Annotated in this window: 46 protein-coding genes, 1 tRNA gene, 1 other RNA gene and 1 pseudogene; 9 read left to right on the top strand and 40 right to left on the bottom strand. The window is 42.8% G+C overall.

What is annotated here, in order from left to right:
- The 9 genes from recJ to miaA form a co-directional block, all read right to left on the bottom strand.
- Positions 1 to 1,913 (bottom strand): single-stranded-DNA-specific exonuclease RecJ (gene recJ, locus SCRDD08_RS05205; protein ID WP_231089333.1); only part of this gene is annotated, 1,913 nt, incomplete at its 3' end.
- A 243-nt stretch (positions 1,914 to 2,156) separates the two neighbouring features.
- Entirely contained in the window at positions 2,157 to 3,185 is a 1,029-nt protein-coding gene (locus tag SCRDD08_RS05200; protein ID WP_061422726.1) for an acyltransferase family protein, read from the bottom strand.
- Positions 3,186 to 3,223: 38 nt separating this feature from the next.
- Positions 3,224 to 3,934, bottom strand: coding sequence for a class I SAM-dependent methyltransferase (locus SCRDD08_RS05195; RefSeq protein ID WP_061422725.1), 711 nt, complete (start codon positions 3,932 to 3,934; stop codon positions 3,224 to 3,226).
- A 6-nt stretch (positions 3,935 to 3,940) separates the two neighbouring features.
- Complete coding sequence (locus SCRDD08_RS05190) at positions 3,941 to 4,696, bottom strand: SDR family NAD(P)-dependent oxidoreductase (protein ID WP_061422724.1); 756 nt, start codon at positions 4,694 to 4,696, stop codon at positions 3,941 to 3,943.
- 24 nt (positions 4,697 to 4,720) lie between these two features.
- Positions 4,721 to 5,212: a DUF7832 domain-containing protein gene (locus SCRDD08_RS05185; RefSeq protein WP_061422723.1), complete on the bottom strand. Its 492-nt coding sequence runs from the start codon at positions 5,210 to 5,212 to the stop codon at positions 4,721 to 4,723.
- A 39-nt stretch (positions 5,213 to 5,251) separates the two neighbouring features.
- Positions 5,252 to 6,181, bottom strand: a complete 930-nt coding sequence (rnz, locus tag SCRDD08_RS05180) for a ribonuclease Z (protein WP_061422722.1) — start codon at positions 6,179 to 6,181, stop codon at positions 5,252 to 5,254.
- Between the two features lie 10 nt (positions 6,182 to 6,191).
- Positions 6,192 to 6,815, bottom strand: a complete 624-nt coding sequence (locus SCRDD08_RS05175; RefSeq protein WP_061422721.1) for a hypothetical protein — start codon at positions 6,813 to 6,815, stop codon at positions 6,192 to 6,194.
- Entirely contained in the window at positions 6,808 to 8,046 is a 1,239-nt protein-coding gene (gene hflX / locus SCRDD08_RS05170; RefSeq protein ID WP_061422720.1) for a GTPase HflX, read from the bottom strand. The genes SCRDD08_RS05175 and hflX overlap by 8 nt, the downstream gene beginning before the upstream one ends.
- 31 nt (positions 8,047 to 8,077) lie before the next feature.
- A complete protein-coding gene (gene miaA / locus SCRDD08_RS05165) occupies positions 8,078 to 8,962 on the bottom strand; it encodes a tRNA (adenosine(37)-N6)-dimethylallyltransferase MiaA (protein ID WP_061422719.1) in 885 nt (294 codons plus the stop codon).
- An 82-nt stretch (positions 8,963 to 9,044) separates the two neighbouring features.
- On the opposite strand from miaA, the gene SCRDD08_RS11055 reads away from it, so the two are divergent.
- Positions 9,045 to 9,215 carry a DUF3042 family protein gene (locus SCRDD08_RS11055; protein ID WP_081104260.1) on the top strand — a complete coding sequence of 57 codons (171 nt, stop codon included), beginning with the start codon at positions 9,045 to 9,047 and terminating at the stop codon, positions 9,213 to 9,215.
- A gap of 245 nt (positions 9,216 to 9,460) precedes the next feature.
- Here SCRDD08_RS11055 and SCRDD08_RS05160 read toward each other — a convergent pair whose 3' ends face one another.
- The 5 genes from SCRDD08_RS05160 to SCRDD08_RS05140 all read right to left on the bottom strand — a co-directional run bounded on the left by SCRDD08_RS05160 (position 9,461) and on the right by SCRDD08_RS05140 (position 13,682).
- The gene (locus SCRDD08_RS05160) at positions 9,461 to 9,859 is read right to left on the bottom strand and encodes a hypothetical protein (RefSeq protein WP_061422718.1); all 399 of its coding nucleotides are present in this window, start codon (positions 9,857 to 9,859) and stop codon (positions 9,461 to 9,463) included.
- A gap of 349 nt (positions 9,860 to 10,208) precedes the next feature.
- Complete coding sequence (locus SCRDD08_RS05155; RefSeq protein ID WP_061422717.1) at positions 10,209 to 11,369, bottom strand: ABC transporter permease subunit; 1,161 nt, start codon at positions 11,367 to 11,369, stop codon at positions 10,209 to 10,211.
- A complete protein-coding gene (locus SCRDD08_RS05150) occupies positions 11,366 to 12,229 on the bottom strand; it encodes an ABC transporter ATP-binding protein (protein ID WP_061422716.1) in 864 nt (287 codons plus the stop codon). The genes SCRDD08_RS05155 and SCRDD08_RS05150 overlap by 4 nt, the downstream gene beginning before the upstream one ends.
- 72 nt (positions 12,230 to 12,301) lie before the next feature.
- Positions 12,302 to 12,499 (bottom strand): bacteriocin, encoded by a 198-nt coding sequence (locus tag SCRDD08_RS05145; RefSeq protein ID WP_061422715.1) that lies wholly within the window; start codon positions 12,497 to 12,499, stop codon positions 12,302 to 12,304.
- Positions 12,500 to 12,707: 208 nt separating this feature from the next.
- Positions 12,708 to 13,682 (bottom strand): DUF6568 family protein, encoded by a 975-nt coding sequence (locus SCRDD08_RS05140; RefSeq protein WP_061422714.1) that lies wholly within the window; start codon positions 13,680 to 13,682, stop codon positions 12,708 to 12,710.
- 319 nt (positions 13,683 to 14,001) lie between these two features.
- Here SCRDD08_RS05140 and SCRDD08_RS11045 point away from each other — a divergent pair, with 319 nt between their 5' ends.
- Entirely contained in the window at positions 14,002 to 14,133 is a 132-nt protein-coding gene (locus tag SCRDD08_RS11045) for a bacteriocin class II family protein (protein WP_081104258.1), read from the top strand.
- Positions 14,134 to 14,241: 108 nt separating this feature from the next.
- Here SCRDD08_RS11045 and SCRDD08_RS11385 read toward each other — a convergent pair whose 3' ends face one another.
- The 4 genes from SCRDD08_RS11385 to SCRDD08_RS05120 all read right to left on the bottom strand — a co-directional run bounded on the left by SCRDD08_RS11385 (position 14,242) and on the right by SCRDD08_RS05120 (position 17,450).
- Positions 14,242 to 15,588, bottom strand: a complete 1,347-nt coding sequence (locus tag SCRDD08_RS11385; RefSeq protein WP_155719759.1) for a sensor histidine kinase — start codon at positions 15,586 to 15,588, stop codon at positions 14,242 to 14,244.
- A gap of 31 nt (positions 15,589 to 15,619) precedes the next feature.
- Positions 15,620 to 16,351, bottom strand: coding sequence for a response regulator transcription factor (locus SCRDD08_RS05130; RefSeq protein WP_061422713.1), 732 nt, complete (start codon positions 16,349 to 16,351; stop codon positions 15,620 to 15,622).
- Position 16,352: 1 nt separating this feature from the next.
- Positions 16,353 to 16,694 (bottom strand): LytTR family DNA-binding domain-containing protein, encoded by a 342-nt coding sequence (locus SCRDD08_RS05125; RefSeq protein WP_061422712.1) that lies wholly within the window; start codon positions 16,692 to 16,694, stop codon positions 16,353 to 16,355.
- Between the two features lie 183 nt (positions 16,695 to 16,877).
- Positions 16,878 to 17,450: a TetR/AcrR family transcriptional regulator gene (locus SCRDD08_RS05120; RefSeq protein ID WP_015605159.1), complete on the bottom strand. Its 573-nt coding sequence runs from the start codon at positions 17,448 to 17,450 to the stop codon at positions 16,878 to 16,880.
- Positions 17,451 to 17,576: 126 nt separating this feature from the next.
- Here SCRDD08_RS05120 and SCRDD08_RS05115 point away from each other — a divergent pair, with 126 nt between their 5' ends.
- Together SCRDD08_RS05115 and SCRDD08_RS05110 are read left to right on the top strand one after the other, a co-directional pair.
- Positions 17,577 to 18,419 (top strand): DegV family protein, encoded by an 843-nt coding sequence (locus SCRDD08_RS05115; protein ID WP_061422711.1) that lies wholly within the window; start codon positions 17,577 to 17,579, stop codon positions 18,417 to 18,419.
- 90 nt (positions 18,420 to 18,509) lie between these two features.
- Positions 18,510 to 19,286 (top strand): XRE family transcriptional regulator, encoded by a 777-nt coding sequence (locus tag SCRDD08_RS05110; RefSeq protein WP_061422710.1) that lies wholly within the window; start codon positions 18,510 to 18,512, stop codon positions 19,284 to 19,286.
- A 538-nt stretch (positions 19,287 to 19,824) separates the two neighbouring features.
- On the opposite strand, the gene SCRDD08_RS12200 is transcribed toward SCRDD08_RS05110, so the two are convergent.
- The 6 genes and pseudogenes from SCRDD08_RS12200 to SCRDD08_RS05085 form a co-directional block, all read right to left on the bottom strand.
- The gene (locus SCRDD08_RS12200) at positions 19,825 to 19,959 is read right to left on the bottom strand and encodes a hypothetical protein (protein ID WP_371259083.1); all 135 of its coding nucleotides are present in this window, start codon (positions 19,957 to 19,959) and stop codon (positions 19,825 to 19,827) included.
- A 340-nt stretch (positions 19,960 to 20,299) separates the two neighbouring features.
- Complete coding sequence (locus SCRDD08_RS05100; RefSeq protein WP_061422708.1) at positions 20,300 to 20,845, bottom strand: DUF1697 domain-containing protein; 546 nt, start codon at positions 20,843 to 20,845, stop codon at positions 20,300 to 20,302.
- A 35-nt stretch (positions 20,846 to 20,880) separates the two neighbouring features.
- Positions 20,881 to 21,030, bottom strand: a pseudogene (locus SCRDD08_RS11030) (N-acetyltransferase); the annotation flags it as partial.
- Between the two features lie 58 nt (positions 21,031 to 21,088).
- Complete coding sequence (locus SCRDD08_RS05095) at positions 21,089 to 21,712, bottom strand: NAD(P)H-dependent oxidoreductase (RefSeq protein ID WP_061422707.1); 624 nt, start codon at positions 21,710 to 21,712, stop codon at positions 21,089 to 21,091.
- Positions 21,713 to 21,726: 14 nt separating this feature from the next.
- Positions 21,727 to 23,715, bottom strand: a complete 1,989-nt coding sequence (gene uvrB / locus SCRDD08_RS05090) for an excinuclease ABC subunit UvrB (RefSeq protein ID WP_061422706.1) — start codon at positions 23,713 to 23,715, stop codon at positions 21,727 to 21,729.
- Positions 23,716 to 23,874: 159 nt separating this feature from the next.
- The gene (locus SCRDD08_RS05085) at positions 23,875 to 24,822 is read right to left on the bottom strand and encodes a CPBP family intramembrane glutamic endopeptidase (RefSeq protein ID WP_061422705.1); all 948 of its coding nucleotides are present in this window, start codon (positions 24,820 to 24,822) and stop codon (positions 23,875 to 23,877) included.
- A gap of 167 nt (positions 24,823 to 24,989) precedes the next feature.
- On the opposite strand from SCRDD08_RS05085, the gene SCRDD08_RS05080 reads away from it, so the two are divergent.
- From SCRDD08_RS05080 to SCRDD08_RS05070, 3 genes are all read left to right on the top strand, one after another.
- A complete protein-coding gene (locus SCRDD08_RS05080; RefSeq protein ID WP_061422704.1) occupies positions 24,990 to 27,164 on the top strand; it encodes an ABC transporter substrate-binding protein/permease in 2,175 nt (724 codons plus the stop codon).
- A complete protein-coding gene (locus SCRDD08_RS05075; RefSeq protein ID WP_061422703.1) occupies positions 27,164 to 27,904 on the top strand; it encodes an amino acid ABC transporter ATP-binding protein in 741 nt (246 codons plus the stop codon). Before SCRDD08_RS05080 ends, SCRDD08_RS05075 begins: the two co-directional genes overlap by 1 nt.
- A gap of 371 nt (positions 27,905 to 28,275) precedes the next feature.
- Positions 28,276 to 29,802, top strand: coding sequence for an ATP-binding cassette domain-containing protein (locus SCRDD08_RS05070; RefSeq protein ID WP_061422702.1), 1,527 nt, complete (start codon positions 28,276 to 28,278; stop codon positions 29,800 to 29,802).
- 75 nt (positions 29,803 to 29,877) lie between these two features.
- On the opposite strand, the gene SCRDD08_RS05065 is transcribed toward SCRDD08_RS05070, so the two are convergent.
- The 7 genes from SCRDD08_RS05065 to SCRDD08_RS05035 all read right to left on the bottom strand — a co-directional run bounded on the left by SCRDD08_RS05065 (position 29,878) and on the right by SCRDD08_RS05035 (position 38,186).
- Positions 29,878 to 31,614, bottom strand: a complete 1,737-nt coding sequence (locus SCRDD08_RS05065; RefSeq protein ID WP_061422701.1) for an ABC transporter ATP-binding protein — start codon at positions 31,612 to 31,614, stop codon at positions 29,878 to 29,880.
- Entirely contained in the window at positions 31,604 to 33,346 is a 1,743-nt protein-coding gene (locus tag SCRDD08_RS05060; protein WP_061422700.1) for an ABC transporter ATP-binding protein, read from the bottom strand. The genes SCRDD08_RS05065 and SCRDD08_RS05060 overlap by 11 nt, the downstream gene beginning before the upstream one ends.
- Positions 33,347 to 33,442: 96 nt before the next feature.
- Positions 33,443 to 34,630 (bottom strand): MFS transporter, encoded by a 1,188-nt coding sequence (locus SCRDD08_RS05055; protein ID WP_061422699.1) that lies wholly within the window; start codon positions 34,628 to 34,630, stop codon positions 33,443 to 33,445.
- 156 nt (positions 34,631 to 34,786) lie between these two features.
- Positions 34,787 to 36,133 (bottom strand): asparagine--tRNA ligase, encoded by a 1,347-nt coding sequence (gene asnS, locus SCRDD08_RS05050; RefSeq protein ID WP_061422698.1) that lies wholly within the window; start codon positions 36,131 to 36,133, stop codon positions 34,787 to 34,789.
- A 21-nt stretch (positions 36,134 to 36,154) separates the two neighbouring features.
- The gene (locus SCRDD08_RS05045) at positions 36,155 to 36,520 is read right to left on the bottom strand and encodes a VOC family protein (RefSeq protein ID WP_061422697.1); all 366 of its coding nucleotides are present in this window, start codon (positions 36,518 to 36,520) and stop codon (positions 36,155 to 36,157) included.
- Positions 36,521 to 36,522: 2 nt separating this feature from the next.
- Entirely contained in the window at positions 36,523 to 37,701 is a 1,179-nt protein-coding gene (locus SCRDD08_RS05040) for a pyridoxal phosphate-dependent aminotransferase (protein ID WP_061422696.1), read from the bottom strand.
- Positions 37,698 to 38,186 (bottom strand): cell wall elongation regulator TseB-like domain-containing protein, encoded by a 489-nt coding sequence (locus tag SCRDD08_RS05035; RefSeq protein ID WP_061422695.1) that lies wholly within the window; start codon positions 38,184 to 38,186, stop codon positions 37,698 to 37,700. Before SCRDD08_RS05035 ends, SCRDD08_RS05040 begins: the two co-directional genes overlap by 4 nt.
- An 85-nt stretch (positions 38,187 to 38,271) precedes the next feature.
- On the opposite strand from SCRDD08_RS05035, the gene SCRDD08_RS05030 reads away from it, so the two are divergent.
- Positions 38,272 to 38,718: a MarR family winged helix-turn-helix transcriptional regulator gene (locus tag SCRDD08_RS05030; RefSeq protein WP_061422694.1), complete on the top strand. Its 447-nt coding sequence runs from the start codon at positions 38,272 to 38,274 to the stop codon at positions 38,716 to 38,718.
- A gap of 88 nt (positions 38,719 to 38,806) precedes the next feature.
- Positions 38,807 to 39,355, top strand: a complete 549-nt coding sequence (locus SCRDD08_RS05025; protein WP_061422693.1) for an NADPH-dependent FMN reductase — start codon at positions 38,807 to 38,809, stop codon at positions 39,353 to 39,355.
- A 52-nt stretch (positions 39,356 to 39,407) separates the two neighbouring features.
- Here the strand turns inward: SCRDD08_RS05025 and SCRDD08_RS05020 are convergent, their stop codons facing one another.
- The 9 genes from SCRDD08_RS05020 to aroC form a co-directional block, all read right to left on the bottom strand.
- Positions 39,408 to 40,103 carry an LrgB family protein gene (locus tag SCRDD08_RS05020; protein WP_061422692.1) on the bottom strand — a complete coding sequence of 232 codons (696 nt, stop codon included), beginning with the start codon at positions 40,101 to 40,103 and terminating at the stop codon, positions 39,408 to 39,410.
- On the bottom strand, positions 40,096 to 40,476 hold the full coding sequence (locus SCRDD08_RS05015) for a CidA/LrgA family protein (RefSeq protein ID WP_061422691.1): 381 nt from the start codon (positions 40,474 to 40,476) through the stop codon (positions 40,096 to 40,098). The genes SCRDD08_RS05020 and SCRDD08_RS05015 overlap by 8 nt, the downstream gene beginning before the upstream one ends.
- A gap of 209 nt (positions 40,477 to 40,685) precedes the next feature.
- Positions 40,686 to 40,773 (bottom strand) — tRNA-Ser (locus SCRDD08_RS05010).
- A 38-nt stretch (positions 40,774 to 40,811) separates the two neighbouring features.
- Entirely contained in the window at positions 40,812 to 41,636 is an 825-nt protein-coding gene (locus SCRDD08_RS05005; protein WP_061422690.1) for a DUF695 domain-containing protein, read from the bottom strand.
- A 27-nt stretch (positions 41,637 to 41,663) separates the two neighbouring features.
- Positions 41,664 to 42,012: a transfer-messenger RNA gene (ssrA, locus tag SCRDD08_RS05000) on the bottom strand.
- Between the two features lie 108 nt (positions 42,013 to 42,120).
- Entirely contained in the window at positions 42,121 to 42,606 is a 486-nt protein-coding gene (locus tag SCRDD08_RS04995; protein ID WP_061422689.1) for a thioesterase family protein, read from the bottom strand.
- Positions 42,607 to 42,853: 247 nt separating this feature from the next.
- Positions 42,854 to 43,189, bottom strand: a complete 336-nt coding sequence (locus SCRDD08_RS04990) for a YlbF/YmcA family competence regulator (RefSeq protein ID WP_061422688.1) — start codon at positions 43,187 to 43,189, stop codon at positions 42,854 to 42,856.
- Between the two features lie 18 nt (positions 43,190 to 43,207).
- A complete protein-coding gene (locus SCRDD08_RS04985) occupies positions 43,208 to 44,314 on the bottom strand; it encodes a prephenate dehydrogenase (protein WP_061422687.1) in 1,107 nt (368 codons plus the stop codon).
- 16 nt (positions 44,315 to 44,330) lie between these two features.
- A partial coding sequence (aroC, locus tag SCRDD08_RS11890; protein WP_231089332.1) for a chorismate synthase occupies positions 44,331 to 44,966 on the bottom strand: 636 nt, incomplete at its 5' end.

Here is a 44,966-nt window from a genome sequence, read left to right as displayed (position 1 = left end):
CGGGTACCATAGCCGGTCAGATAGTAAGGTTTGGCAATCTCATTCTTAAAGTAAATCGCTTCGAAATCTTGAGACTGAAGAATCTTCTTCAAGACCTGCAAATTATCAGGCAGGTCATAAACCACAACTGCTCTGCTATTTGTCAAATCCGGCAATTCCTCTGTGAAACGCAAGACTGGAACCTTGTCAGGCAGTGTCGCATTTTTGCCTCGGATATTGAAAAGCTGAACGCCGTCCACACGGGCATCTACCAGCATAAGCTGAAGACTGGTCTGTCCATTCCATTTATTGACAGAGAGGCTGACAGCTAGCTCCAGATTCTTGGTCTGGGCAAATTCTGTCGCCAGGCTTCCTTGCCCAAAAGCTACTACTTCAAAAGATGCGTCTTCCTGAGAAATTTTCAGCTTGAGATGGCTATTGCCAGCCCCCATAGTCCGAGCATTGTCCACTTTAAAGTCTTTGAGGTAAAAAAGCGGCTTCTTATTGTCCATACCAAAAGGCGCCAGTTTTTCAAAGCTTTTGAGTGTATCAAGGGTCAGTTCTGGCAAGTGTAGTTCCTCGTCTAAATAGAGGGTTGTTTTACCAGTCAAATCCAAATCATTGTCTAAGATGTATGCTGTCAGGATATCAGCAAGCTCCGTTAGTTTGTCTGCTTCAAGAGTCATTCCAGCTGCTCCAGCATGGCCCCCAAAGGCTACAAAGAGATCACGGTGACTGTCCAAGGCCTCAAAAATATTGACCGCTTCAATACTGCGGGCGCTACCCTTAGCGATGCCATCCTCAATATTAAGCACTATGACTGGCTGGTGCAGCTCTTCCAGCAAGCGCCCAGCGACAATCCCTAGCACACCAGGATTCCAACCTTCCTTGGCCAGCACCTGTACTGGTCTCTTAGGATCCAGCATGGTTTGTGCTTCTTCATAAATCTGCTGGACAATTTCCTTGCGCTCGTCATTTTTCTGGTTGATCATGAGAGCAATATCACGAGCTTCTTCGTCGTCAAAGCCAGTCAAAAGCTCAATAGCTGGATTAGGATCATCTAGCCGTCCCAAGGCATTGAGTCGGGGAGCAAGTTGGAAACCAACCGTTTCTTCATCCAGTTCATCTGGCTGAATGCCTGCAATTTTGAAGAGTTCCTGAAGTCCTACTCTCTGGGTATTTTTGAGGACGGAAAGGCCATATTTGACCAAAATCCGATTTTCCCCCGTCAGACTGACCATATCGGCAATAGTGCCAATGGCCACTAAGTCTAAAAGTTCGACTTGGACTTCTTCCAGCAAGGCTGTTGCCAGCTTAAAAGCCACCCCGCAGCCAGCCAGATGCTTGAAAGGATAATCCGCTCCGCTATGTTCCGGATGGACAATCGCATAGGCGTTTGGCAGCTCCTCAGGCATGGAGTGGTGATCCGTCACGATGACATCCACGCCCAGAGACTGGGCCAGCTCGATCGCTTCAAGTCCTGACACTCCATTATCCACTGTGATAATGAGCGAGATACCTTGATTTTCAATAAAATACTTGTAAACACTGCTATTAGGACCATAGCCGTCCGTAAAGCGATTGGGCAGATAGACCTGACACTCAGCCCCCAGCTGCTCCAAGGCTTCCTTGACAATCGATGCCGAGGTCATCCCATCAGCATCATAATCACCATAGATCAAAATCTGCTCATAATTCTCAATCGCTACGCGAATGCGCTCTACTGCCCGCTCCATATCATGCAGGTCATAAGGGTCGTGAAGCTGGTCTAAACTAGGCTCCAAAAATTCCTGCAAAGCTTCTTCAGTCTGCACACCTCTTTGATAAAGAAGACTGGCAGCTGCAAGTTCCAATCCAGCTTTCTTAGCCTTTTTTAAAAATTTTTCGTCTGTAAAATTAGTGGCAAACTGCCAGTCGTATTTTGAGCTAATCATGATAAGTGAAACACTTTCTCCGTACAATCTTGTCTGAATATTATAACATGAAAAAGCGACAGAACAGAAGAAAAAGGCACGGAATATTTCTTCTGTTCCATCACTTTATGTTTTACTTCCTCACTCGATTAAAATTTGAGCAAGGACAATTTTGCTGGATTTTCGCTTACCAGCTAGGACTTCTCCGATCGTCATATCCGACTCACTAGCTCTCATTCGTCATCCTATTCCCTTTGTAAGTCTTTACTTCAAGAACAACCGCTTCCGAGCCAATAAAATGACTTCTGCACTTATATGAGTCAAGAGCAAGGTTAGCAAAAAGACAATCCTTCCCTGCTGCCACTTGGCAAAATCGGTCTTCTGGAGCAGATAAAAAGAGGATTCTATAAAAATCGGATGCAAAAAGAAATACAAAACGCTCAATTCTTTAAGGTGATACAGATGCCAATTTTGACCAATTCTTGTACGCAAAATCCAATTAACCAGAAATAGAGCAAAGAGGGGCAGAGCCAAAAAGAAGTTCTTGTCAATCCCCTGATGGATGAAGACAATCCAGCCATCTAGTAGCAAAAGAAAACTGGACAAGAATAGCTTTTTCCCAAAATTATCCCTGAAAAGGCTGAAATGCCGATAATCATAAAGGAGATAACCCAAGTAAACAAAAATGGGAGTATAAAAAATGCCGTTTCGGGTGGTAAAGAAAATTTTAGCATAGGCATCAAAAGACAGGGTAAGCCAGCTATTTGAGAAATAAGCGTAGTATGTCTCAATCGAGCCGATTACATAAAGCAGGAGTAGAAAAAGCCCCGTCTTTCTAGCACCCCATTTTCTATAAAAATAGTGAACAAGTAAAAGTCCCAAGAGAAAGGCTGGAATGTACCAAAGCTGATAGCATAAACCGATATACAAAAGCCCAGCCAATAAGGCTAATGGAGCATAATGTTTAGGAAGTGGCAAGGTCCAAAAATACGCCAAGGCATAAGGGACATAAATCCCGCTCCACAAAAAATACTGCTTCAAAACACGCTTAACATAGACCTTCATTTCCTGCTTCTTAGCCAAGCTGGATTTAAGTATAAAAGCTGATGAAATCAGAAAAAAGGGCACTGCCATGCGACCAAACATACTTTTCTGAGTAAAATGCAGGACTTCATTCTCAAAAAGCCGCTGACAATGCACCAAGATTACCAAAATTGAAGCCATGTACTGAAACAAACTGAGCATGGCGTAGTTGACCGGCTGCTCAGGCTCTCTGACATTTCTTTCTGCCATAAATACTCTCCCCAGGAAGATATGCTTAATAGATAGACTTAGTGCTTACTCAGCCAAACATGCTGAAAGGCAGCGATGTCTCGGTAAGGCGATTGGTTGCAGACAGCCAGCTCCATCTCAAGCATCTTTTCAGCCCAGTCAGGGGCAGTTTTGTAGTCATTGGATTGCAGCCCGTAAAAAATCCGTAGTCCTTGATAATCTTCAACTTCTAATGGGAGACCTGAAATCACATCTTGGATCTGATAGACCTTAGCAGCTCCCATGCTGTGGGTTTGATATGCCTCACCCGCCAAAAGCTGCTGGGCCTTTTCTGGATCATTTTCAAAAACCACTGTATGCATAATTCGCCCAACCTCGTGATGCTTGACCAGAGAAATTTTGCCATCCTTTTTTAAGAGGCGGAAAAATTCTGCTAAATAAAGAGCAGGGTCAGATACATACTCTAAGACATTATGACAGATGATGACATCAAAAGACTGGTCTGGCAATGTTTGCAGAAGGTCCAAGCTGCCTTGCAATTGCTCATAGGAAAAGTCCTGCTTGCGCTCAGCAATCATTTCTGAGTTCGGCTCGATGGCGGTCACTTGGTTTTTTTCCGCTAGAAAATCAGCCACAATTCCAAAACCACTGCCGAAATCAAGGATTTTCTGACCCTTCAGTGATTTAAGAAAAGCAAAAACAATATCATACTGAAGTTTGCCCCAAGGCGCCTGCAGATGAGCCTTGTAGGCTTGTAGATTAGCTGTCATAAAACCTCATTTATAGTTAAACATATTGGCTGCCATCTTGTCGGCAATTCTTGGAAAAAGGGTATAAAGCTTCTGTGCTAGATTGAGAATCCCAGGTAAATTCATTTCCCGCTTCTTTTTGCCAAAAGATTTGACAATTTTGCCTGCTACAAAGTCTGGCTCAAGCATATATTTGTCGACTGCTTTCACATAGGAACCGTCAGGATCCGCTTGATCGAAAAAGGCTGTTTTGATAGGACCGGGATTTACCGTCGTGACATAGACACCAAAAGGCAGGAGTTCCAAACGCAAGGCGTTAGAAAAACCAATAGCTGCAAACTTGGTCGCTGAGTAAAGACTGGACTTGCTACTTGCAATGAGGCCGGCCATACTAACGATATTAACGATATGACCTTGACCTGCCTGCTTCATGCGAGCTCCAAAGATACGGGACAGATTCATCAAGGCAAAGGTATTTACCTCAAACATGGCCTCGATATCGCTGGAGCTGATTTTGTCAAATTCTTCAAAAATCCCATAGCCAGCATTATTGACTAGGACATCGACGTGCCCGTACTGGCTATCAATCCGCTCAGCAAACCTTTCCAAAGCTGAGCTGTCAGTAATATCCAGCTCCACTAAGTCAAGATTTTCCCTTTCTCCATATAGTTTTTCCAGCTTAGCCTTGCTCCGTCCGACCAAAATCAGGCGGTCATGGGGCAAAAGCTTAACCATTTCCTGAGCCAGCCCACCGCTGGCCCCTGTGATGATGATGGTGCGCATTGTTCTGCCTTTCATGTTGTTAATCTAATGAAATCTTTTTCCAGCTAAATAGTCAGCATAAGCTTGATCAATGACCGGAGCAAAAAGATGATAATCCTCCCAGCTACCTAAAAATTCCAAAGGTAGGTCGTACAAGTTATTGACTACAAATTCGGAATAATCCTTCATGTACTGATGTTCATAATAGTCGTTCACAAAAGCCTGAAAATCCCTTTTGACATCTATTGTTCCCAATTTTCCGTCACACCAGTCTAGAACATAATCTACACCCAAAGTTTGCTCGACTTTGACACTTTGGAATGTTGTTTCTTCATCAGGAATCATCATTTCCTTTGCATCATGCTGGATGAGCCAAGTCACAAAGAAGCCAATATGATTCGCAGCCCAACGATGAACCTCTCGGTAATCATTTCTTGTTAATTCTTCATTTTGTAATTGGTAGCTGTAAAGATAGTTGGTTAATGCATCCTCAAAATACCAATCAGCTTTATCGAATAAACGATTTTCAACTGCCATTTTATTTTCCTCTCAACGAAACTATCCGAGACTGTAAAATTATAACTCAACTTCTTCCAAATCCTTGACTACATGGACATTTTCAAAGATAGCACTGGCATCGCGCCGCATTTGGCTAATGTCTTTCGATAAGAAACGCGCGCTAACATGATTGAGCAGGAGGCGTTTGACACCAGCTTCCTTAGCCACTTCCGCAGCTTGCATATTGGTAGAATGGCCATGCTTACGAGCCATCTTTTCATCTCCCTTGCCATAGGTCGCTTCATGGACCAGCACATCTGCTGCCACAGCCAAGCGAACACTTGAATCGGTCTTTCTGGTGTCACCCAAAATGGTAATGGTCTTACCCGGGCGAGGAGCTGAGATATAATCGGCTGCGATGATTCTGGTACCATCTTCTAGGACGATGTCCTGACCATTCTTGACCTTTCCAAAGAGAGGGCCAAAAGGAACGCCCGCCTCGCGCAGCTTGTCCGCATCCAGCGTTCCTTCCAAATCTTTCTGCATCACCCGATAACCCACGCAGAAAATCGTGTGGTCTAGCTTATCCGCATAAACAGTAAACTTGTCCGTTTCCAGAATCTTTCCCAGACTGTTTTCATCAAACTCATGAAAATCAATCCGATAAGGCAGGCGGGAACCAGACACGCGCAGGCTTGTCATCACAAAGCTTTTGATACCGACTGGCCCATAAATTTCCAAATCCGTCTGCTCTTCATTGGCCTGAAAAGCTCGGCTAGAGAGAAAACCTGGCAAACCAAAAATGTGGTCGCCGTGCAGGTGCGTGATGAAAATCTTTGAAATCTTACGAGGTTTGATGGTAGTTTCCAAGATTTGATTCTGGGTGCCTTCGCCGCAATCAAACATCCAAACCTCATTGATTTCCTCCAAAAGCTTGAGGACAAGACTGGACACATTGCGAGCCTTGGACGGCTGACCGGCTCCAGTTCCTAAAAATTGTAATTGCATGTTTTTCTTTCTAAATGATATAAATCATGGCAGAGCGATTCTGCGAGTGATAGTATTTTCTGCCAGCATAGGACTGAGCCAGCTGACTGACTTCATCTTGATTGTAGCCCAGAACTCTCTGGCTACCATCCGCCAGCTGCTGCCAATCAGTCAAAGCAGTCAGCGCCTGACTGTCCACGACTTGAAACTCAGGTCTGAGAGGCATCAATTTTATCTGACCTTCTTCTTCAAAAACCAAGTACTGTGGAAAGACTTGGGCGATTTCGAAAAGCAAGTCAGCTGTTACCGGCTCTGGGTTTTCAGGGAAGACCAAGCCAACTTCCTCGCTCTCATAGCAAAATCCGTAGGACTTGCCAGAAAGATTGAGGCGGACAAAAGGCTTGCTTTCCACAAAGCTAGGCTCCGCATTCCATAAGTCCAGCGCTTGGCTAATTTCTAGAAAATAGGCTGTAGCGGCTTCTGGACTTTTCTTTTGATAAAGCTCAGCAAAGTACGCATTGATAACGCTGGGTGGCGGTGTGATGAAGCTAAGCTTCTGCTCTTCTGTCAGGCCAGCCAATACTTGCTCTAAGTAGACCCTGTCTAGGCTTGTAAAACCGCCGTATTTGAGGGCTAAGTCAATATAATCAGTCATAAAATTCTTCCAGTTTCCATTTATTTTTTTCGGCAATCCAGCCCGAAATGACTTCGATATCGTCTATGTATTCTCGATTCCCGATAATCGCGACCTTCTCTAAATCATGAATCTTGTAGGCCTTAGCCGGAGCTACCTTGATGGTAAAAGGCAAAAAGAGCTCTTTCATCCGCTCCAGCAGGACTTTCTGCAAAAGGGCTCTGCTATTGTCCGCCTTAGCCGAAATCAAAGAATAAGGAGTCAAGGTCGGGGTGAAATTCTCCGCCTTATCCGCTTTGTTATAGAGAGTCAGACGGGGAATATCCAGCATGTCCAGCTCTTTCATGATGTCGATGACTGTTTTTTCATGCTCCTCATGATGAGGGTCGCTGGCATCAATAACATGGACCAGCAAATCAACATTTTTACTCTCTTCCAGAGTGGATTTAAAGCTGGATACCAGCTCTGTCGGCAAATCCTGAATGAAGCCAACCGTGTCTGTCAGCGTGACATTGAGCTGGCCACTGAGGTTGATGTTCTTAGTCGTGGCGTCTAGCGTCGCAAAGAGTTCGTCCGCCTCATACTGGCTCTTGCTGGTCAAGCAGTTCATAATAGTGGACTTGCCCGCATTAGTATAACCGATGAGGCCGATTTTGAAAATGCTGGATTCCAGCCTCTTTTCACGAACGGTTGCCCGATTTTTCTCGACCGCCTTGAGCTGGCGCTCAATATCATGAATCTGATTGCGGACACTACGTCGATTGAGCTCCAGCTGACTTTCACCAGGGCCACGGGAGCCGATTCCACCAGCCTGACGGCTGAGCATAATGCCCTGGCCAACCAAGCGAGGCAGCAGGTACTTGAGCTGGGCCAGATGCACCTGAAGTTTCCCCTCATGACTCCTAGCCCTCATGGCAAAAATATCCAAAATCAGCTGCATACGGTCAATGACCTTGACGCCCAAGCTTTCCTCCAGATTGACATTCTGGCGGGGTGTCAGACGGTTATTGACAATGACGGTCGAAATCTCTTCGGCATCAACCATCTGCCGGATTTCTTCTAACTTTCCAGAACCGACAAAGGTCTTGCTGTCATACTTTTCTCGCTTCTGGCTGTAAGAGCCGACTACCTCTGCCCCTGCCGTCTTAGCCAGACTATGCAACTCCTCCATGGATAGGTCAAAATTCTCCGTGTCTGCTAGTTCCACACCGACCAAAAAGACACGCTCTGTTTTTTTCTCTGTTTCTATCATCTCATATCCTTACTAAGACTTGGTCAGCCAGCTACTTGTCCAAAAACTTCCTGATGTCTTCCATAACCTGCTCTTTGTAGTCTGGATTTCCCACCTGATAAAAGGTCACGGACATCCGATTGCGAAACCAAGTCAGTTGCCGTTTGGCGAAACGGCGGGTGTTCTGCTTGAGCTTGTCCACCGCTTCCTCTAGGCTTATCTGACCTTCAAAGTAGGGGAAAAGTTCCTTGTAGCCAATCCCCTTGCTGGCTTGACTGGTCGGAGCTTTCTCAAACAGCCAGCGGGCTTCTTCTAAAAGTCCGTCTTCCACCATCATATCCACTCGTAGATTGATTCGCTTATAAAGTTTTTCTCGTTCATCATCTAGGCAAATTAGCAGGGCCTCATAGTCTGGCTGATTGTTTTCTAGCGAACCTCCCAGATGGGCAATTTCCAGTGCCCTCATAGCTCTGCGTCGATTTATCTGTGGAATCTCGATACCCAGCTCTGCTATTTTCCCAAACAAATCCTCATCCGACCAAGTTTCCAGCTGCGCCCGATAGGCCAAAATCTCCTCGTGAGGGACAGTGCCGCCCAGATGGTAGCCCTCAAGCAAGCTCTGGATATAGAGCCCTGTGCCGCCGCAAATGATGGGAAGCTGACCTTGAGCCGCAATCTCACGAATAGCCTGAGCCGCCTCAGTCACAAAATCATAGGCCGAGTAGCTTTCTCCAACCTCCCGCACATCCAGCAGATGATGGGGAATGCCCTCCTGCTCCTCTGGACGAATCTTAGCCGTACCAATATCCAAGCCACGATAGACCTGCTGGCTGTCACCACTGATGATCTGGCCATTGAAGCGCTTGGCTACCTCGATACTCAGAGCCGTTTTTCCGACCGCCGTCGGCCCCACTATCACAATTATTTTGGTTTTCATCTTTTTTCCTTGAAAAAATTTTGATTTTTCGTTACTATTAATTATAACATAAATAATAAAAGTTCAGAAAAGGAGAAATCACATGGCTAAAGAATTTGGAAAAGGCGTTCTTACAGGTGTAGCAGGTACTGTCGCTGCTCTTGCTGGTGCAGTCTATGCCTTTAAGAAAAAAGTCATCGAACCCGAGGAACAAAAAGCAGCTTTCATCGAAGAAAACCGTAAGAAAGCCGCTCGCAAACGTGTAGCACACTAAGCCTGCACATTTTACAAAAGAGAGTGGGAAAAAAATCGGTAATTCGTTAGAATTCGATTTCGTCGTCCCACCCTCCGCACAGTTGAGTAGGGCTGTAAAAGCTGATGAAATCAGCGTAGTAGAGCCCACTCAACCACTGCGTCTTGCTCGACATTTCAAAGACAATTGAGAGGCTAGGACTTTTGTCCCAGCCTCTTTTCTTTTGTAGAAAACAGCAAGCTAAATAACTGCTACAGATAAAACAATTAATCTTTTACATCAGTCTCTTTCTTAGATGGTTGAATGCCATGAGAGCTAAAGATATAATTGCTTAAGAGCGAAAATACTAACAACCCAAGCACAAAAAACAAATCATAAGTGGGGTCAGAAGACAGGGAAACGAAAGGAATCGAAAGACACAAAATTGTGACATAAAAGATTTTCAACTGCTTGATATAAAGCCAGAAGAGTTCAATACTCCGACTGCCACTGATCTGCGACTTAGACTTACTTTTCGCGTACCAAATGATAAAGGCTTCCGCATAACAGAATAGACTTAGCAAAAAGACCATGCCCCCAAAGCGAATCTGCAGTAGAATTCCCACTGCTAACAATAAGATGAAACCTAAGCTCGTAGCAACTACTGCTCGCCTAGTATTAGTCATAAAATCAACCCCTTTAAAGGATAAATTCAAAGAATGTCTTTAGCACTTTTTTCTTTTTATTCTCAAGTAATTCAAAAAATCAATTCTTATTTCTATGATGAGAACTAAAAAATATAAGCAAAACCATTAAAAACGAGACAATTAGACCTACCGTAGTTTGGTTTAAAAACGGATAATTAAAAAATAAATAATTACAGAGTGTTAATAATAGACCTCCTGCCGTTAACACAAAAGATATAAGCAGAGAAATTTTATAAAACAATTTTTTTTCCATATTAGTGACCTCTTTTTCCCTTGTATATTCCATCAGAAAAGCGGAACTGCTTTTCTAAAATAGACAACAGTTAGTTTAAAGTCCTCTTTTTCGAATGATCCGATAAGTCATCAGACAGCAGAGGAGCATGAGAGAGAGCCGGATCATGATCACGCTGACACCATTTGCGGTAAAATCATTGAAGAAGAATCCTTTGCTATTGGAAAGTTTCAATAAGATTCCTTCCGTTCCATCGATTGAAATTGAAAAAATAGTTAGTATCTTATTCATCAGGCCATCTCTGAAGATACTCATCAAAAAGTCTGGAGCCAAGAACATCCCTACAGAACTTGCAAATGTTGCCAGCGGCGACTTTGTCAAACTAGATATGAGAAGCATCACTCCAAGAATAAAGAGTAAACCAACAAACTGAAATAGAATAAGGCGAATCAACAATTCTAAGAGATTCATATGGACAGGAAATTGCAAAATATTATAAATAGTCGAAATCCACTCCAAGTTCATCTGGACGCTGGTATCCCAACCGCTCCAACCGAAGTAGGTCCCAAACACCAGCAAAACAAGGCTATTAACAAGGGCAAATGTTAAAGTAGCAATTCCAAAAACAGATACGATTTTTGCAATCGTTAACTGATTGCGACCATATTTAGTTGTCAAAAGTAATGAATCCATCTTTCTTGCTCGATCACCTGAGAAAACAGAGCAGCAAATATAGACTACAAATACCACCATTAAACTAAAAGCAGCATTTAAGGTATTAAATAACTTATGCCAAGGTGCAAAATTTCCCAGCTTTAACGTTTTTAAAGGGAAATAGGACCGCAGCTCTTCTTGTGACTTGAGACTAATCTGGTCATAATGTAAGACATCATCAGATTTATAGGTATCTGTTAGAATTTCTTGAGAATTGGGGACGAGACGATCAATGGCATACCAGGAAAACATATCATACAAATCATTCTGTTTGAAATAGGGCATATTGGCTGCATAGTCATTAACGATTTTATCCATTAACTCATCAGATAAATAACCAGTATGCTCTTCAGCAATCTTTTGTTTGATCACAACCGCTTGTTTTCCATGTATTCGATCAGCTGAAGATCCGCTAATCTGACCATCATTAAAAAAATTTGCATAAAACAATCCAACTAAAACCAGCATAATAGCCAGGACTGCACCTAAAACTGATTTCTTTTTTAATAATTTTTTCAATTCAAAAGGAACTAATGCTATCATTCATTTGCCTCCTCTCTAAAGTAATAAATATACAAATCTTCCAGACTCGGAATCACCCCTTGCGCCCCTTCTACAGGACTCTTATCGCTAATAACCCGCAAGACGATACCGTCTGGTTCTATCCGCTCATTCACGATTACATAATCCTTTGCAAAACGCTGCCAATCACGCTCGGAAACACGAAATTCCCAAACTTGCCCCTCGATAAGTGAAAGAAGTTCCTTAGCACTACCTCTCTCCACAAAATTTCCATCTTTTAGGATTAGGATTTCCTTGGCTATCGCTTCTACGTCCGATACGATGTGGGTAGATAAGAGGATGACTTTATCAGCCGATAGCTCACTGATAATATTTCTGAATTTCACCCTTTCCTTGGGATCCAGTCCCACGGTTGGCTCATCTAAAATCAATATTTTGGGATGATTGAGAAGTGCCTGCGCAATGCCCAGTCTTTGCTTCATACCACCCGAATAGGAAGCAAGCTTCTTTTTCCTGACATCGTATAAACCAGTAAGTTTCAAAAACTTATCACTCTCTACTCTGGCTTGTTTCTTCGTCATTCCCTTAAGAGCGGCCATATATAAAAGGAAATCGAGCCCCGTAAAGTTATGATAATAAGAAAAATCTTGAGGCAAGAATCCGATATACTGGATATACTCTTCGACATGTGAGGCGCCATCAAACTTCATCCTTCCTTGGCTCGGCTTTATGAGATCACAAATGATATTCATCAAGGTCGTCTTACCCGTACCATTTGCCCCAAGCAAACCATAAACTCCCTCAGTAAATTCGCAGGAAATATCTTTGAGCACAGACTTAGAGCCATAGCTCTTGCTAATGCCTATCATTTCTAATTTCATAAATGCCCTCCATCTTTTAACAAGCATTCGTAGCCAGCAGTTTTCATGCCAGCTACGAATGCTTTAGGGTTCTTAAACATTATAGACTCTACAAACTCCTCCGTAAAGTGCTACATGGTTATCTGCATTCTCTTGTGCAGTGAATCTGAAAAAATGCTTAGCGCTAACATACCCATCTGAGCAACGCCATACATATCCCCACCCACCTTCAATGGCGGTTAACATATCTTCATCCATCACTTCAAATTGTGACATTACTTTTGTATCCATAATAGATACCTCCTGTTGTTTTTTCTTGTGCATCGCGATCACATCTAAAGTATAACACTTTCTTCTAATCTTTAGTCACAAAAATCTTGAATGGTAGATATTTACTCCTGAATAGTCATTTTAAAAATACATTCTCCAAAATAGAGAATGTATTTTTATGTTTTATCTTAGCATCTTTTCTAATTTTTAAATTGACTAGTAAGGAAATTTAATCCTTCTGACGCTTTGGACAGAGAGTAGCAAACATTGCTCCTAATGCAATAATGCCTAGCAATATGATGTATTCACTCTTCTGGTCCCCTGTCTGGGGCAATATTCTTGAAGCCGGATGAACTAATGCCTCTTTACTCTTTTGATTATTGGAATTACTATCCATTAAAGTGAGAGTTTGATTAGTCTTAGCTTCCGCACTTTCCTGCAAAACTGGCTTAGAAAAGTCTCTGTCGCTGTCCTTGGCGGTTGGGATAGTTATCGAATGAGCAACTACAGAACCACGTTCATTTACAGTTGTATTTGACTGTTCCACTTTCTCATCTTGTTTAATTGCTGAACTAGCATACAAATGGTCATACAATTGTTGAGCTGTAACTCCTCCTCCAGCCCAACCAGACACAAGTTTTCCATTTTTTAGATAAAGAATAGTTGGAGTTCCGGGTATTCCAACTGTTTCAAATAAAAATTTCTTTGCCTGATCATCGAAATCTTTCCCATCACTATCATAATATTCAAGATGATTATCAATTAACTGATTAAACTCTTTCAGAACGGGAGAAAACTCTCGACAATAATAACAGGTCGGACGACCAACATAGATTGTATGATCCTTACCATCTTCAGTAAAAGCTTGGTATACTTGATTAATCGAAACTTTTTGAAAATCAGCTACATTTTCTAGATAGCTTTCCATAGTTACTTCAGCTTTAGCAGTCTCAGTGTGAACTGGTGGATTGGAATTCTGCTCTGCAGTCTGAGTTTTTGTAATTTGGCTTGACTCTGCTTCACTACTGGAGTCAGACTTAGTATCTGATTCAGTCGGTAATGTTTTATCAGTGCTCCTACTGGCTTCTACTCTCTCGCGACCACCTTGTACTACTATGCTATCTGTATCAGCTGCCACCGGCAGAGCACCTAGACCAAGAAAAAGTGGGCAAAGCAATATCGAAATAAACCATTTATTTTTCATAATAAACTCCTTCTATTTTTATAGATCTAGTTTAACTTATTTTTAGAGCAGAAAAACAAGAAAATCCTAAATGGCTTTTATTTACTCTTGAATTGTCAAATTTGGTGCACAATTTCATCATAAAATAATTCTAAAGCAAACGATACTGAATATATTTACCTTTTCATATCTTTTAAACTGTCTAATTCCTCACATTAAGAAAATAAATAATAGAATAGAAACCTACCATTCAGGAGTAAATAAAGACTGATTAAGATTTAAACCACTACAACAGTACTATTTTTGTTATACTAATATCATTAAAACAAGGGGGCATATTATGAACAAAAAAGAATCAATCAAACAATTCAATGTATTATCAACTGAGGAATTAGAAAAAATTTCAGGCGGAGGACAAAATTGGTTACAAGGAATATCCAACTGGTTTGACACTATTTTCGGTAGACAATAAAAGATCCACTTATTTAACCCAATTATAATAGACAAAAAGGCCAATTTCATTATTACATTGAAATTAGCCTTTTTCAGATATAGCTATCTTAATTAAAATTTTATAGCTTCATTTTATTTCTATTTCCTGTTTAAATCTATTATCATGACTAGTGGTTCTCAGAGAAACATTGGGATAGTGGCTGATAATATTTTGAACATTGGAGAGACCAAGCCCTCTATTTTCTCCTTTAGTGCTAAAGCCCTTTTTAAAAATAGTATCGGAATGGATAGAAAACTCTTTTATTGTATTCTCAACAATAAAAATCTGTCTACCTTCCTGCTCTAAAAAGGCAAAAGAAACTACTGGATGACTAGTCTCCACTGCTGCTTCTATAGCATTATCAGCCAGTATGGAAACAATCGTGATAAAATCAAGCAACTCCATTCCTTGAGGTTTGATTTCCTGCGGAACTTCCAAGCCAATTTCTATTCCCTTGCTCTGAGCTTCTAGAAATTTTGCTGACAATACGCTCTTGAGAGCATCATTGTGGATATTGGACAGGCGACCTAAATCATATTTAGATTGGTTGAGTGCTTGACCTGAGTCTTTTAGAACTTGGTTATAAATCTGCTCAATGGCTGGTAAATCATGCGTATCAATTCCTAACTTCAGACTCCTTAAAATATTGATGTAATCATGCCGGAAACTTCGCAACTCATTATAAAGTTCTTCGATATGCTGACTGTAATCGGACATATTTCTCAACTGCAACTCTCTTTGTTCACTTAACTGCTGTTGAATTCGCTCTCGCAAATTACGGTCTAGGATATTTACTGAACTGAGAAAGAGAATAATATAAACAACTACGATTATTTCACGATAATATAAGTTAAGTGAGTGCTGATACATTTCGATATAAGTAAAATATTGAACAAATATATAATAAAAAATCATGGAAATATTTAGAAAAGTAATTAATTTTATATCTTTTTTTCTTAACTTATACTCTCTTAATCGTTTAAAATCATAATACAATAGTCTAGGTAAGAATAATGATAATAAACTAGCTAGAATTGCTGAAATATATATAGTATATTTGTTAGGATCTATCTGAACTTGAACATGGGAATGTATTATATTTCTTAAAAAGAAAGAGAATAGACGATGTAGAACATTCCAAAAGATAACTGGAAAAAGACCATAGAATATAGAAAGAACCTTTGGTATATTTTTGTTTATCAATAAGGAAAAAATTAAAAAATAGATAGGAAGCGTTAAGAAATTAACATATGAAAAAAATTTATTCTCAATCACTAAGTCTATGATCGCAAGCAAAATCCCTATAAAATTCAATCCTAGAGTTGCTAATAGATACTTTTTCCAATTCATTTTTTCGCCACTGATATTTGAAAAAAGAATAAATAAAGCTAAAACCTGAAATATTAATGCTACAATTTTCAATCCTATGAACATAAACTCCTCCCACTTCTATCATATTACTTCCCTACTGCCTTAAAGCTGTCCGTAATCCTTTCATCTTGAGGCGTGATACATAGCAACTAGCGCCATTAGGGAAATAGGCTATGTTTTCTATCTTATCCAACTGAGAGATATTCGCTGGATTGACCACATAAGAGCGATGGCAGCGATAGAGACGCTTGTCCTGCTTTGTAATCTCAGAAAGCTGTCCGTAAAATTCGATGCGCTCTTTCTTGGTATAGAGAACTAGTCTATGAGGCACTTCTGATGTCTCAAAATAATAGATTTCATTAAAAGGCACCTGAAAATCTGATTTAGAATTTTCAAAGAGAAAAGTTTCCTCAGCTTGAAAACTGTCCTTTCTCTCGTAAAGATAGGCCAGATCCTGCTCAATCTGCTTGATAAAATCCTCCTCAGGCAAGCCTTTGTCAATAAAGTCAAAAGCTGATACCTGATAACGAAAAGTCAAGGGCATAAATTCTGAGTGAGTCGTCACAAATACAATCAGAGCGTAGGGGTCCAACTTGCGAATCTTTCCTGCCACCTCGAGTCCCTTCTGCGTCTCTTGCTTAATCTCAATATCCAAAAAGAAAATCTGATGGCTCCCCCGTTCCCTTACTGCATCAATCAGCATGTCCGGCTTGCCATAGATTTCTAAAAACTGGCATTCCCAGCCATTCTTTTCCAAAATTCCCTGAATGGTGGACTCCATATAGGCTTGTTGCTTAAGATCATCTTCTAATACAAAAATTTTCATCTTATTTTCTTCCTTCCTGATACCAGCGCTTGATAAGACTGGTTAAATGACGCCTTGAGCAGACAATGTCTCCTAAGTCAGACTGCTCAAAGAACAAGCTTTTACGCTCCCTGTCAAATCCTTGAACCTTGGCTAAATTGACCAGTGTTTGACGATTACAGTGAACCAGCTCATCAGGATAGAGCTTAGCCAGCTCAGTCAGAGAAGCCCTAAGGCTGTAGTTGCCTTGTCTAGTCACGATAAGAACGATGTGCGGCTTTTGAGGATGGGACTGGACATAGTAAATTGTTGAAAGATCTAGCTTTCGAAGAGTGCAGCCGTCTTTAATTATGATAGTAGCCATTTGTCTACCTCCTTTGCTCTAGCATAGCACAGGTCGCATCGCAAATAACTCCCAAATCCTAAATGGTAGCTGATAAGTCTTAAATGGTCTCAGAAGCACTAAGTAAAAACTTACTTGTTAGGTAAGTTTTTACGATCTATTATTTCAGTCTGATATATTGGTACCAAACAGTTGTACAAACTCTTACTTTTTCTTTTTCTGTGGAAAAAGCGGCATGCCCAAAGCAGCAATCTTTTCAGCTGGAACCTTCATGCCTTCTTTGATCCATTTGGAAAGCACCGAAACAACCGCAGAACTCCAAAATGAATTCATATAGGAATTGGCTGTCTTCTTCCCACCTTTGCTACGCTTTTCAAGGAAATCAAAGACCGCCTGCGTCAGCAACTTTTCAAAATTATAATCAATAGCCAGACTAATGACACGCGCTTCCTTTTTGGCTTCCTTAAAAAGAAAAAGCCAAATCTGGTACATTTCTGTCTTGAAATTGAACTGCTCCAGCTTGTCGACAATTCCCTGAACCGTATTTTTGAAAATTCCCTCTAGAATTTCTTCTTTGGAGCTATAGTTACGATAAAAGGCTGCGCGCGAAACTCCAGCCCGCTCGACTAACTCAGAGATGGTAATCTTTTTCAAATCTTTTTTCTCTAGCAGTTGCATCAGAGAAATTTCCAAGGATTCCTTTGTGATTCGATTGGATTCTTGATTATAAGTTTTTAAATTTGCAAGGGATTTTTCTGATATTTTCTTTTCCGCCATAACAATTTCTTTCTTCCTGTATCAGCTGAGAATTAAGGCTTTATATCAAAGCATCTTCATGTTATAATTGTAAGAAAAGACATGTTTTTTGTCAATGTAGAGAACTGATAGAGCAGGAGAAACTAAATGACTTGGAAAATTGTTGCCGATTCTGGCTGTGACTACCGTGAGATTACAGATCTGGCCAACCAGACAAGGTTTGAGAGTGTGCCGCTGACCATTCAGATTGATCATGAAATTTTTGTGGATAATGCGCATCTTGATATTGATGGCATGATGGAAAAAATGTACGCTACTTCAAGTGCTTCGAAATCAGCCTGCCCAAGCCCTGATGACTACCTCAGAAGCTTTGAAGGGGCTGAGAATATCTTTGTCGTGACAATTACAGGCTCTCTTTCTGGTAGCCACAATAGCGCCCAGCTAGCCAAAAAACTCTTCTTAGAAGAAAAACCAACAGCAAATATCCATGTCATTGATAGCCTTTCGGCTGGTGGCGAGGTTGATCTGATTGTCAGAAAATTGAACGACCTCATCAAAGAAGGGCTTTCTTTCGAGCAAGTCGTGGAAGCCATTACCCACTACCAAGAAAATACGAAACTTCTCTTTGTACTAGCTAAGGTAGATAATCTGGTCAAAAATGGTCGTCTCAGCAAGCTAATCGGTGCAGTTGTCGGCCTCCTCAATATTCGCATGGTCGGCGAAGCCAGCGATACTGGTACTCTGGAGCTTCTCCAAAAAGCTAGAGGAGCTAAAAAAGCTCTGACTGCTGCTGTCGATGAAGTTCTGAAATCTGGGTATAAGGGCGGTCGCATTCTCATTGCGCATCGCAACAATGAGAAATTTTGCCAGCAATTTTCGGAAGTTATCAAGGAAAAATTCCCAGCTGCCGATATTTCATTCCTACCAACTTCTGGACTTTGCAGCTTTTACGCAGAAGAAGGCGGCCTCTTGATGGGCTATGAAATTTAATCCTCTCCTTTTGAGCTGAATATGCGTATTCAGCTCTTTACTTTTTCGATTTAATTCGTTAAAATAGAAGAAAGAAAAGGAGTGAATATCATGGCCAGAGGACGCGGTGTCGCTAGCCCCCAGGATAAGGAGGCAATGCGACTCATTTCTAAAAAAATCAAAACTTTATTGAAGCAAAAGCAAATCAAACAAATTGAACTTTCACGAGGAACAGGAATCCCAGCCAGCACTCTCACTGGCTATATCAAAGGAAATTCCCTGCCTGTCCTCGAAAATATGCAAAAAATTGCAGACTTCTTTGATATGGATGTTGAAGAGCTGGATCCTCGCTATTTATCTGTTCATAGCCCTACACCATTTTCGCTAGAGTTCGCAGATATTTTCCAATCTTTAGACCAGAGCCGCAAGCAAGCTGTGACAGACTTTGCTAAAAAAGAGCTGGATGATCAAACAACTGAGGAGAGATTAAAAGATAATTATTTTCCTTACAAGGTCTATGAAAGCTTCCAGACTTTCTTGAACAAGCCCGAACAAGCTGACATCGTCTGGTTAGACAAAGAGCTTGACTATGATATTGCCCTCTGGATTCGGACAGATTCGCTGGAACCCAAGTATCCGCAAGGTTCTGTGGCACTCATCAAGAATACACATTTTGAATTTGCTGGCGCGATCTATGCCATTGATTACGACGGACAAACCATTTTGAAAAGAGTTTTCAACGATCCAACTGGCATCCGTCTCATCTCTCTCAATAAAAAATACAGCGACAAATTTATCCCGCATCAAGAAGAACCCAAGGTCATCGGCCGTGTCATGGCCGCCTTTATGCCCTTAGATTTATCAGAACAAGCACAAAAGCCACTTTAGTACATAAAGCGGCTTTTCTATTTTTTCTTACTCCCTTTGCTTGCAATCACGATGACTGCTGCTATCAGAAAGAAAATAATATAAGTAGCAATCGGAAACCAAACATAGCGATGATCCAAAGTAGGCAATGGTAACAAAATAGTTCTATGACGGCGACTCTTCACTCCAAAGTAATGAAACAAAAGAGCTAGAGGATTTATATAAAGGAGAGGATTGACTAAGTCTTTTAAAGAAGTGACCCTCTTTGAACTATTTTCACGTAGGATAGAACTATAGGCATAGTGCAGTAAAACAAGAATATTTATAAACAAAGGAAAAACATAATTACCCTTTAAACATATAGGGAGGAAGGGGATTTGAAAAACTAGGATGCCCGTAATCATTGCGAAAAGCATAAGGATGGAGAAATCCAATAACTAAGCTAGAAAACCATGGCACTTGAGCCATGTATTCACTGTATCTAACCACATCCACACAACTCCCTCTACTAGCTTGTTTGAACGGGCTTTGGAGCTAGATTCCATTGGCAAGACTTGCATCAATCAATATAGCGAACACGATTGACCTTGGTTTTCATGATATAAGGATTGACTAAATCATGGTATTCATCATATTCACCTAATAAATAGCCTTTTCGTAAAATAACTTCTCTCCCCTCTATCCCGTAATCCATATTGATTGGGACAGAATTTTCTGATTTGACTATAGAGAAATGAAAGAAAATTGCAAACCATATAAAAAGTGCAAGAGGTACACTCAGGATCCCCCAGATGAGGTGGAACCAGCGAAACTCTCTATTTTTCAAAAAGAGAAACCATAAGTGACAAAAGACGACCACTGATAGAAGAAAAAGCCATGTGTTCCACAGGAGCGGAGTAAAGACCAAACCAAAGGGACTCAAGCTAAAATGTAGCAAAATAAAGATAAACAACAAGATATAGAGCACTAGCCAAATAACTTTAGAAAACTTCCAGCCCTTCGCTTTTTCTTCCCTTGTCTCTTCCAAATTTAGCTTACTCATTTCCAACCAACTCCACAATCTTCTGGAAAGTCTTACCGTTTCGGATAGTCAGTTGCTTGTAGAAACTAGACTTGAGCAGTTTTTTATGGTAGTTGGACTTGAGATAGTCCGCTTGGTCAGCATTGCTATAAAAGAAAGCTGTCTGTCCGAAATGCAGTTGCTCCTTGTCATTCGCCCAATTGCCTGCCAGCTCTTGAACGCTCTCCTTGTCTACCTCTGGCAGATAAAAGAGAACATCGCGCCGAAAGGCTGTCTCATCTTTCCACCAAGTAGGCAGATTGGCTGTTTCTTTTTCAAGCATGGCAGAGCTGACAAGAACAAAAGGCAAAGGAAAATCGTAAGACTGACTAAAATAATCCGTCAAAATCTCCCGAATCCTCTCCTCCTGCTCCTCGCTATCAAAGAAAAGGTTGCCGCTGTTGATGTAGGAAATTGAATTTTCAAAACCCAACTCAGCCAGATCCTTCTTCAAATCAGTCATAACGACCTTGTTTTTCCCGCCGACATTAATGCCGCGGAGTAAAAGTGCATAACGCATGTGTGCTCCTTAAAAATGTACCTATTATTTTCAGACTAACTGTTCGAGTTTCTGATGTAAAGCATCCGTTTTTCTTTCACGGCTTTTCCTAGGTCAATGACCTTTTCCTCGCCGTCAAAAACAAAACCCATTTTTCCATAGAAAGCGATGGCACGTTTGTTATCTTCTAATACCCATAATAAAATTCTGAGGGAGCATCAAACATTTGCCAGATCATTACTGGAGAAATCAAGATAAGCGATTTTACATTTTATTAATCTGATTTGAAACTTTTTTCAAATATTTTTGACGATCTATAGCAGTTGTTGTGTTTTGAGCGACTTGACCAAAAACACTTGTTCTCCTGGTTTTAACTCCACAATGATTCAAGACTGCATTTTTCAATACTGCAATACCATAACTATCAGGGATACTAATCAATCCTGAGAACATTTTATACCAGTTAGTGGGGGCATCAGAAGTTACATAAATATCAGCTGTTTTCCCTTTTAAAAGTTTTTTAAACTGCTTACCAGTAACATAATTCCAAAAGAAATTTCCCTGATGATTAGCTGAATAGGCAATTCCGGGGGTAAATACACGATCAATCCACCCCTTTAACAGGCTAGGCATACTACTCCACCAAATAGGATAAACAAAGATGAAATGATCCGCCCACTGGATTAATTTCTGAGAGCGTAGAATAAACAAATCCTCCTTCATCCTTTTCCGATAACCATAACGTAAAACAGGATCAAAATTCTCTTCGTTGAGATTGATGACCTCAAGCTCATGTCTACTTAAATCAATATTGTCAACAATCGTCTGAAAAATTGCTTGGCAATAGCTCTCTTTATCAGGATGGCCATTAATAACCAAAATTTTCATACGTTCTCTCCTCTCTAATCCATCGCTTTTATTTCCAGAATCATATCGCGAATCTGTGCCGCCAGTTCAAAGTCAAGCACTTCGACGGCTTCTTGCATTTGTTTTTCGAGTTTTTTGACGAGTTCTTTGCGTTCTTGTTTGTTGAGGCTATTGATATCGACTTCCTTGTCCTCTTCCTTGGCAACTGCCTTGGTTACGGCGATTAGGTCACGGATTTCTTTCTTGATGGTCTGCGGTACAATGCCATGTTTTTCATTATAAGCCATCTGGATTGCCCGACGGCGGGCAGTTTCATCAATAGCGCGCTGCATGGACTGGGTCATTGTGTCCGCATACATAATCACATGCCCTTCGCTGTTGCGGGCTGCCCGTCCGATGGTCTGGATAAGTCCACGTTCATTGCGTAGGAAACCTTCCTTGTCCGCATCGAGAATTGCCACCAGACTAACCTCAGGCACGTCGATTCCCTCGCGTAGCAGGTTAATCCCAACCAAAACATCAAAGACACCCAAGCGCAGGTCTCGGATAATCTCGGTTCGCTCCAAGGTCTTGATGTCCGAGTGCATATACTTGACCTTGACCCCCATTTCCTTGAAGTAGTCCGTCAAATCTTCCGCCATCTTCTTGGTCAGGGTTGTGATAAAGGTACGTTCATTCTTTTCAACACGGGCATTGATTTCACCTAAGAGATCATCAATTTGCCCCATGGTCGGACGGACTTCCACCTCTGGATCCAGAAGCCCTGTCGGACGGATGATCTGTTCAATAACCGTATCCGTCTGCTCTTTCTCATAGTCACCCGGCGTAGCCGACACATAGACAATCTGGTGAACATGACTCTCAAACTCCTCCCGGCGTAGCGGACGGTTGTCCAAGGCAGACGGCAGGCGGAAACCATAATTAACCAGCATCTCCTTACGAGAGCGGTCACCATTGTACATGCCCCGAATCTGTCCCATGGTCATGTGACTCTCGTCAATCATGATCAAGAAGTCATCAGGGAAAAAGTCCAGAAGGGTATAAGGCGGCTCTCCTTCGCTTCGACCATCCATGTGACGAGAATAGTTTTCAACGCCATTTGTATAGCCCATCTCGCGCAGCATTTCGATATCATACTCCGTACGCTGTTTCAAGCGCTGAGCTTCCAGAAGTTTGCCTTCCTTCTCAAAGATAGCTAGCTGCTCCTCCATCTCCGCCTGAATCTTGGCAATCGCCACTTCCATGTGGTCTTCATTGGTCACGAAGTGAGTGGCTGGGAAGATGGCCAAATGGTCCACCTCACCCAAGACTCGACCTGTCAAGGCTTCCACCTCACGAATCCGGTCAATCTCGTCTCCGAAAAACTCTACCCGAAAGGCATGCTCATCCCGGGAAGCTGGGAAGATCTCCACTACATCGCCGCGCACGCGGAACTTGCCCCGCTGAAAGTCAATGTCATTGCGCTCAAACTGGATATCTACCAGATCATTGAGTAGCTTGTCGCGAGAAATCTCTAGTCCAGGACGCAGGCTAACCACACTATCGGAGTATTCCTTAGGCGAACCCAGACCATAGATACAAGAGACCGAAGCCACGACAATCACATCATTGCGCTCCAAGAGAGCTGATGTCGCTGAGTGACGGAGCTTGTCAATCTCGTCATTGACCGAGCTATCCTTCTCGATATAAGTATCACTGGAAGGCACATAGGCCTCAGGCTGGTAGTAATCATAGTAGGAAACGAAGTATTCCACCGCGTTATTTGGGAAAAACTCCTTGAACTCACCATAAAGCTGGCCTGCCAGGGTTTTATTATGGGCAATAACTAGAGTCGGCTTATTAACCCGAGCGATTACTTGACTCATGGTAAAGGTCTTACCAGTACCAGTTGCCCCCATGAGAATCTGGGCTTTCTCGCCCCCCTCGATATTGTCCACTAGCTGCTCGATAGCTTGGGGCTGGTCACCTGAAGGCTCGTACTTGGAAACCAATTCAAATTTATTATCTGTTATTCTGTTTATCATCTTTTATTCCTCAACTTGTGCTTCTATCATTTTACCATATTTGATACATTTTCTCTGGGTTTGGCTCTGGTTTAGTAGCTACATCTCTAAGAACGGCTAGTCTCGTATTCTTATCATTCACTAGCATTAAAAATCGCCCAGCCAAGCTGAGCAATGTCTTTATTTCTTAAGCATCAATGCCCGAGGTAGGCGATTTTCTTTCTTGAGCGACCAGTAAAGATAGGCAATACAGCCAATCAGAACGATAGTAGCAAAGATGGATCCTTCAGCACCAAAAGCTCCGCCTGACAGCCAGTCAATGGAAGCCTGAGAAGTGTAATTAAAGATAGAGGCATTAGCTCCTTGCCCGCTAACCTGGATGCCATAGACATTTCCTTGGACGAAATTCCAAGCGCCATGCATACCAGCCAAGACCCACATATTATCATACTTGATCATGAGTAGGCAGGCAAAAATTCCATCCAAGATAATCGTGACAATGGAAAGAACGGTTACACCAGTATTGAGGAGATGTAATGCCCCGAATAGAGCACTGGAAATTAAGATACCAATGAAGATATTTGACTTAGCGCTAACCGCTGGAAAAAGCCAGCCACGCGTCACCAGCTCTTCTGTACCACCTTGAAGGATCCAAAAAGGAATCAAGGCAAGAATAAAGAGAACCGGCTCTAAACTTAGCTCTGCTAATTCTAGACTTCCCGCACCCGTTAGCAATAGTAAAGCGACGACGAGCGAAAATTGTGCTGCCCCAATCAGGAAGCCTCTGCCCAGTTCTTTCAGCCATCCTTCTTTAAAGAAACCCAAGCTGGAGAACGTTCTCTTTTCTCGAAACTTGACCCACAGAAAAACAAGTACGGCCATAAAGAAAAAGCTACCCAGCTGAAAAAATATACTATAATGCCCGAACACTTCCATAACTGTAGCCCGGTCAGCTGTTGGATTTGCCATGGCAAGCACAGTTCCAATGATGATCCAAATCGGAATCATTCCAATGCCTGCAAAGATTTCTCCTACGTGGATAAAGCCAATGGAAATCAGAACTGCCAACCAAATCGGCGGAATGTAGCGCGACAGCTTCACATTATCTAACATGCGTGATTTAAACATAGAAATCTCCTTTCACCATTTGTTTATTATAACATATTTTATGATGATAAAATGAAAGTCATTTCGCACTCTTATGTCAGAAGATATAACATAATAAGTAGAAAATATTTGCCTTTCTCAAATTTTTCTGATATAATCGAAAAATATTCAACTAAAGGAGAGAAAATATGAAGAAAAAAATCATAGCTTTTCTGCTAGCATTATTCCCTATCCTTGCACTAGGGACAACCACTCACGCAGATACCATCAAGATCGTATCTGACACGGCTTATGCCCCATTTGAATTTAAAGATTCCGATCAAACCTATAAAGGGATTGATGTTGATATTATCAATAAAGTAGCTGAAATCAAAGGCTGGGCATATGAAATGTCCTTCCCTGGCTTTGACGCTGCTGTCAATGCCGTTCAAGCAGGACAGGCCGATGCTATTATGGCAGGTATGACCAAGACTGCTGAACGTGAAAAAGTCTTTACCATGTCTGATACATATTATGACACAAAAGTTGTCATCGCAACGACCAAGGCTAATACAGTAAAATCTTACGATCAACTTAAAGGAAAGACTGTCGGAGTCAAAAATGGTACAGCCGCACAACGTTTCCTTGAAAAAATCAAGGACAAATACGGCTTTACTATCAAAACATTTGATACCGGCGACCTTATGTATAACAGCCTAGCAGCCGGAGCCGTTGATGCAGCTATGGATGACCAACCCGTTATCGAGTATGCAATCAGCCAAGGACAAGATCTGAAAATCTCAATGAAGGGTGAAGCTGTTGGTAGCTTCGCATTTGGTGTCAAAAAAGGCAGCAAATACGAATATCTAGTGACTGAGTTTAACGAAGCATTGGCTCAGATGAAAAAAGATGGTACCTTGAAGGACATCATCACCAAGTGGACTGCCGCTTCTGGCACTTCAACCAACTCAGCAGTACCAGAGACGACAACCAAATCGGGGCAAAAAGCTACTCCAGTCAAAGCTAAATATACGATTGCCAGTGACTCATCTTTTGCTCCTTTCGTTTTCCAAAATGATAGCAACCAATACACTGGTATTGACATGGACTTGATCAAAGCCATTGCCGAAGACCAAGGTTTTACACTGGAAATCTCTAACCCTGGCTTTGACGCTGCTATCAATGCTGTGCAATCTGGTCAAGCTGACGGGATGATTGCTGGGATGTCTGTGACAGAGGCCCGCAAAGAAACCTTTAATTTCTCTGAACCATACTACACTGCTAACTCTATCCTTGCTGTGACAGAATCAAGCACTATTAGCTCCTATGAAGACTTGAAAGGAAAGACCGTCGGAGTCAAAAACGGTACAGCCTCTCAAACCTTCCTCGTCGGAAATCAAAGCAAATACGGTTACAAAATCAAAACATTTTCAGACGGTTCTTCTATGTATGATAGTCTGAATTCTGGCTCTGTCGCTGCTATTATGGACGATGAGCCTGTTGTCAAATATGCCATCAATCAAGGCAAGAAAATGAAAACGCCAATCGAAGGAACACCTAGTGGTGAAGTTGCTTTTGCAGTAAAAGCAGGCACCAACCCTGAGCTCATCGAGATGTTCAATAATGGTTTGGCTAATCTAAAAGCGAATGGTAAATATCAAGAAATTCTTGATAAATATCTCTCAGCTGAGAAGGATAATTCCACAACCGTTGATGAAACAACTATCTGGGGACTTCTCCAAAACAACTACAAACAACTTTTGAGCGGACTTGGAATTACCATTGCTTTAGCATTGATTTCCTTTGCGATTGCCATGGTGATCGGGATTATCTTTGGGATGTTCAGCGTCAGCCCTATCAAAGCGCTTCGCATCATTTCAGAAATTTTTGTCGATGTTATTCGTGGTATTCCACTTATGATTCTGGCTGCCTTCATCTTCTGGGGAATTCCAAACCTCATTGAATCTATGACTGGTCAGCAAAGTCCGATCAACGACTTCGTTGCAGGAACAATTGCTCTGTCACTCAATGCTGGTGCATATATCGCTGAGATTGTTCGCGGAGGGATTCAAGCCGTTCCGGTCGGACAGATGGAAGCTAGCCGAAGTCTGGGGATCTCGTATGGAAAGACCATGCGCAAGATTATCCTGCCTCAAGCAACCAAGATCATGCTACCAAACTTTGTCAACCAGTTCGTCATCGCTCTCAAGGATACAACTATCGTATCAGCTATCGGACTTGTTGAGCTCTTCCAAACAGGTAAAATCATCATTGCCCGTAACTATCAGAGCTTCAAGATGTATGCTATCCTAGCAGTGCTTTACTTGGTCATCATCACACTCTTAACAAGATTGGCTAAACGCTTAGAAAAGAGGATTCACTAATGGCTAAATTAAAAATTGATGTTAATGATTTACATAAATACTATGGTGAGAATGAAGTCCTAAAAGGGATTAGTGCTAAGTTTTATGAGGGAGATGTTGTTTGTATCATCGGTCCTTCTGGATCAGGCAAATCAACTTTCCTACGCAGCCTAAACCTGCTTGAAGAAGTAACTAGTGGGACCATTACTGTCAACGGTTATGATTTGACAGACAAGGCTACCAATGTGGACCATGTTCGTGAAGATATCGGAATGGTCTTCCAGCACTTCAACCTCTTCCCACACATGACTGTCCTGCAAAATATCACCTTTGCCCCAGTTGAGCATAAGCGAATGAGCCAAGCTGATGCAGACAAGCTTGGTATGGGGCTCTTGGAAAAGGTTGGGCTGGCAGACAAGGCTGATGCCAAACCAGATAGCCTGTCAGGAGGACAAAAACAGCGGGTGGCCATCGCTCGAGGATTGGCTATGAACCCAGACATCATGCTCTTTGACGAGCCGACTTCTGCTCTCGACCCTGAAATGGTTGGTGACGTTCTCAACGTTATGAAGGATCTGGCTCAGCAGGGCATGACCATGCTGATCGTGACTCACGAAATGGGCTTTGCTCGTCAGGTTGCTAATCGCGTCATCTTCACTGCTGACGGTGAATTCCTAGAAGACGGCAAACCAGACCAAATCTTCGATAACCCTCAGCATCCACGCCTCAAGGACTTCTTGGATAAGGTGCTCAACGTATAAATATGACGAATCCTGAAAGTAATCTTTCAGGATTTTTGTTGACTTATATTGCCCTTTTTGCTAGACTAAGGGTAGAATGATTTCGGAGGTACACGGAGACATGAAAAATTAAGTCTATTTTTTAAAGGAAACTTTATTTAGTAGATTTTGTCATGTTTCTGCATATCCGCGGGACTTTCGTTTTTTTGTGCTTTCAAGCATCTATTTGCTTATATTTAGATTAATCCTGTCGCTCCTATGACAGTGCAAGATGAGAGCCTACAAACGAATGCCCCTATTTGGACGCTCCTGTGTCTTCTTTGTGCAATCTCAACAGCTCTACTAAATAAAGCAGGGCTGTATTTTGTATGAAGAAAACGAAGGAGACATCTATGCTTCAAATAAGAAATCTAACGATCACCCACCTAAAAGACCTGAAAGAGTTAGTCAAAGATTTGTCACTGACTGTCAATCAAGGAGACAAGGTCGCTATTATCGGTGAGGAAGGCAATGGCAAGTCTACCCTGCTCAAGCTCCTGCTAGACGAGCGACTGGTCAGCTCTTATGTCAGCTACAGCGGACATATTGATAAGTCCTATACCGCTGCTGTTTATCTGCCCCAGCAACTGCCTTCAGAGGATGCCCAACTGACGCTCAATGACTATTTCTTTGCTGATTTTGAGACCGAGCTGGACTATGCCAAGCTCTACCGCTATGCTGGAGAGCTTAACTTTGACAGCCAGCGCTTTGCCAGTCAGCAGCAGCTCGCTAGCCTATCTGGAGGAGAAAAACTCAAGGTCCAGCTTATCAAGAAATTAGCTAGTGATTGGGACATTCTCTTTCTTGACGAGCCCTCTAATGACCTCGATCTTGAAACTTTGACTTGGCTGGAGAACTTTATCAGCCACAGCCAGAGAACGGTCCTTTTCGTCTCTCACGACGAGCACTTTCTCTCTCAAGCTGCGACCAAGATTGTTCATCTGGAGCGAATCAAAAAGAAGCAGGAGGCTAGAACCAGCGTCAAAAGTCTGGACTATGAAAATTACCGCCATCAACGTCAGGAGGCTTTTGAAAAACAGGGGCAACTAGCACGAAAAGAGCGAGAAGAACACGCTAAGACTATGGAAAAACACCGACAAGTTAAGCAAAATGTTGAGAATGCCTTGAGAAATACCAAAAATGATGTCCAAGGCCGACTATTAGCCAAGAAGATGAAAAACGTCCTCTCACAGGGCAAACGATTTGAAAAGGCAGGTGCTGAAATGACCGAAATCCCAACACAGGAAGATGCTATCAGCCTTCACTTCTCAGACATAGAAGCTCTGCCATTGACCAAAAGAATCCTCAAATTAGAAGGAATGAAACTGGAAACAGACGAGCGACAACTGGCGGAGAACCTGACTCTGGAGGTCTGCGGCCAGGAAAAAATCGGACTGATTGGTGCTAATGGCGCAGGCAAGTCTACTCTGCTTAAGGAAATATGGAAGATCCTGCGTGAGCGGACAGACATGAGGGTCGGCTACATGCCCCAGCATTATGGCGACTTGCTGGATGATGAGAGCAGTTCCTTGGACTTTCTGGCTCCCTATGGTGACAAGGCTCAGGAAGAGAAAATCCTGACGCATCTAGCCAGTCTCCAGTTCACGCGCGACGAGGCCCGCCACCCAATTGGCCAACTTTCAGGTGGCCAAAAAGCCAAGCTCCTCCTGCTCAAACTAGTCTTAGACTGCCCCAATGTTCTCCTTCTGGACGAGCCAACCCGCAACTTCTCTCCCACCTCTCAGCCTCAAGTTCGCCAGCTTTTGGCGACCTATCCTGGCGCCATCATAGCTGTCTCCCACGACCGCATCTTCCTCAAAGAAGTCTGCCAGAAGATTTACCGACTGACGGAGGCTGGGTTGGAAGAAGTTGAATTATAAGCAAAAAGAGTTGGAAATTCCAACTCTTTTCGTTTTGTTTAGCATCAATCTGTGAACTTTAATAAAGTTCCCCTTCTACTCCTGCGCCGTCTGCATTTGGTAATAAACGCCTCTAGCTGCCATGAGCTCCTGGTGATTACCATGTTCTACGATATCTCCATCTACCATGACGAGGATGATGTAAGCATTTTCAATAGTAGACAGGCGATGGGCAATGATAAAGCTAGTCCGTCCCACCATGAGCTTGCTGAAAGCCTCCTGAATCAAGACTTCTGTCCGGGTATCAATGGAGGAAGTTGCCTCATCCAAGATTAGGATTTTAGGAACAGCCAGGAAGACACGCGCGATGGTCAAGAGCTGCCGCTGACCTTGAGACAGGGAGTCCCCAGCATCCGCTAGGTAGGTGTCATACCCCTGAGGCAGCTGCTGGATAAAGAAATGCGCATTGGCCGCCTTGGCAGCAGCAATGACCTCTTCTCGGCTGGCGTCTGGCCGGCCAAAAGCTATGTTGTCGTGAATAGTCGCCGTCTTAAGCCAAGTCTCCTGCAGTACCATACCAAACTGCTGACGATAAGAGGCTCTAGTGTAATGCGTTATGGGAGTACCGTCTAGCGAAATAAGACCACTATCTACATTGTAAAATCGCATGAGGAGATTGATCAAGGTAGACTTGCCAGCACCAGTTGGCCCGACAATAGCAACCTTACTAGCTGCTGGAATCCTTATATTCAAATCCTGAATCAGCTCTTTTCCAGGCTCATAGCCAAAAGCTACATGCTCGAAGCTAATCTGTCCTTTGATATCTTCCGACTGGAGGATTTCCTGACCAGACTCAGCTATTTCTTCTTGGTCCAAAACGCTGTAAATCCTCTCCGCACAAGCTAATGCGCTCTGCAATTCCGACATGACTGATGATATATCATTGAAAGGCTTGGTGTACTGGTTGACGTAGTTGAGGAAAGTCACCAGCTGCCCAACCGTAAAGCCTGTTCCCTGAATGATTCGTACAGCCCCAAAGCCCACAATCAAAGCATAGATCAGGGCATTGATAAAACGAGTCGAAGGATTGACCGTTGAAGAATAGAAAATAGCCGCCTGCGAATAGTCCGCATAAGTTTGATTACTGTGAGTAAAAGCTGTATCAAACTGCTCCTGAGCATTAAATGCTTGAATCAAACTCTCCTGAGTCAAACTTTCCTCAATCAGCTGGGTCTGTGCCCCTCTAGCCTGAGTCTGACGTTGGAAAAAGCTAAAACTTTTTCTAGCAATAAAACGAGCTAAGAAGAGAGAAAGAGGCGTCAAAAGCAGAACCAAAAGTAGGAGGAAAAAGTCCAATCTGGCCATGCTAATGATGGTCACTAAGATTGTCAACAAACCCACAAAAAACTGATTAAAAACCATAAGCAGGCCATTGCTGAGCTGCTCCAAGTCTGTCGTCACCCGACTAACCAAGTCGCCAGTTCCCTGCCGATCCAGATAGGCCAATGGCAGATAGTGTACTTTCTTGATGACACCTTGTCGGAGCTGCTGGCTATAGCGATAGACCAGCTGATTATAGAGCAAGGGATTGAGCCACTGAATCAGCGTATTGGCTAAGATGACCAACAGCATCTGGCCCAAAATCGGCATCAAATGCTGCTCCGATTGAGGGAGAAGAACACTATCAACCGCATTCCCGATTAAAACTGGAAGAAGAACAGTCAGAGCCACTTGAGCCACTGTTCCCAGACTAGCTAAGAGAAAGAGCCAGCGCGCCTGTACCAAATCTCGAGTCAAACGCCTCAAGCTGCTAGGTGATGTCTTATGCTTCATGCTTTCCCTCCTCTCCTTGACTATGCTGTGATTGATGGATTTCTCGGTAAATGGCAGAGCTGACTAAGAGTTCCTCATGGCGACCAAGAGCCACCTGTTCTCCCTTATCTAGGACTAAGATTTGATTCGCTGAGCGCAAGCTATTGGTCCGCTGAGAGATCAAGACCAGACTGGTCTCTGTCAATTCATTCTTAATAGCCTGCAAGAGTCTAGCCTCTGTCAGATAGTCCAGAGCAGAGGTTGCATCATCTAAAACCAAGAAAGGTGCCCTCCGCAAGACAGCTCTGGCAATGGTTAAACGCTGACGCTGACCTCCAGAAAAATTCCGTCCAAAGGCCTCTACAGTCGCATCCAAGCCACCTTCCTTCTGAGAGACAAAGTCCGCCGCCTGAGCAATCTCTAAAGCCTGCCACAAGTCTTCATCTGTTGGCTTGGTTGACAATCCTAAAGTCAGATTGGAGCGAACAGTTCCTTGGAAAAGCTCCGCCTTCTGAGGCACCAGACTGATCCAGGACCGCCATTCTCTGAGATTTTTAGGACTGCGTCCTTGGGAAAAGATGGTCAACTGACCAGCAGCCACAGGATAAAGATGAGCCAGCAACTGGACTAGGGTAGACTTACCTGAACCTGTCCCGCCAATAACTCCTAAAGTTTGACCTTTTTTCAAATTAAAAGTCAGACCCGTCAAGGCAGGACTAGCTGCATTGGGATAAGAAAAGCTAACCTGCTGGACTTTAATGGCTTGATCCGGCAGAGCTGTTTCCTGCACTAATTCCTGCAGGACATCTTCTTCTGCTTGCTCGAAAACCTGACTGATGCGACCTGCACTGATATAGCTTTGATTGAGAGAATTGACTAGCATAGCCAGCTTGAGCAATTCCACCAAAATCTGCAATAAATAATTAACCAAGGCCACTAGCATCCCCTGAGTCAGTAAGCCCCTGCCGATAAAGTTATTCCCCTGCCAAATCACAGCAATCAGAGTACCATTGACCGTAAGAAAAGTCAGAGGGCTAATCAGACTAGCCAGAGCTCCCGTCCTGATTTGCCAGGTTTTATAGAGCTCGTTGCGATTGCGAAAGGTCTGAACCTCGCGCTGGGTCTGACCGAAAGCTCGTATGACCCGCATGCCCTGCAGCTGCTCACGCGTCAGATTGACCAGTTGGTCTGTCAGTTGACGAATCTTGGCATAGAGGGGATTCATCAGACGAGACATGAAAACGATAATAGCCGTTAAAATTGCCACCATGAGCAAGAACCACAAGGTAATGACCGGACTGATAGTAAAGGCCATGATGATGGAACCAAAAACGATGATAGGCGCCCGCAGAAAAAGACGAAGAAATTGATTGATCCCTGTCTGAATCTGGTAGGTATCACTCGTCAGTCGAGTCACCAAGCTAGAAGTCGTCAGCTCATCCCGACTAGCCTTAGGCAAACGCAGGATTTTTTGATAGAGGTCGCTTGTCATCTGACGAGTAAAGCCCACTGCCGCCTTTGACGAATAATACTGGGCCACCACCGCTACCACCACGCCAAGCGCAGCCAAGCCCATCAAAAGAAAAACCATCCAGTAGAGATGGGAGCTGTCCTTTCGGGGAATGGTCTCGTCCACAATCCCAGCAATTAAAATCGGAACCAATAGTTCAAAACTGGCTTCCAAAAGCTTGAACAAGGGTCCCAGCAAAGACTCCCTAATATAGCCTTTGAAATATTTCAATAAATCTTTCATGCTGTCTACTTCTCCATTAAACTGTTCCTATTTTACCATAATTTTCAAAAGGAAAAAAATATTCTCCTTCTGACCAGCAGAAAGAGAACATTAATCTTAGACTTCTTGTAAGTTCTGGCTTATTTTCTTTAGCCCTACATGCAAAAATGGTGTCACTGCTAATAAGAAACCGCCTAAAACTATAAAAGTCCAATCGAAGCCAAAGTAATCAATCAACCAGCCTGTCAGAGGGAAAATGACAATCATGCTCAGGCTGAACATCATAGAATAGACACTAAGCATGGTCGCCCGTACTTCACTTGGCAGCAGCTTTTGTAAATCATTGTCAAAAATCGGCTGGAAGAGAGCATACAAGGCGTTGCTGATTAGATAAACCACAATATAGATGATTGACGTTCCAAAGTAGGACAACAGGTAAGTCATTCCTGTCAGAAGGACCAATAAAGGAAAGAGTTTCAAGGCTGAATACTTCTTTCCAATCACACTCGCCAGATAGACTGCCAAGATATTCAAAGCACTGCCAATTAGCATGACCAGCGAAATCTGCCAATCTTTTAAGTCGGGCAATTGATTTTGATAGTAAAAATAAAACATACACATCAGTGTTCCGATGATTTGGGAAAGAATCATCCAGATAAAAAGGCTGGGATTTCTCTGCAACTCCTCTTTGACAGCCCAGATAATCTTTTTCATGGTCAGACGTTCTGCTTTCTCTGCTTTGACACTTGGCTCCTTCAGCATCCAAGTCAAGAACAGAACGATGATAGAGGTGCCAATCATGATATAGTAGGTCAGATGCAATTGTCCATGGACAAAAAATCCAGCCCAGACTGTTCCCAAAGATCGGGTCGCCTCGGCCACTCCAGACATGAAGCTGGAAATGGACAGGTAACGTTCCTTGAGTCCCGCCTCTACGGACGAATCATAGACCATGGCTGCGCTTGTCCCCGAATCAAAATTATAGGACCAAGCACTGATCATCATAGCCAGTGCATAGATCCAAAAGTTCCCCTGTCCCGCCAACATGAGAACAGAAGACACAATCCCGGCTATCCGGCTCAGATAAAGATTGGTCTTGTAGGAAAAGCGATCGGCCAACATCCCTGAAGGAATTTCACAGATGACACTAGTGGCATGAAAGATACTTTCCAAAAGGCCAATCTGCCAGAGGGACATGCCGTTTTGACTTAGAAATAAAATCCAAAAACTAGTAATGCCTAAAAAGGCAAAAAATTCAACTCCGGCCATAAGACCGATATTTTTCCGATAACTTCTTTTAAACATATTTTCTCCTTTAACAAGTGTTTTTTAACTTTTATTCTTTATCACTTGTTAATCTGCTGGTTACATGACCCCTACCTCTTCTTTCTCTAAAATTCTATATTTGGATTATTTCATAGTTCATTGTTGAAAAAACGCCACATGGGCGTTTGATTCGTTTTACGGTTTAATACGGTGCAACATACGTGGGAATGGAATAGCTTCACGGATATGTTTGGTACCTGCTACAAAGGTTACCATACGCTCGATACCGATACCAAATCCACCGTGTGGAACAGATCCATACTTACGAAGATCCAAGTAGAATTCATATTCTGATGTATCCATACCAAGCTCTTCCATTTTAGCGACCAGTGCGTCGTAATCTTCTTCACGCATAGAGCCACCGATGATTTCACCGTAGCCTTCTGGAGCTAGCAAGTCTGCACAGAGGACACGGTCTGGATTTCCAGGAACCGGCTTCATGTAGAAAGCTTTGATAGCTGCTGGGTAGTTCACGACAAAGGTTGGTACACCAAAATGGTTTGAAATCCATGTTTCATGTGGTGAACCGAAGTCATCTCCATGTTCCAGATGCTCATAGTCAGCATCTTCATCATTTTCATGCGCTTGCAAAAGATCAATCGCTTCATCATAGCTAACACGCTTGAATGGCTCAGCAACGTAGCGCTTCAAGAGTTCTACATCACGTTCCAATGTTTCCAAAGCTTGAGGAGCCCGGTCAAGAACGCCTTGAATCAAGGCTTTGACATAAGCTTCCTGCAAGTCGAGTGACTCATCGTGAGTAACAAAATTATACTCTGCATCCATCATCCAGAACTCTGTCAAGTGACGGCGAGTTTTTGATTTTTCTGCACGGAATACAGGTCCAAAGTCATAAACACGGCCCAAAGCCATAGCTCCCGCTTCCAAATAAAGCTGACCTGATTGGCTCAAGTATGCTGGAGTTCCGAAGTAGTCGGTCTCAAAGAGCTCAGTCGAATCCTCTGCCGCATTTCCTGACAAGATTGGGCTGTCAAACTTGATAAAGCCATTCTTATCAAAGAATTCATAGGTAGCGTAGATGATGGCATTGCGGATTTGCATCATAGCCACTTGCTTACGAGAACGCAGCCACAAGTGACGGTTGTCCATGAGGAAGTCAGTTCCGTGTTCTTTTGGCGTAATTGGATAGTCATTTGACTCGCCGATGATTTCGATATCTGTAATGTCCAGCTCGTAGCCAAACTTAGAACGTTCGTCTTCTTTGACAATCCCTGTCACATAAACAGACGTTTCTTGGCTCAAGCGTTTGATAGTATCAAACTTCTCAAGTCCTACTTCTTCGCCAAATTTCTCAATAAAGTTAGGTTTGAAGGCTACACCTTGGAAAAAGGCAGAACCATCACGCAACTGCAAGAAAGCGATTTTCCCTTTTCCTGACTTGTTGGCCACCCAAGCACCAATCGTTACTTCTTCACCAACATGATTTTTTACATCAATAATTGTTACGATTTTCTTTGACACGTTTTTTCTCTTTTCTATTTTTTATTCTTTATGACAGACTGCCTCGACATTATTACCATCCGGATCCAAGACAAAGGCTGCATAGTAAGGCTGGTGATATTGGGGACGAATGCCTGGGGCACCATTATCTTGACCACCCGCTGCAAGGCCAGCTTGATAAAAAGCATCCACCTGCTCCCTGGTCTCCGCACGAAAGGCAAAATGAGATGCATCTGATTGCCCCTGACTTAACCAAAAATCTCCAGCTGGAGCCGTCCGAGGTTCTGCAAAACTTACTGCCTGAGGAATTTCAAAGGCAAGCTTGTATCCCAATGGCTCTAAAGCTTTCTGATAAAAGAGCTTGCTGGCTTCTAAATCCTTGACTGTAATCCCAAAATGATCAATCATTCTTACTTCTCCATGAAATCCTTGAGGCGTTGAACCGCTTCTTTTAGTGTATCCATGTCAGTCGCATAGCTGAGGCGGACATTTTCTGGCGCACCAAATCCGTCTCCTGTCACCAAAGCAACTCCTACTTCTTCTAAAATCGCTGTGGTAAAGGCTGTCACATCGGTATAGCCCTTCATTTCCATCGCTTTTTTAACATTTGGGAAGAGGTAGAAGGCTCCCTGAGGTTTGACGACTTCAAAGCCAGGCACTTGAGCCAGCAAAGGATAAATAGTATTCAGGCGCTCTTCAAAGGCCAATCTCATATTTTCGACCGTATCCTGACTACCTGTCAAGGCTTCAATGGCTGCATATTGCGCCACCGCTGTTGGATTAGAAGTCGTTTGCCCTGCAACCTTGCTCATCGCTGAGATAATTTCAGGCTCACCTACAGCATAGCCAATCCGCCAGCCCGTCATAGAGTAGCTTTTAGAAACACCGTTGATGACAACTGTTTGCTTACGAATTTCTTCTGACAGACTAGAAATCGGCGTGAATTCATTACCATTATAGACCAAGCGGCCATAAATATCATCGGCTAAGATCAAGATATCATGCTCAACAGCCCAGTTCCCGATAGCCAACAGCTCTTCTGCTGTATAAATCATACCAGTCGGATTGGACGGAGAGTTCAGAACCAAGACCTTGGTCTTCTCAGTGCGAGCAGCTTCCAGCTGGGCCACTCTCACCTTAAAGTGATTTTCCTCTGTCGCTTGAGCAAAAACTGGCTTTCCTTCAGCCATCAAGATCTGGTCGGCATAGCTGACCCAATAGGGCGTCGGAATGATGACTTCATCCTCTGGATCAATCACGCTCATAAAGAAGGTGTAAAGTGAGAACTTAGCACCCGTTGTTACTGTTACTTGATTAGGCTGGATCTCATAACCATAGTACTTGGCAAAATAGTCTACAACCGCTGCTTTCAGCTCTGGCAGGCCACTTGTTACCGTATAAAAACTAGCTCTGCCATCTTCAATCGCTGCAATCGCTGCTTGCTGGATATTCTTAGGCGTCGGAAAATCTGGCTCTCCCAAGGTCAAAGAAAGGATATCCCTGCCTTCAGCCTTTAAAGCTTTGGCTCTAGCTGCCGCCGCCAAAGTCACGCTTTCTTCCATATTTAAAACACGATTGGATAATTTCATAGCCCCTCCTTGCTGAGCAATGTCTTGCTTTCAAATCCGATATTGTAATAAGTGCTTCCAGACTTAATTTCCCAAACAGGCTGACCGTCTAAATAACCAAAAATAGTCTTATCAATAGAGGTCGCTCCATTTTCCTTGGCTACTTGCTCTGCCTCTGTCTGACTCATCCCATCTTGCAAATGATAGACATGGATTTTATTGGAATTTTTGGAAATCAGAACAGCTTCTTCCTCTTTTTTACTTGTTTTCCCAATCAAGCTATAATATGATTCTTTGCCATTGTAAATCGCAAAGCTCGTCAGACTTTCCAAATCTGCATATTTCTTAGCGATTTTTTGAGAACCCTCCTTGGCTGACTGCCAAGGCTCGATAGCAAGGTGCAATATCGTAAAAAATGAAAAAACAAGCGCCGTGAGGACGAGGAAAAGCCCGATGGCATAGTGCCTTATAGGAAATTCAGCCTTTTCTTTAATTTTATGTTTCACTGAATCATTATACTACAAATAGCCTGATTTTTCTAGGACTTTTATTATATTTGCATTCATTACTATTTATTGATAAAATGTTGCTATGAAAATAACTGAAAACCTAGACAAGGATACTCTACTTGACCTCAAGACAATTATCGTTCTCCATAAGGCAGAGCGCACCATTCGTAATCTCGAAGCTCAAATTTTTAAAAAGCACAATTTGACGCCAACCCAATTTTCCGTTTTGGAAACCTTATATAGTAAAGGAGAACTGCGGATTCAAGATTTGATTGATAGCATGCTGGCTACTTCGGGAAATATGACGGTCGTTATTAAAAATATGGAAAGAGATGGCTGGATTAGTCGTAGCTGCGATCCCAATGATCGCCGCTCCTTCCTCATCCAACTAACCGACCAAGGACAGAAAAAAATCGAGGCTGTCCTACCAGAGCATATGGCCAATATCAGTCACATGACTGCTCTACTCTCCCAAAACGACAAAGAAGATTTAGTGCGGATTTTAAAAACTTTCAAAAAGCTGAGCTAAATTATTGCTAATTAGTGACAAATGTTGTAACATGGATAGTAACAAGAGGGACACCTCTTAAAATAAAGATAAAATGGAGGACACATTTATGTCTAAAGTATTATTTATTGTTGGCTCACTTCGTCAAGGTTCATTCAATCATCAGTTGGCAGCTCAAGCAGAAAAAGCTCTAGCTGGTAAAGCTGAGGTATCTTATCTTGATTACAAGGATGTACCATTCTTTAACCAAGACATCGAAAGTCCAGCTCCAGCTGCTGTTGCCAAGGTTCGTGAAGAAATCCTTGCAGCTGATGCTATCTGGATCTTCTCACCTGTCTACAACTGGGCCATCCCAGGTGTGGTGAAAAACTTGCTCGATTGGACTTCACGCGCACTTGATTTGTCAGACCCTAGCGGCCCTTCTGCCCTCAATGCAAAAGTGGTTACTGTTTCATCTGTTGCTAACGGCACTTCACCTGATGAGGTCTTCAAACACTACCGTAGCCTCCTTCCATTTATTCGCATGAATGTAGTTGACCAATTTACTGGTGTCGGTATCAATCCAGAAGCTTGGGGAACTGGTCAATTAGTCCTTTCAGAAGACAAGCTTGCTGAGCTATCTGCCCAAGCAGATGCCCTCCTAGCAGCTATCAACTAAGATAAAATAAAAATATGAAGCAAGATTTCCGAGAAATACTGCTTCATGTTTTTTATTTTAAGATAATGGCTGCGACGATTGGACTGACAATTACATACATGATCCCTGTCACTCCGATTGCAAGGCCTGCCATGGCTCCAGCAACATGTCCATATTTGAAAGCTGTTCCTGTCCCAACTGCATGTCCTGTACCACCTAAGGCCAAGCCAACCGCTACTGGATCCTTAATTTTTAGCAGTTTAAGAATAGTCGGTCCCATGACACTTGTCAAAATACCTGTCGCCACAACAACCACCAAGGTAACAGTTGTCAAGCCCTGCATTTTATCAGTAATTCCTACCGCCATCGCTGTTGTGACAGATTTTGGAAATAGAGAAATCGCTAAAAAGAAGTCCATCCCAAAGAATTTTGCCAGCAGAGCCGTGAAAGTCGTATTAACCACTACAGCCACAAAGGTACCTAGCAGGATACTGCGAGCGTGGTGTTTCATCAAGTGGAAGGTCTTATAAAGCGGAATTCCTAAAGCAACCGTAGACGGTACGATTAAATTGTTCAAATAAGCCCCACCGACATAGTAGTCTTTATAAGAAATACCTGTTAATTTCAAGAAAGCAATGACCAAAATCGCTGCTAAAAGGAGAGGCGTTGTCAAAGGATGAGGAAATCTGCGGAAAATCAGCATCCCGATGAGGTAGGCCAAAATGGACAAGGCGAGACCAAATAGCGGGTTACTCCATAGATTAGACATGATTCATCCCTCCTTCCTCATAATCGCCTTCAAAATGCTGCTTGATGAATTGTACGACAAGGGCAATGACGATCACATTTAAAACAATGGCACCAAGAATAATCAAAACAATCGGTAGCAGATAAGGAGCAATCACATGAAATTTATCCATAATACCTACCGCCGGCGGCAGAAAAAGAATGGTCATATTGGCCAACAGAAAGTTGCCGACCATACTGACGTGGCGGAGTCTCAATAACTTAAACTGCAAAGCAAGAAATAGCAAGATTAAGCCAATAATACTCCCTGGAATAGGAAGATGGAAGACACTTGATATCCCCTCTCCAATGATGGAAATCGAGAAAATAATCATCAACTGGACATATAACTTCATGCAGAACCTCCGAAACTTTCTATGTACAGTTTACTCCTTTTCAGAAAAATTTCAAGGTTTTTCTCAAATAAAAAGATGGAAACGAATCCATCTGATTGCTTGCATACTATCCTTACTTCTATAATCTGCGGGTCTAGCATGAAACAAAGTGATTATCATTCTTCGTCCTGCTATCAAAAAAACGCCTTGGGGCGCTTCTTGAAATACAACGGAAGACATGGGATTCGAACCCACGCACGCTTTTACACGCCTACTGCGTTTCCAACACAGCCTCTTAAGCCTCTTGAGTAATCTTCCATAAAAGAGAAAGACTTGCTTTCTCAAAACTTTATCCATTATACCACATTGCAGCTCCAGCCGCTATACTTTCCGTTATATTTTTTCGAAATTTCTATTAATTCCCAAACATGTTGGTTGATGCTAGGGAGCTCTGTAGTATCGAATCGGGATATTTCTAGTTTGTAAGGACGAGGATCGCCTTCTTCTTTTTTCTTAGAAGAAATATCATAATCAAGGGCAGAGGCATCCCCCATAAAGGAAACACGATCATCGTAAGTCTCAAAACTAAACTGATGAGTGATTTCCCTTAGTTGACTGTGGTCATCCCCGTCTTTTTCTAAACGATACCAGATACGCTGGTTTAAGATAGATTGGTACTCATATTCATTTGGATACAAGAAGTCAAAGTATTGTTTCCAGTCAGGATCCACCAGAGTAGCTGAACTATATTGATATTTCGAAAATTGCTCCATTACTTGAGCAATAATCGGCATGTGCCGCTCTCTATTTTTCAAATAGTAATAAAATTCTATATGACCATCTGTGATGACTACTCCGACATAGATAGCCGCAATGCGCTTCATCGCTTCTGAAAGACTATCTTCGATGAGGTTCAAATTAGAAAATTCGTCATAATCTGGAAACCCTGTCTCTGAATCAACATTCAAAATGGCAATTCTCAACCGTAGTGCATAAGTATAGGATGGATAGGGAGCGATAGAATTCAACGCTAAATTTAGACGGATACTAGCCATTCGGTCATCAATAAGGGTCGAAAAAGAGCCCCATTCATTCGGAAGATTCTCTAAATCAACAGAAACTTCCTCAATGGGTAGATGGCTATCTTGACTCTTCCCTAAGATTTTTCCAAAAAAACTCATATCATCAAAAACCTCATTTACATATCCCTATGGAGCCGGTGGGAGTCGAACCCACGTCCAAACACCTGCCAACACATTTGTCTACGACCATAGGCCATGTCTTCATTTAACTCAGCTTTGACACATGGCTCAAGCCCAAGCTAAGCGAGTCTATCAATCTCTTGTAAAATCCCTAGACTTGATTTTACCGTAGCTTGCTCATAATAAGACCGGTCATCAGACACAAGCAATCCGAATCAGGTCACGCTGGCTGTTTTTTAGGCAGCTAAAGCGTAAGAATTGTTATTTTTTGCAGTTATATTTAACTGGCGTTTTACATCCGCTAGATGAGTCGCAAAATGTGCCGCATAATGCCTGTCGAATCCGTAACGACCCCAAGATAAGTAACTATTATACCAAAATAATGTCCTAATTGCAAAAATCAAGATAAAATTACTCCAAAGATACTAAAATTCCCTTGATATAAGGCACCAAGGGAATTTGACTACATATGATCTTTCACTGCAACTGCTACCATTCTAGCCTTGGCTCTTGGCTGTCCCGCTACTGACATCTCCATCACGATAATAGCTTTCCTTGCTCCCAACTCCTCAAGCCGCGAAGTGACGAGGATTTCCTGGTCAATGGGCGTCGGGCTCTGGTAATCAACTTCTAAGCGGGCTGTGATAAAGCGTCCAATGACTGTATCTTGAGTCAAGTCCAAGCCTTTTTCTTGATGGGCAAACCAAGCTGCTGAAGCCGTTCCATGGCAATCAAAAATCATAGCAATCATGCCACCAAAAAGATTGGCCGGCACACCACCAGTATAGTGAGATTCTGGTCGTATTCTAGTGACACATTCCTTCCCATCCAAGCTAGGATAAGTCTTTAAATGCAGCCCTAGCTCATTCTTAGGGCCACAGCCCCAGCAATGTTGAAATCGGTCGCCATATGTATCTTGAATCGCAATCTTTCTTGTTTCTAAAGTCATACCAGTTCCTTTCAAAAATCAGAGTGTAAGCGTTTTTTGATTAGTATATCAGCCTTTGGAGCAATAGTAAATAGAAAGCAAGGCCAATATCTTTTAATTGTTGCTATAATCTGATTTTATAAGTTTTCTACCTCTTTCTTGAATTAAAGACACTCATTTTCAGCCTGAATAGCCTTTCTAAAGCATAGAAAAACCAAGAAAGCCCGATCTGGCTTCTTGGTTTTATCTATTTTTATAGCTTCTTCTATTAGAATAGTTCCTGAATTGGTTCAAAAATAATCCGTTCAATATCAGACAAGTAAATAGAAAGCTGTTGCTGCTTATTAAAGAAAGCTGATAATAAATCATTGTCTTGGATTTTATCTCCAAAACTCTGCATCTTTTCTTGAATGTCTGGAGTCGGCATTTGACCTGTTTGAGCCAGTTGCTGCAGCTCTTTCTGGAAAGCTAGGTAGTCATCAAAAATAGCCTTGGCTTCACTATTCGCATTGATAGCCTGCTTGCTTTCTACCACAGCTTTGTACTCTGGCATTTCGCGAAGTCCTCGACTGAGTTCATTGGCTAAATCATAAATATTTGACATAGAGTTCTCCATTCTATATTAGTCTTCGGACACTAAGTAATCCGTATTTTCTCTTACTATTTTAGCAGATTTTTCCAAATCTTGGTGATTTTTAAAGGTGATTTGCAGAATACCGTTGATATCTTCGCGGTTTTCCTCGTTGATACGAATATTGACGACCGAAATTCCGCGCAGGAGCTCCAGAATACCCAAAATCGCATCTTCTTCGTCGGGCACCTCAATAAAGAGGTCATAAAAGCTGTCCACACCTGCACGCTTATGAATTTCCATTTGTTTGCGGCTTTGCCGTCCTCGGTCGAAAAATTCCCAAATAGCTGTCTCGTCCTTAGCCTCAATCGCTGCGGCAACCTTGTCTAACTGGGCTTTAAAATCTTCCAGCCGCTCCAAGATAGCTTGAGGATTGGTCAAGAGGATAGAGGTCCACATACCCGGCTCACTCTCCGCAATCCGCGTCATATCTCGAAAACCACCGGCTGCAAAAGACTGGGTCAGCTCATGCTCTTGGCTATAAGCTGCCGCTTGCTCCATAAGGCTGGAGGCTAGGATATGCGGAAAATGACTGATTTGACTGGTCACTCGGTCGTGCTCGGCTGCATCTACCTGAATAAAGCGGGCATGAAGACCACTCAGCAAATCTTTCATTTCCTCAAGCGTACCAGACTTGGTCAGGCTAGAGGGCGTGAAGATATAATAGGCATTTTCAAAGAGAGTGACATGAGCAGCCTTGGCTCCAGTCTTGTGACTTCCGGCCATAGGATGAGCGCCAACAAAGCGGACGGGCTTATTCTGCAGATACTTTTCTGCTGCTGCCACAATCTCAGCCTTGGTTGATCCAGCATCTGAGATGATGGCATTTTCCTTCAGGTCCAGCTCCGCTAGATCCTTGATAAATGCTATGGTCTGCTTGATAGGCACAGCCAGAATAATCACATCAGCCAGAGGTGCAAAGGCGGCAAAATCATCCGTTACCTGGTCTACCATTCCACGTTCCAAGGCAACTCTGCGCGATTCCTCACTTCGATTATAGCCAAGAATCTCAATCTCAGGATGAGATCGCCTGATGCCCAGAGCCAAGGAAGCTCCAATCAGTCCCAGACCTGCGATATAGACTGTTTTTCTCTCCATGCCCTTCTCCTTACTTCTAAAAGTTCTTGACAAATTCCCGATGGCGGGCTATCGCATCCTTTAGTTCTTCCAGATTGTCCGAAGAAAACTTCTCTAGGACTTCAGTAGCTAAAATTGTTGCCACCACGCTTTCCATGACAACACCTGCCGCTGGCAGAGCCGTAGGATCGCTCCGCTCCACCGTTGCCTTATAAGGCTCGTGGGTCTCAATATCCACGCTCATCAGAGGCTTGTAAAGGGTTGGAATGGGCTTCATGACACCTCGCACCACGATTGGCTGACCATTGGTCATACCGCCCTCAAAGCCACCTAGATTATTGGTCCTGCGAGTAAAGCCATCTTCCTCAGACCAGAGGATTTCATCCATGACTTGACTGCCCTTGAGACGGCCTGCTTCAAAGCCCACGCCAAACTCGACTCCCTTGAAAGCGTTGATGGACACGACTCCCTGAGCAATCTTGGCATCCAGCTTCTTGTCCCATTGGACATAGGAGCCCAGACCGACCGGCACACCGCCAACGACAGTCTCGATGACACCACCGATGGTATCCCCGTCTTTCTTAATTTGATCAATGTAAGCCTTGATTTCTTCTTCGCGCTCGTGATTGACAATGGAAACATCAGACTGGGCAGCTCTTTCCTTGATTTCTGC

The sequence above is a fragment of the Streptococcus cristatus genome, from assembly GCF_001578775.1.
GTDB lineage: Bacteria > Bacillota > Bacilli > Lactobacillales > Streptococcaceae > Streptococcus > Streptococcus cristatus_A.
The sequence above is the reverse complement of the archived record's forward strand: the minus strand, read 5'-3'. Positions and strand labels throughout refer to the sequence as shown.

Excerpts from the sequence above, each read along its gene's own strand:
- SCRDD08_RS04995 (WP_061422689.1), bottom strand. The coding sequence starts at position 42,606 with ATGACTTTAGAAACAAGAAAGATTGCGATTCAAGATACATATGGCGAC.
- SCRDD08_RS05145 (WP_061422715.1), bottom strand. The coding sequence starts at position 12,499 with ATGGATACAAAAGTAATGTCACAATTTGAAGTGATGGATGAAGATATG.
- SCRDD08_RS05070 (WP_061422702.1), top strand. The coding sequence starts at position 28,276 with ATGCTTCAAATAAGAAATCTAACGATCACCCACCTAAAAGACCTGAAA.
- SCRDD08_RS05080 (WP_061422704.1), top strand. The coding sequence starts at position 24,990 with ATGAAGAAAAAAATCATAGCTTTTCTGCTAGCATTATTCCCTATCCTT.
- SCRDD08_RS05060 (WP_061422700.1), bottom strand. The coding sequence starts at position 33,346 with ATGAAAGATTTATTGAAATATTTCAAAGGCTATATTAGGGAGTCTTTG.
- SCRDD08_RS05055 (WP_061422699.1), bottom strand. The coding sequence starts at position 34,630 with ATGTTTAAAAGAAGTTATCGGAAAAATATCGGTCTTATGGCCGGAGTT.
- SCRDD08_RS05150 (WP_061422716.1), bottom strand. The coding sequence starts at position 12,229 with ATGAAATTAGAAATGATAGGCATTAGCAAGAGCTATGGCTCTAAGTCT.
- SCRDD08_RS05140 (WP_061422714.1), bottom strand. The coding sequence starts at position 13,682 with ATGAAAAATAAATGGTTTATTTCGATATTGCTTTGCCCACTTTTTCTT.
- SCRDD08_RS05085 (WP_061422705.1), bottom strand. The coding sequence starts at position 24,822 with ATGTTTAAATCACGCATGTTAGATAATGTGAAGCTGTCGCGCTACATT.
- SCRDD08_RS05095 (WP_061422707.1), bottom strand. The coding sequence starts at position 21,712 with ATGAAAATTTTGGTTATTAATGGCCATCCTGATAAAGAGAGCTATTGC.
- SCRDD08_RS05120 (WP_015605159.1), bottom strand. The coding sequence starts at position 17,450 with ATGGCGGAAAAGAAAATATCAGAAAAATCCCTTGCAAATTTAAAAACT.
- SCRDD08_RS05160 (WP_061422718.1), bottom strand. The coding sequence starts at position 9,859 with ATGACTAATACTAGGCGAGCAGTAGTTGCTACGAGCTTAGGTTTCATC.
- SCRDD08_RS05065 (WP_061422701.1), bottom strand. The coding sequence starts at position 31,614 with ATGAAGCATAAGACATCACCTAGCAGCTTGAGGCGTTTGACTCGAGAT.
- rnz (WP_061422722.1), bottom strand. The coding sequence starts at position 6,181 with ATGCAATTACAATTTTTAGGAACTGGAGCCGGTCAGCCGTCCAAGGCT.
- SCRDD08_RS05040 (WP_061422696.1), bottom strand. The coding sequence starts at position 37,701 with ATGAAATTATCCAATCGTGTTTTAAATATGGAAGAAAGCGTGACTTTG.
- SCRDD08_RS05125 (WP_061422712.1), bottom strand. The coding sequence starts at position 16,694 with ATGGCTACTATCATAATTAAAGACGGCTGCACTCTTCGAAAGCTAGAT.
- SCRDD08_RS11045 (WP_081104258.1), top strand. The coding sequence starts at position 14,002 with ATGAACAAAAAAGAATCAATCAAACAATTCAATGTATTATCAACTGAG.
- SCRDD08_RS12200 (WP_371259083.1), bottom strand. The coding sequence starts at position 19,959 with ATGGATTACGGGATAGAGGGGAGAGAAGTTATTTTACGAAAAGGCTAT.
- SCRDD08_RS05200 (WP_061422726.1), bottom strand. The coding sequence starts at position 3,185 with ATGGCAGAAAGAAATGTCAGAGAGCCTGAGCAGCCGGTCAACTACGCC.
- SCRDD08_RS05030 (WP_061422694.1), top strand. The coding sequence starts at position 38,272 with ATGAAAATAACTGAAAACCTAGACAAGGATACTCTACTTGACCTCAAG.
- SCRDD08_RS05175 (WP_061422721.1), bottom strand. The coding sequence starts at position 6,815 with ATGACTGATTATATTGACTTAGCCCTCAAATACGGCGGTTTTACAAGC.
- SCRDD08_RS05190 (WP_061422724.1), bottom strand. The coding sequence starts at position 4,696 with ATGCGCACCATCATCATCACAGGGGCCAGCGGTGGGCTGGCTCAGGAA.
- SCRDD08_RS05075 (WP_061422703.1), top strand. The coding sequence starts at position 27,164 with ATGGCTAAATTAAAAATTGATGTTAATGATTTACATAAATACTATGGT.
- SCRDD08_RS05110 (WP_061422710.1), top strand. The coding sequence starts at position 18,510 with ATGGCCAGAGGACGCGGTGTCGCTAGCCCCCAGGATAAGGAGGCAATG.
- SCRDD08_RS05155 (WP_061422717.1), bottom strand. The coding sequence starts at position 11,369 with ATGATAGCATTAGTTCCTTTTGAATTGAAAAAATTATTAAAAAAGAAA.
- SCRDD08_RS11055 (WP_081104260.1), top strand. The coding sequence starts at position 9,045 with ATGGCTAAAGAATTTGGAAAAGGCGTTCTTACAGGTGTAGCAGGTACT.
- SCRDD08_RS05115 (WP_061422711.1), top strand. The coding sequence starts at position 17,577 with ATGACTTGGAAAATTGTTGCCGATTCTGGCTGTGACTACCGTGAGATT.
- hflX (WP_061422720.1), bottom strand. The coding sequence starts at position 8,046 with ATGATAGAAACAGAGAAAAAAACAGAGCGTGTCTTTTTGGTCGGTGTG.
- SCRDD08_RS04985 (WP_061422687.1), bottom strand. The coding sequence starts at position 44,314 with ATGGAGAGAAAAACAGTCTATATCGCAGGTCTGGGACTGATTGGAGCT.
- uvrB (WP_061422706.1), bottom strand. The coding sequence starts at position 23,715 with ATGATAAACAGAATAACAGATAATAAATTTGAATTGGTTTCCAAGTAC.
- SCRDD08_RS05025 (WP_061422693.1), top strand. The coding sequence starts at position 38,807 with ATGTCTAAAGTATTATTTATTGTTGGCTCACTTCGTCAAGGTTCATTC.
- SCRDD08_RS05005 (WP_061422690.1), bottom strand. The coding sequence starts at position 41,636 with ATGAGTTTTTTTGGAAAAATCTTAGGGAAGAGTCAAGATAGCCATCTA.
- SCRDD08_RS05130 (WP_061422713.1), bottom strand. The coding sequence starts at position 16,351 with ATGAAAATTTTTGTATTAGAAGATGATCTTAAGCAACAAGCCTATATG.
- SCRDD08_RS05045 (WP_061422697.1), bottom strand. The coding sequence starts at position 36,520 with ATGATTGATCATTTTGGGATTACAGTCAAGGATTTAGAAGCCAGCAAG.
- miaA (WP_061422719.1), bottom strand. The coding sequence starts at position 8,962 with ATGAAAACCAAAATAATTGTGATAGTGGGGCCGACGGCGGTCGGAAAA.
- SCRDD08_RS11385 (WP_155719759.1), bottom strand. The coding sequence starts at position 15,588 with ATGTTCATAGGATTGAAAATTGTAGCATTAATATTTCAGGTTTTAGCT.
- SCRDD08_RS05020 (WP_061422692.1), bottom strand. The coding sequence starts at position 40,103 with ATGTCTAATCTATGGAGTAACCCGCTATTTGGTCTCGCCTTGTCCATT.
- SCRDD08_RS04990 (WP_061422688.1), bottom strand. The coding sequence starts at position 43,189 with ATGTCAAATATTTATGATTTAGCCAATGAACTCAGTCGAGGACTTCGC.
- SCRDD08_RS05015 (WP_061422691.1), bottom strand. The coding sequence starts at position 40,476 with ATGAAGTTATATGTCCAGTTGATGATTATTTTCTCGATTTCCATCATT.
- SCRDD08_RS05195 (WP_061422725.1), bottom strand. The coding sequence starts at position 3,934 with ATGACAGCTAATCTACAAGCCTACAAGGCTCATCTGCAGGCGCCTTGG.
- SCRDD08_RS05100 (WP_061422708.1), bottom strand. The coding sequence starts at position 20,845 with ATGCGTTATGCACTTTTACTCCGCGGCATTAATGTCGGCGGGAAAAAC.
- SCRDD08_RS05185 (WP_061422723.1), bottom strand. The coding sequence starts at position 5,212 with ATGGCAGTTGAAAATCGTTTATTCGATAAAGCTGATTGGTATTTTGAG.